The following is a 56860-nucleotide window of genomic DNA, read 5'->3' as shown; positions in this document are numbered from 1 at the left end:
GTTGCTCGCGCTGGTCGTGCAAAGTCGTCTGCAGCGGCGCCAGGCAATGCACAGTGAGCGGGAGAAAGCGATGTTTCTGGCCGTCATCAGCCATGAAGTACGCTCGCCGATGAACGCGGTGCTGGCTGCTGTCGAGTTGTTGGAGCACACGCCGCTTGACGAGCAGCAGCGTCACTTCACCGGGTTGGCCAATAGCGGGGCCAACACCTTGCTACGGCTGGTGGATGATGTGTTGGATATCTCCAAGATGGAGGCCGGGCAACTGACTCTCAATCTTGAGCCGGTGGATCTCTGGGCACTGGTCCTGCGGATAGTGGACGAGTATCGAGCGCCTGCCGAGGACAAAGGTCTTGAGCTGATGGTGACGGGCGAGCGCCCCGACGATCCCTTGCTGCTGGATGACCTGCGCCTGGCGCAGGTGCTGCGCAACCTGGTGTCCAATGCCGTCAAGTTCACCGATATCGGCCGGGTCGAGGTGCAACTGCAACTGCTGGAAAAGCCTGCGGTTGAGGTTCGACAGCTGGTGATTCGGGTCATCGACACGGGTATCGGCTTGTCCGAGCAGGCGCAGTCCTCGTTGTTCCGGCCTTACGCCCAGGCCAAGCAATCCTACCGGCGCACGGGCGGTACCGGGTTGGGCCTGGTGATCTGTCGGCGGCTGGTGCGGCTGATGCATGGTGAGCTGCTCCTCAGTAGCCTGCAAGGCGTCGGTACCCAGGTCGAAGTGAGGCTGCCTGTTGAGCGCGCCGCTTGCCATGAACTGCCGGCAACCGAGCCGGCTCCGATAGTTGAGATCAGTCACGGTTTGCAGGTGCTGGTGCTCGACGATTCGCTGCCCCGCCGGCAAGGGTTGCAGGCACAGCTCGGCAGCCTTGGTCACGGGGCGCTGCTGGCGGCGGATGCAGCCCAGGGGAGGGCGCTGTTCAGTGCCCGCAGGGTCGACATGGTGCTGATCGACTGTGACTCGCCAGAGGGTGACGCGCAACGCATGGCCGGCGCATTGCGTGAGTTGGAGCGTGAGCAGGAGCGCTCCTATTGTCCAATCATTGCCCTCTCGCCATCTGCCGGTAACGAATACCTTCAGCGTTGTTTCGACGCGGGTATAGATGGCGTGCTGACTAAACCGATCGAACAGGCCAAGTTGCAACAGATGATTGAACTATGGTGCGAAGTTCCCCAGGCTCCCCCGATTGAGCCGCGTCCGGAACCTGCCGCGGCGCCGGAGGAACTGCACAAGGAACTCAACCGCCTGATTGAGCGGCTTGCCCTGCGTGATCGCAGTTCGGCGTTGGACGCGATACAGAAGCTGCACATGGCAGCGTTGGTGATTGGCTGGGCAGACTTTGCGGCCACGGTGCAGCATATCCAAGCGTTGTTGCAGGACGAAGTGAGCTGGCCGGCAGAAGCGATTGCGGACCATGCTCGTAGCTTGCTGGAGCACCGGGGTGGGCTTGTCTGCGGGGCGCAGGTGAGCGGCTGAGCGGCTGTGATTGCGATGGGCTCACCGCGTTTTACTTGCCGGGCCGCAGCGCCAACATTCTATTTCGGTATTTGCCCAATAAGCTGGGTTTAAGAACTATTGGAGTGACTGCTTTTTAGGAGTGATCCTATTGACGCAGTGTCGATGATTTTTAAAAAGGAGTTAAGGCGAAACAGTAAGTTTTGCGGGGCATGTAAGTGCTGAAAAGTTTAGGCGTTAAATTGTTTTTCAGAGCACTCCTATATTGAGTTTGATGCGTCCTCCCTAAACTTCATCCCGCAACAACACAGAAGCTCTCCGGCAAGCGGAAGCTTTAAAACTTACTGTAGAACATCGCTCTCTCGGAGTTACTCATGAATTACAAAGCCCGCGCCCTCGCTGTACTGGTCGCTGCCACGGTGTCTTCTGCTGCTCTGGCTTCGGACGGCAAAATCGATTTCAACGGCGAACTTAAAGCCGAAACCTGCAAAGTTGCAGTGAACGGTGCATCCGGTGCGAATGGGACTACCGTCACGCTGCCAACCATCTCCACCGCTTCCCTGACTACCGCAGGCCAAGTGGCCGGCCAGACCGGTTTCAACATCGAGCTGAGCGATTGCTCTGCTGCGATCAAGACCGCTGCTGCCTTCTTCGAGTCGGGCGGTAGCGTTGACCCAGCCAGCGGCAACCTGAAGAACGTGAGTGGTTCTGCCACCAAAGTTCAACTGCAACTGGTTGACGCAACCAATGGCCAGGCGATCAAGGCCGGCAACACCGCGCAGGTCACTTCGACCAGCCGTGTCGACGTTGCAAACACCTCCGCCATCCTGCCATACGCAGTTCAGTACTTCGCCCAGGCTGCTACTACTCCGGGCACCGTTGTCAGCTCCGTGACTTACTCCATCAACTATCAGTAAGTCGCAGGCCATGGACACACGCCCCGCTGTTTATTGAAGGGGCGTGTTTCCATGCGGCAACGGGATTGCTTTATGTCTTGCAAGTTTCTATTCAAGCAACTGCTCCTCACGGGGATGGCGACACTGATGTGTTCCCAGGCCTTGGCTGGGGTAGTGATTACCGGAACCCGCCTGATCTACCCGGCGGGCCAGAAAGAAATCACCGTAAAACTCAATAACAACGGCACGCAGCCAGCGCTGACCCAGTCGTGGATCGACACCGGCGACGTCAAGTCGACCCCGACCAGCTCCAAGGCGCCGTTCCTGCTTTCGCCACCCGTGGCGCGTATTGATCCGACCAAGGGCCAAAGCCTGCGGCTGATGTTCACGGGGGCTCCCTTGGCCCAGGACAAAGAGTCGGTGTTCTGGCTCAACGTACTGGAAATTCCGCCCAAGCCCGAAGCCGGTACGGACCTCAATACCCTGCAAATGGCGTTTCGTTCGCGGATCAAATTGTTCTACCGCCCGAGCGATTTGCCGGGTACTGCCACTGAGGCGATTGAGCAGGTGCAGTGGCAATTGGTGCCGGCGCGTGACGGGCAAGGCCTGGCCTTGCAGGCGTTCAATCCGACGGCGTTCTACGTCTCGCTGGTTGAACTGGAACTGGTGGCCGGCGCCCAGCGTGAGCGCAGTGAAGACGGCATGATCGCTCCGGGTGAAACCCGGCAGTTCGAACTGCCCGCGCTCAAGGCGCGACCGGCTGGCGATGCCCAGGTGGAGTTCAACGCCATCAATGATTACGGCGCACTGGTCCCGACTCGGAAGCCACTCCAGCGCTGATCAATCCCTGACGTTTTTACTCGCGAGTCATTTATGTCGACCTCTTTCAGCAGCAGGCTTTTTCTGCGGGCGCGGCCTCGCTTCGCCTTGAATCCGCTCACGGCCTTGATCCTCAAGGTATTGGCCGTTGCCCCGGGCGTAATAGCCGTGCAGGACGCATTGGCGCAAGAGGTGCAATTCAATGACGCGTTCCTACCTGAGGACTCGCGCAATCTCGACCTTGGTGCCTACCAGGCCGGCAACCCGGTGATGCCGGGGCAATACCGTGCAGACGTGGTGCTCAACGGCCAGTTGAACAGCCGCCAGGATATCCGCATCGAGGCCCAGGCCGACGGCAGCAAGCCGGTGGTGTGCATGACTCGTGGCTTGCTTGAGCGCCAGGGCGTGGAGATGTCCAGCCTGTCGCCCGAAGCCAGCCTGGCTCTCGACAACCAGGGCTGCGCTGCTGTGGGCATGTTGATCCAGGGCGCCACCGCAAACTTTTCACCGGATAACCAGGCCCTCGACCTGAGCATTCCACAAATGGCGCTCAAGCGTAATGCGCGCGGTTATGTCAGCCCCGAGTTGTGGGACCGTGGCGTCACCGCCGGTATGCTCAGCTACAACTTCAGCGGCAACCGTAACCATACCCGCAGCGGCAATTCCGACTCGGCGTTCCTGGGGTTGCAGGCCGGCCTTAACCTGGGTGACTGGCGCCTGCGCCACAATGCCTCGGTCAATTGGCAGTCGCGCCTGGGCACTGATTACCAGGCCCTGGACACTTACGCCCAACGCGATATCACTGCGCTGAAAAGCCAGTTGACGGTGGGCGAGTCCAACACCACCGGCGAGATCTTCGACACCTTGTCCTACCGTGGTGTGCAGTTGGCGAGCGATGACCGCATGTTGCCCGACTCCATGCGTGGCTATGCCCCGGTGATCCGTGGCATTGCCCGTACCAACGCACGGGTGACCATTCGCCAGGCCGGTAACATCCTGCTGGAAACCACCGTGGCCCCCGGCGCCTTTGTGATCGATGACCTGTACTCCACCGGCTACGGCGGCGACCTCAACGTGAGCGTGGCGGAAGCTGACGGTACTGAACAGAACTTCATCGTGCCGTATGCCTCGGTCAGCCAATTGCTGCGCCCGGGCACCTCACGTTTCAGTCTGACCGCCGGTGAAACCCGCAACAACTATGTCGACAAGCAGGTGCGCCTGTTGCAGGGCACTGTGCAATATGGCCTGAACAATACCTTCACCGGGTTTGCCGGTATGCAGTCGAGTGATGACTACACGGCCGCGCTGACCGGCCTGGCCTTCGGCACGCCTATCGGCGCCATGGCCGTGGACGTGACCCATGCCCAGACCGACCTGGCTGGCGGTGCTGCGAAAGGGCAGAGCATGCGGGTGTCCTACAGCAAAAACGTGCTGAGTACTGGCAGTAACTTCTCACTTGCGGCCTATCGTTTTTCCACCAGCGAATACCTGGATTTCAGCAATGCTGTGCAACTGCTCGATGCCGAGAAAAGTGGCTGGGACACCAGCATGTTCGGGCGCCCACGCAGCCGCTTTTCAGTCACCGCCGATCAGAGCCTGGGCGACTGGGGACAAGTGGCAATCAGTGGCTTTGCGCAGAACTATTGGAACCTGCCGGGCAGTGACTTGCAGTACCAGTTCAGCTACAGCAAGCAGTTCAATCGCATCAGCTTCAGTGTGAACGCCAACCGCAGCCGTATGGGCCTGGGCGATATGCAAAACAGCTTCTTGCTGACCATGAGCATGCCCCTGGAGTTTGGTGCGTCTGGCCACACCCCGCAAATAACCGCGCAGGTGGGGCGTGATACCGAAGGCAATTACAGCGAGCAGGCCGGCATCAGCGGCACCGCTGGCGATGACCGCCAGTATGGCTACGGCGCAACCTTCGGTCATGACGGTGCCAACAACAGCAAGAGCGTGGCCCTCAATGGCCAGTACACCGGCGCCCGGGCCATGCTCAGCGCTGCCCTGGGCCGTGGCGATGGCTATACCAGCGCCTCGGTGGGCGCCAGCGGTACGGTGGTGGCCCATGCCGAGGGTGTGACCCTGACACCGTATCGCGGTGAAACCATGGCGGTGGTCAGTGCGCCGGGTGCCGAAGGCGCCAAGGTGTCCGGTTATCCAGGGCTCAAGCTCGACGGCAGCGGCAACGCGGTGGTGCCGTACCTGCGCCCTTATGAATTGAACGAAGTGGCAATCGACCCGATCGGCAGCTCGCTGGATGTCGAACTCAACGAAACCAGCCAGCAGGTGGCCCCGCGTGCCGGCGCCGTGGTGCATCTCAAATACACCACCAACCAGGGCCGCGCGGTGTTGCTCAATGTGCGCCTCGACGACGGCAGCAGCTTGCCTTTCGGTGCGGGTGTGACCGATGCCGAAGGCACGTCGGTGGGCATGGTTGGGCAGGGCGGTCAGTTGTACGCCCGGATCAAGCCTGAAACCCGCCAGTTGCTGATCAACTGGGGCAGCAAGACCCATCAGCAATGCGCGCTGGTGATCCCGGCCGGCCCCGGCGAAGGGCAGCAGTTGCAGCAGTTGGACGCCGTGTGTGCGGCCGGTAAACACGTGGCTGGCAGCGTGCAGCCCAACACTCTTCAAAAGGTACAGTTATGAACATCAGTGCTCTGCTCAAGCCGTGCCTGGCCGTTGTGGCACTATGGGCGGCGGCCGACACCGCCATGGCGGTCACCTGCACCTACACCGGTGGTATCCAGGCGGCAGTGGGTTCGATGCCGCTGCAGGTATCGTCGATCAACGTGGGACGCGATGTACCGGTGGGCACCGAGGTCTTTCGCCAGAAGTTCACTCTGGTTGCAGGCCATGCGCCGACACTTGAGTGCCTGTATGCTCCGTTTCAAATGTGGACAGAGTACACGGTTGACACAAGCTACCCCTTGGCCACTTGGTCCAGCGGCACCTATGCCAACAAAGTCTACAGAACCAGCACCCCTGGACTGGGGGTGGCCTTCAACAACACGGGTGGCCTGCTGCCAAGGCGCACAAATTCGCAGGCATCCACTTGCACGTCGGGTTTCAGATGCCTTATTCCGTTTGCTGACAACCAGAATAGGGGCCCTGCCAACTTTGAATTGATTCTGATCAAGCTAGGCGATGTGACACCGGGGATACTGATGGGTAACTCATTGCCAACCATAAGCCTGTATGCCAACGCAGGCGATGCCAGGATGTTGGGCTTCAAGATGGGCATCTCCGGCAGTATTCAGATTGTCTCGCGCACTTGTAGTACACCAGATGTTTCGGTGCCTATGGGGTCTCATCTGACCGCCAAGTTCACCGGGCTCAACAGCACCACGGGTTGGACGGATTTTGCCATCGCTTTGAATGACTGTCCGGCGTTCAGCGGGATCTATACGACAACGGGGCCGGCTTGGGCATCGCAAAGTGGCACGTCACCTTCCGGTTCGAACAATGGCAGCGGTACCCGAGTCAACAACTCCTTGCAGTACCGTATCGACCCGGCCCGCGTGGCGATCAACGCAACCAATGGTGTGCTTGCCCTCGACCCTGGCGCGACGGGGAATGTACCAGCCGCTACCGGTGTCGGCGTGCAGGTGGCGACCAGCAACGGTACGCCTGTGCCGTTGGCAACCAACCGAGCCAGCGGCCTTACCTTGCGCACCACCGAGGGCAGCTATTCGATCCCTCTGCGTGCGCGTTACCTGCAAACCGCGAGCAAGGTCACGCCGGGGCCGGCCAATGCTTCGGCGACGTTTACGATTATTTATCAGTGAGGGGCCAGCAACCGCGCAATCTCCAGTCGCAAGGCACCGTGGATGTCCTCGGCGTACGGCGTGGCGGTTTTCCAGTCGTAGAACCAGACCGGCATCTTGCGGTAGTGCTCTGCTTCCGAGGCGTAGCGGGGGAAGATGTGGCAGTGCAGCTCCGGCTCTGAATTGCCGAGGATTTCGTAGTTCATGCGCAGCGCACCGGTTGCCTGCAGCACGGCATCGCCGAGGCGGGCCATATCCAGCAGGTAGGTGGTCCTAGCCTGGGTATCCAGGTCGTTGAGGCTCGGCACCACGGGATCGGGCAGCAGTAGGCAGTAACCCGGCAGAAACTGCACATCGCCCATCACGGCCCAACCGGAGGCCATTTTGCAAATCACCTTGTCATTGGCGCCGCTGCGCGCCAGTGCTACACGTTGCGAGATCAGAGACATCCGTAGTCCTTAAATGGGCAGGCGAAATGCCGCATTGAAACACGGATCAGAGGGCGTGCGGTTGACTCCTGTAGGAGCGGGCTTGCCCGCGATGGCGGTGTTTCAGTCACAAGCTTTGGCGGCTGATCCAACGCCATCGCAGGCAAGCCAGCTCCCACACTTGATCCATGTCGCGGCCAAAATTCCGGACCTGCCACCAACCCCCTGTAGGAGCGGGCTTGCCCGCGATGGCGGTGTTTCAGTCACAAGCTGTGGCGGCTGAACCAACGCCATCGCAGGCAAGCCAGCTCCCACACTTGATCCATGTCGCGGCCACAATTCCGGACCTGCCACCAATCCCCTGTGGGAGCGGGCTTGCCCGCGATGGCGGTGTTTCAGTCACAAGCTTTGGCGGCTGATCCAACGCCATCGCAGGCAAGCCAGTTCCCGCACTTGATTCATGTCGCGGCCAAAATCCCGGACCTGCCACCAACCCCCTGTAGGAGCGGGCTTACCCGCGATGGCGTGCGCAAGAACGCCTCGACCCTCAAAACCGATCCAATCGATACGCCTCAAGTGCCGGCAAACCCTGCGGCTGTGGCACGTAGATCGGCGAAGCCAACTGCGCGATAAGCTCGGCCGTCACCGCCGCTTGTGTCAGGCCCAGGTGTTGATGGCCGAACGCGAGCAACACTTTGCCGTCGCATACCCGGTCGATGATCGGCAGCGAGTCCGGCAATGAAGGCCGAAAGCCCATCCACGGCGTCGCGTCTTCAGCACTCAGGTCATGCCGCAGCAGGCCGTGGCTCAGGCGATGCAATTGCCAGGCGCGCTCCATATTCGCTGGCCGCTCCAGGCCGGCAAACTCAACGGTGCCGGCCAGCCGCAGCCCGTCGGTCATCGGCGTCATGATGAACTTGCGCTCCAGCGAGGTGACGGCAAACGGCAGCCGCTCCTGCTCATGGGGCAGCATCAGGTGATAGCCGCGCTCGGTGTCCAGCGGCACCTTTTTACCTGTCAGTGCCTGGGTGAGTCTGGCCGAGTGCGCGCCGCAGGCGATCAGTACCTGGCGTGCGCACATTTGGCCCTGGTCGGTGATCAAGGCAACACCCTGGGCCTGTAGCTGGCCGCCCCGGACCTGTTGTTGGAGAAAGCGCACGCCACAGGACTTGGCGGCTTCGACCAACTCGCCCACCACGCGATACGGATCCAGGAAGTGCCCGGTACGAGGAAAGAACAACCCCCCTTGAATCCGCTCACTCAATTGCGGCGCGGCCTGCTGTACGGCGTCGGCCGACCAGAACTCCACCGGCACCTGTTGACTGGTCATGCGCGCTTTCAATCCTTCAATCGCTGGCCGTGATTCGGAACGCTCAAACACCAGCAGCGAGCCGTCTTCGCGCATCAACCCAGGCCGGTCAATGCTTGCCAGCAGGCGGTGCCAGGCGCCCAGGCTGCTTTCGTTAAGGGCACGGATGCCGGCCACCGTGCGCTGGTAGGCCGTCGGCCGCAGGTTCAACAACAGGCGGGCAAACCAGGGCAGGGCGTGGGGCAGGTATTTCCAGTCCAGGCGCAGCGGCCCCATGGGGTCCATCAACATGGCGGGCAAACGCATCAGGATCGACAGGTCGGCGATGGGGAACACTTGCTCGGTCGCCAGGTGCCCGGCGTTGCCGAACGAGGCGCCCATGCCGGGTGCCTGCTGGTCGATAACCACTACGCGCCGGCCCTGGCGTGCCAGTTGCAGGGCGCAGGCAACGCCGATAATGCCGGCGCCGACCACGGCGATATCGATCTCGGGTTGACGATTGTCAGGCATGTTCAGGCTTCTCTCAGGCCGTCGAGCAAGCGGCGCAACGCCAACGGATTACTGTGCTTGAGGGCGTCGGGCAGCAGGCTGTCCGGGAAGTCCTGGTAGCACACCGGGCGCAGGAAACGCAGGATCGCGGCTGTGCCCACCGAGGTCGAGCGCGAGTCCGAGGTGGCCGGGAACGGCCCGCCATGCACCATCGCATCGCACACCTCGACTCCGGTCGGCCAGCCGTTCACCAACAGGCGCCCGGCCTTGCGCTCCAGGGTCGGTAACAACGTCCGTGCGTGCTCGATATCGCCGTCATCCAGGTGCAGGGTGGCGGTCAACTGGCCTTCGAGATGTTCGGTTACCTGGCGGACTTCGTCGTCATTGGCACATTGCACCACCAGTGATGCTGCGCCGAAGATTTCGGCCTGCAAGCGCGGGTTGGCGAGGAAGTCTTGTGCGCGGGTGGTAAACAGCTGCGCCTGGCACTGGTTCGGACCTTGTGCTGCCAGGCCGCTGGCCAGGCGTTGGGCATGTTCGGCCAAGGTGCCGACGCCCGTTTCATAGGCATTGAAGATGCCGGGGGTGAGCATGGTCTGTGCCGGGCGCTCTTTTAGTTGCTCGCTGGCGAGGCTGATAAAACGCTCCAGCGCTGCTCCCTGAACCGCAATCACCAGCCCAGGGTTGGTGCAGAACTGCCCGGCACCCAGGGTCAGCGACGTGACAAAGCCTTGCGCCAGTGCCTCACCACGCGTCTTGAGGGCGCCGGCAAACAGGTACACCGGATTGACTGCACTCATTTCCGCATACACCGGGATTGGCTCAGGCCGCGCCTGGGCCGCCTTGCACAAGGCGATGCCGCCACTTTGCGAACCGGTGAAACCCACGGCCTTGATGCGCGGGTCGGTGACCAGCGCAATCCCCACTTCGCGGCCGGAACCATACAGCAGGGAGAACACGCCTTCGGGCAAGTCACAGTGCTTGACGGCACGGGCCACGGCGCGGCCCACCAACTCACTGGTGCCCGGATGGGCGCCATGGGCCTTGACGATCACCGGGCAACCGGCAGCCAGTGCAGAGGCGGTGTCGCCCCCGGCCACCGAAAATGCCAGCGGGAAGTTGCTGGCGCCAAACACCGCCACCGGCCCCAGCGGCACCTGGCGCTGGCGCAAGTCAGCGCGGGGCAAGGGTTGACGGTCTGGCTGTGCGGGGTCGACCCGCACATCCAGCCATTCGCCGGCGCGCACGGTACGGGCGAAGGTGCGCAGTTGCTGGCAGGTGCGGCCACGCTCGCCCTGGATCCGCGCATGCGCCAAGCCGGTTTCGGCCACGGCACGTTCGATCAGTTCATCGCCGAGGGCTTCGATTTCGCTGGCGATGGTGTCGAGCAATTCAGCACGCGCCGCCAGGGACGTTTCGCGGTAGCTGTCGAAGGCTGACCATGCCAGCGCGCAGGCCTGGGCCACGTGCTCGGTGGTGCCTCCGTGGTAGGCCGGCTCCAGCGCAGCATTGGTGGCCGGGTTGATCGCACGGACGGCCTCGCGGGTGCCGGGTGTAGCATGCTGACCGATCAGCATATTGCCTGTCAAAGTCATGGTAAATCCTTGCTAAAAGAGTCCAGCCGCTGCGCAACACGATGGTTTCACAGCGGCGTGCGCGGCAGTCAGTCGACGTTCTGTTCCGCCGACCAGTTGGCGTACCACTGGCGGAACAGCGCGTACTGGTTCTCGGCATAGCGGCGCTGGGCATCGCTGAGCACATCGCTTTGGTTGAAGTGCAGGCGGTATTGCAGGTCGCCATTGAGCACCATCAGGTGCTTGTAATAGAGCACCAGGTCGCAGCCTTCATCGAAGGACGACAGCACTGCCAGTGCCGCTTCCAGTTCGCGGGCCTGGCGTCGGGCCTTGGCGTCGCCCTTGGCGGCTTTCTTGCTCAGGGCCACCAGTTGCAGGACTTCCCGTGGCAGGGCGTTGCCGATACCGGTGATGGCGCCGGTGGCGTTGCAGTTGACGAAACCGTGCACCACCTGGGTATCGACACCCACCATCAAGGTCACGTCATCGTCCTTGGAGGTGATGTGTTCGGCCGCATAGCGCAGGTCGGCAGCGCCGCCGAACTCCTTGAAACCGATCAGGTTCGGGTACTCGCGGCGCAGTTCGAAGAACAGGTCGGCGCGGGTCGCAAAGCCGTAGTAAGGGCTGTTGTAGATCACTGACGGCAGGTTCGGAGCGGCGCTAAGGATCGCCGCGAAGTGCGCCTTTTGTGCCGTCGCCGAGGCGCCACGGGACAGCACGCGGGGGATGACCATCAAGCCATGGGCGCCGACCTTGGCCGCGTGGGCGGCATGGGATATTGCCTCACGGCTGTTGACCGCGCCGGTGCCGACGATGGTCGGGATGCCGGCGGCCACCAGGCGCGCCACGCCTTCCTGGCGCTGGGCTTCGGTGAGCAGCGGCCAGTCGCCCATGGAACCGCAATACACCACGGCGCTCATGCCGATATCGATCAGCTCGCGGCCCTTGGCGACCAAGGCGTCGAAGTCCGGCTGACGCTCGGCAGTGCATGGGGTCATCAGGGCCGGGATGCAGCCGGTGAAGATGTTATCGCTCATTGTTTTATCTCCGTGGAAGGGGTTGGTTAAACGCTGCCGGGTGCGCAAATGCCCCAGGCAAAGGGATCCTGTGCGTCGATCAGCAACGTGCTGTCGGCGGTCATGTAGGCGCGGCCAGTGATGAACGGGCGGATACGCTGGCCTTCCCACTCAAAACGGCCTTCGAACTGGCTGGCGGTGATGCTGGCTTGTACCCAGGGCTCACCGGCCTGAAGTTTTCCATCGGCGGCCAGGCACGCCAGCTTGGCGCTGGTGCCGGTGCCGCAGGGTGAGCGGTCGTAGGCTTTGCCGGGGCACATGACGAAGTTGCGGCTGTCGGCCAGTTCGTCATCGGCAAACAGTTCGATATGGTCGATCAACGCGCCGTCTTCGCCCTGGATACCTTGGGCTTCGAGGGCCTTGAGCATCGCCCAGGTGAAGTCGGTGAGGGCGTCGACATTGCCCATGTGCAGTGCCTGGCCGTGCTCCGACACCAGGAAAAACCAGTTGCCACCCCAGGCGATATCGCCGTAGATACGGCCATGCCCTGGCACATCCACCGGCACTTGCTGGCGATAGCGATAGGCGGGCACGTTGCGCAGGGTCACGGCGCCATCCTCATGCAGGGTGGCGCTGACCGGGCCCACCGGCGTGTCGATGCTGTGCACTCCCGGTGTGATGTGCCCCAGGTAGTGCAACGAGGCGACCAGGCCGATGGTGCCGTGGCCACACATGCCGAGGTAGCCGGCATTATTGAAGAAAATCACCCCGCAGGTGGCTCCCGGCGAGACGGGCTCGCAATACAACGCGCCGACCAGGACATCGTTGCCACGGGGCTCCAGCAGGCAAGCGCGGCGCCATTGATCATGTTCGCTGCGCAGGCAGTCGAGTTGCTCGGCGATGGTTTGACCGGTAAGGGCGGGGAAGCCATTCATGATCAGGCGCGTGGGTTCGCCGCCGGTATGGGAGTCAATCACGTGCAGTCGTTTCATCAAGCTCTTCCTTAGTGATTGGCCAGTTGTGCGTTGGCCGGATGCAGGCCGGTGGCGGGCAGCACGGCTTCGCTTTCGTCGTCTTCGTGTTCCAGTTCAACCAGGTGCGCAGGCACGCCGGTGGCTGCGCCCCAGTAGTAGATGCCCAGTGCGCAGGCGGCGACGACCACGGTGTCGAACGGGTGGGTAAGCACGCCCAGGCCACCAAAGCTGCCGAGCTTGGACAGCATGATGGTCACCGCGTAGAAGCCGATCAGCCACGCGCTGGAGCGCACTTGCTGGGCGATGTTCAGGTGCTGGGTCGGCACCAGGCGACGGCACAGCAGGTACACCACAAACATCACGATTTGCAGGCCCAGCAGCCAGGACACGGTGTTCCAGCCCGACCAGTAGACGATCAGCGCGGCGATGATGAACGACAGCGGGCCCAGCACATTCATCCACTTGACCCGAAACGGGCGCGGCATGTCCGGGGCATTGCGCCGTAGTGCGGCGACGCATACCGGGGCCACCGCGTAGCTCAATACCAGGGCGGCGGATACCACGTTGATCAGCGCTTCCCAGGATGGGAATGGCAGGGTCCAGAATACCGACAGGCCAAAGGTCAGCCACAGCGCCGGACGCGGGATGCCGGACTTTTTGTCGATACGGGTGAAGATCTTGAAGAAGGTGCCAGTCTGCGCCCAGCCATAGATCACCCGTGGCGTGGCGTTCATATAGATATTGCCGCAGCCGCTGGGGGAGATCACCGCGTCGGCCACCACCAGGTAGGCCAGCCAGCCCACGCCCAATGCCAGGGCGATATCGCGATAGGGCAGCGCCAGTTCCTTGCTGATCCCGGCCCAGCCGTTGGCGAGCATTTCGGTGGGCACGCCGCCGAGGAAGGCCACTTGCAACAACACATAAATGGCCGTGGACAGCAGCACCGAAAGGATCAGGGCAATGGGAATGGTGCGTTGTGGATTCTTCACTTCGCTGGCCACCGAAATGATCGGCGTCAGCCCCAGGTACGCAAAAATCACCCCACCGGCAGACACCGCCATTTCGATCCCTGACAGGCCGAACGGCGCGAACCCTTGGGAGTGAAAATTGGCCGGCTTGAAGAAGGTGAACAGTACGCCGATCACCAGCAACGGCACGACAAACTTGAATAGACTTACCAGGTTATTGGCGATGGCAAAGGTCTTCACGCTGCGGTAGTTGAGCACGAAAAACAGGCACAGCAGGCCAAACTGCAGCAGCCAGCCCAGGGTGGTGGGATCGCTGGATCCCGCCTTGGTCAGTTCGGGAAACCAGGCGGCGGCGTATTGCCGTGCAGCAACCACTTCAATCGCCACCAGGCTAGAGAACGCGATCAGCGTGATAAAGCCCATCAGGTAGCCCAACAGCGGGCCGTGGGAATACACCGGGTAGCGCACCACGCCACCGGCACGGGGCAGGGCCGCGCCCAATTCGCAGTAGACAATGCCCAGCAACAGCACCGCAAAGCCGCCCAGCAACCAGGAAAAAATCCCCGCTGGGCCTGCGATGGACGACACGTGACTGGCGGCAAACAACCAACCGGAACCGAAGATGGCTCCCAGTCCGATAAAGGTGAGGTCGATCAGAGACAGCTGTTTCTTGAACTTGCCTTGGGCTGACATAGCGGCGCCTTCTTGTGGGTTATTGGATAGGCATGCAGTGGCGCTACAGTGAACCCATCGACCCGCTGGCGATTGATGTTTTGCGTGGCGATCAATGACGAATTCAGCACAATTGCCAGACTCGACAGGGCCATGGTCATCGGGCAATCTGCTGGCCTTGCGAGGCGATCAACGAGGCGGTGAGTGGCATGATGCAGAACGCGTTTGCAACCCTTTGCCAAGGCGGCGAGCAGCGGCCACACAGCCTCGAACAACTGCTGGCGGGCGTGGCCATGCTGTTGCCGATGCTTGACGTGATCCCCAATGCGACGATGTTTATCAAGGACGTGCAGGCGCGCTACGTCATGGCCAACCGCACGCTGGTGCAGCGTTGCGGCTTGAAAGACCGCCGGCCGCTACTGGGCAAAACCAGCGCCGAGGTGTTTCCCGCGCAGTTGGGGCCGGGTTATACCGAACAGGATCGGCGCGTGCTGGAACAGGGCCTGGTGCTGGAGGACCAACTGGAGTTGCACCTGTACGGCAGCCGCGAACCCGGTTGGTGCCTGACCCATAAATGGCCGTTGTACAACCACGAAGGCGCGATCATCGGCCTGGCGGGCATTTCGGTCGACCTGCAATCGGCCAGCGAAACCCACCCGGCCTATCAGCGCTTGGCTGCTGTGGACGAATACATCCGCGCCCATTTCAACCGACGTGTGACCCTGGGTGAGCTGACGCGCATCGCCGGTACGTCCGTGGCGCAGTTGGAGCGTTACTGCAAGCGCGTGTTCCACCTGACGCCCCGGCAGATGATCCAGAAAGTGCGCCTGGAGCATGCCCACCGCCTGCTGCATACCGAGTTGCCGATCACCGATGTGGCCTTGCAGTGCGGTTACACCGACCACAGTGCATTTACCCGGCAGTTCAAGGCGTTGACTGGTTTTACGCCGCGTCAGTATCGCCAGGCGACAAGTTAACCTTTGACCTTCAAACAACATTCTCAATGTGGTACGCCTTGCGCAGGGGCTCACCCATTTCTTCGTGAAGGCCGTTTTCCGTGAATGGCTTTGGGTTGGTAAATGTAGGCGGTGTGGACGGGTCTCTGTCGAAATCGAATGACTCGTTCGTCCATAAACCGACGGCTTGACGCTCTATATTATCTTCTAAACCTTTAGGTCCATCATTGATCTTGGTTTTTCCTTTAAATTCACTTTTGTTTACAGCGTTATAAGCGTGGGCCATTTCATGATATAAAATACTGATTGGAAATGTCTGGGGCTTGGTCCCCAAGTATGAAGGGTTGACGTTTATGTCCCGGAAAAAGAAGTGCCCGTCATCATCGTCTGCTTGCTTGATCTCGATGGGTTGATCTTCTTCAAATTGCCCGGTCTCCACGTTGTATATTTCAGCCCTCGGTGTATCACCGTCAGACGCAGTATTGCGCCGATAGGCTTCATCAAGCTCCATCAGCATTTTTTGCCCTGTGGGTGATAGGCGTAGTAGCTCAAAGTCATCTGCAATCCGCTGTTTGAATTCAGGGGTTCCTGAAACTTTCAAGCCCGCGTGCCCTGCGTCAGAGTATTTGGCCTCTACCAGTTTAGAGCCGGAAGTGCGTTGGACAGTATCATCTGTCTTGGCAAAAATCGTATCGGTATCACTGAGTGAGATAATCCGGTTTTTTTCTTTCCCAGTATAGATATGGCTACCGCCACAACTCATTATAAAGTTATTGCCCAGGCCGCCGTGCATAATAGTACGCCCACCCTTTGCGTACATTTCGTCATTGCCACGCCCACCATCCATATAGGTTCTTTGTGTGTTGCCAAAGTAGCCTGCAAACATTCTGTCCTTGCCATCATTTCCGTACAGTGCACCCATTCCGCGGCCTGCAATCAGTACATCATCTCCCTTGCCGCCCTCGGCATAACCAAAGCCGCTGCCAAGTCGCACCGTATCGTTGCCGGCACCCGCCAGCACCCGCGTATAACCACTTCCGGCCTGAACATAGTCAGCACCATCCCCGGTCTCGATGAGCATCCGTTCACTGACATCAGGATCGACCCAGACGTGGTCGTCGCCTCCGAGGGTTTTAATATGGATCTCCGGGATTTTCTGATCACGCTGCTGACTGTCTATATGGTAGGTCTTGCCGTTGATAATAATATCAATACTTTTATTGCTTGCTTTTTTTACGTGAACAGTGTCTGCATGACTTGTGGTTTCTATCACCAGGCGATCTTTTTCTACCTTGGTTTTAGGCGCTTCATATACCCACTTCAGTTCGCGAGAAACTGTAACGTTTCGATCGCTTAGGAGTGGGTACTTCTTTGATAGCTCTTCTTTGTTAGGATGTATTCCCAGTTCTGGTTTTTTTATTTCAGATATCGTCAGGGTGTTTGAGAAATCACGATTTTGCTTTTTTATCCCGTCAGAAGATCCATTGCTGGATGATGTTGGATGCTGTGTGGCGTTAAAGGAGGTGGCAGGTGGTCTGTGTGATATTTTCATAGTACAGCCTCTGAACTGTTTTGCTTTTGTCGACACTGACGTAATAATGATTAGGCTATTGCAGTTTTTAGCTGGGCCCGGAAAGTCCGCAATCCTAATCCATGCTTGTGTTCGTCATTGACTTGATAGCATCTGTGGTGTCGACGGCAACATAGTTCCACGGAACTTGAAGGGTTCATATCGCGTAAAGACTTTTCAACGCACTCCGGTATGCAGCTTCCTCTACCTGGTGATGTCAGTACTTATGGTGGCTGACCCAGATTTGATCGTCATTGCTGCAACTGCAGGGCCTCACGTTTGAAAAAGCGGCCAGGGCCACGTCGAACTGGCGGGTGGCGTCGGCGAACACCTGGCGATAGATCAGATCATGCTTGATGGAGGTCTGGGTCCAGAGCACGGCATCCAGTTGGTCGTTGGTGGGTGGGTACTGCTGACAACCGACCAATAGCGAAGAAAACAGGCAGATACTGGCGAAAGTAGGATTACGCGTGAAAGACTCGGCCTTAAAAGTGAAGGGGACTCAGGGTCAGTACATTAGCCTAATCGCCCAGGTTTGTACGTGACCCGCGTGTCAGTGCATTTACCCGGCAGTTCAAGGCGTTGACCGGCTTTACGCCGCGTCAGTATCGCCAGGCGACGGCTGTGTAACCCCTGGCTCTACCACCACTTCCATTTGCCTTGTTTTTTGAGGGTGACGACTCTCTCTTCACGCTTATTGCGGATTTCAACCATCTTTTTGCGCATTTCCTTGCACCGGTTGCTGTTGAGAATCAGCAGGCCTGCTAGCGGCCCAACGAGCGCCATGAGGTAAAGGTAAAGGCTTGGGCGATAGATGATTGCCGGAAGAGATATCAGCAGGCACGTGAAGTAAATTCCGGTACTTATCCAAACCCAATGAGTTCGACCGGACAGAACTTTGAATTTAGCGATCGTAAATATCAGGCCCGACCCCAGGCTACCGAAAAAAAATATCTGGGAGAGCAGAACCGTTGGGAGTGTAGAGAGGTAGGTCACCGTTACTAAGACGGTGGTTATAGCAATCGAGAAGCACCCGACAAGGAGGTCGCCCCCTATAACCGGCATATAACGTTTGAGGAGTGGCCATGGATCTTCAATAAAAAAATTGGAGTCGTAGAGCGTTTTCCGGCCTTTCGACTTTTTCAGGTCTAGTCTCCTTTGCCGGCTCATGGCATTACTTCTTCATAGATGCCAATAGCTAATGTGTTGATGTTCCCAGACATTGCGCTGCTGCCCAAGCCAAGGGTTGCGGCCATGGCGTCTCGAATATGGCTTGCGGTGGACGCCTGGATTTCTGTGGCACTGATGCGTTTTGGTAGACTTCCTGTGGCCTGTTTTAACTTGAGTAGTTTCGGCGTCAACCGTGGATCTATATAGACAACTCCCGCACCGATCAGTAGCGGATCTGCATCAATGGCGAAGAACAGTTGGTGCAGGTCAACGCTGCTTTCAATCTGTTGGCGTGTGATGCGATGGACTGAAGGGAATCCATCTCTGAGCGGGGACGAAGTCATTCCTTAACGCCTGGCTTTCATGAGGCCTGTGAGATTAAAGATGTGTCGTCGTGGATGAATGTCAGAAAAGCTCCTTTATGCTGAAAGGTGCTTCCCATATCGATGATGATGGCCTGTGCCAGCGGCACACATTATCCAGAAGCGAGACTCCTAGTGCGTAAGGCTGGCGGCCCCAATTCGTTGGAGTATCTGGTCATTGTGTTGAAGGAAGTCATGGTTACTTCCTATGACGTGCGTACTGACGATAACAGCGATATTTTGTATGAGAGTCTCGCGCTGAATTTTGCCAAGGTGGAAGTGAGTTACCAGCCTCAAAAAGCAGAAGGCGCAAAGGACGGAGGGCCGGTGAAGTTTGGCTGGAACATTCGCGAAAATATTAAAAACTAGAGTTACGGAGCAGCTTTGCTCTGCGGCAAGAGCCGGCAAGCCGACTCCTATATAAAGCGGGTTATTGCTGCAACTGCAGGGCCTCACGCTTGAAAAAGCGCTTCTGCGCAAACGGTATCTCTTCGCGGTCGCCATAGGGCGCGCTGTACCAGTTGCCGTAGGTAGGATTGGGCAGCAGGAACCAGCGCTGGCCGAGCCAGCCCGCATAGGGTTCGACCGCCCGACGCTGGGCGGCCAGGGTGTTGTGTTCGGCCTGGACGAAATCCCCCAGGGAATCACCGGCCATCAACAGCACTCGCGCCTGGCTGGCGACCCATTGGCGTCGGCAGTTCTTTCCGTAGCCCGCTTGTTCGCAATGGCCGGTCGGGGTGGCGGCTGCCAGCACCTGCTCATTGTTTTCTATCGGGAAACCGCGCAAACGCAGGTTGTCGACGGTGGCCTGGACCTGGCTGTGCTCACGGTTGGTCAGGTAATACACCTTGATCCCGCGTTGCTTGGCCGCCTGCAAAAACGCCACGGCGCCGGGCAGGGCCTGGGCCTTGGCCTGGTCGACCCAGGTGTTCCAGCGGTCATAGGAGTAGACTTGGTTGTTGACGATGTCCCGGGCATTGAGCGGCACGTTGTCCAGGAGGGTTTCATCGATATCGACGATCACCGCCGGCGGCAGGCCGGCCAGGTTGCGTGGGGCAAAGGGCAGGGCGTCCCAGTCCTTGGTGGCCAGGGCCACGTCGAGCTGGCGGGTGGCGTCGGCGAACACCTGGCGATAGATCAGCTCATGCTCGATGGAGGTCTGGGTCCACAGCACTGCATCCAGTTGGTCGTTAGCGGGTGGGCGCTGTTGGCAGCCCATCAGTACCGAAGAAAGCAGGCATACGCCGGCAACATTCATCAGACGCATAAAAATAGTCGGCCTTAAAAAAATGGCGATAGTGGAACGACGATCGAGCTCCGCACAGTACCGCAGTATTGCGCGCCAGCCTGCATCAGGCGCTTATTTTCACAAGGGTTAGATCGTTTATTTCCTTATCGAAGGTACATAGCACTCCAGTGAATATCCATCGCTGCTATTTTCAGGTCGCTGCATCGGGAGTGGATGCAATAACAAGCATTTGTCTGCTCCCACGCTTTTACAGTCTGTCTTAAATGATAATCGGACGGTCTGACGTCTATTTCTGCTGCTCGGCCAGCGTCTTGCACCGCCGTGTGTCATCTCTAGAATCGGCCCCAGAATTTAGTCCTTTCCTGTCGATTACGGAGTTTCGAACATGATGAATGCCATGCAGATGCCAATGAACAACGCGATGCCGATGATGCCGATGATGGGCATGCCGATGATGATGGCCACCATGCAGTGTGAAATGACCGGTGATGCCATGATGTGCACGATGAAACCGGCAGCCGGCATGGACATGGCGATGTTCAAGAACAACGCCGAAATGATGGTGATGATGATGAACTGCGGCATGCCGATGATGATGCAGTGTGCCAATCTGTCGATGATGTGCATGTCGCAAGACACCATGGCCATGATGAACAACATGCCGGCGATGAACATGCCGATGGGGATGTCGATGCCGATGATGAAGTGCGTCATGGAATGCACCCTGCAAGCCGATGGCATGACCTGCAAGATGATGCCGATGCCCGGCATGAGCATGGCGATGATGGACAACTGCTGCATGCTGATGAAGAAAATGATGAATGACTGCGCCATGCCGATGATGATGAGTTGCAACGGCATGCCGATGATGTGCTGCACCTGCTGACAGGCTGTTCGCGGGCATGAAAAAGCCCCGCCTGATTGCTCAGGCGGGGCTTTTTGCGTTCAGTCCAGGCGTTCGGGGTGGATGATGACCAGGAACGCCAGCGCATCGCTGTCTGCCGGGTTGCGGTAGCGGTGGGGCTGGTCGGCATAGAACAGAATCGAGTCGCCGGTGGACAGCAAGTATCGCTCCTCGTTGACGCTGACTTCCAGCACGCCCTGAGCGACCACCAGGTTTGCCTGGATTCCTGGCCTGCGGCCTTCGCACACCTCTTCACCGCGCGCGCTCAGGCGTATCTCATAGAACTCCGACTGGCGTGACATGTCGTCGGGAAACAATGCACGGCTGACGAACGTACCATCGGCACTCACCAGGCGTTTGCTGTGGTGGGCGGGGAGCAATTCAACCCCTTCGAACGAGCGGTTTTCCAGGAACGCCGCCACCGATACTTTCAGGCCCTTGGCGATTTTGCACAGCACCTTGATCGACGGCACACTTCGTCCGGACTCGATTTGCGCGAGCATCGCCCGGCTTACTCCACAGGCGCGGGCCAGCGCATCCAGGGACAAGTAACGTTTGCTGCGCAGGCGCTGCAGGTTATGCGCGACGCACTGGCTGATGGCATCGTCGTCGCGGGTGGCGCAATCCTTGGGTTGAGCGGTGGGAGGCAGCCGTTCGGGAAGGGCCTGGAGAAAACTCATCGGCCTTATGCCCGGCGTGTATCGCTGGATGCGTTACTGGTCTGCAAGGTGAATCCCGACAGCCCGGCACGCGCCGCGTACATTGCCCACATCAGCTCGGCCGCTGCACGTGCCTGGCGGCGCTTGCGGTGGAGGGTGAAATCAATGACGTTGGCGGATATCGACATGGGGCAGTCTCGGGTGACGGTGGTGACTCGGTTGCTCCACATTACTGCGTGCAGCTTATTTCCTTAAATACTGAGTTAGCATTTATTAATTCTATTTTGGACTTAAAAACAGACGTGACCTACCGTACCCCTGGTTCTTCCAACGCTTGAACTTTTCCAGGATTCGGCCCATGCGCCTGCGACAACCTTTGCTGCTTCTTCCTTTCGGCGTCGCCCTGACATTCAGTCACCTGGCCCAGGCCCAGGAGGCACTGCAGCTGGCGCCGCTGCAAGTCACCAGCAGCGAGCTGAGCGAAGGTGAGGCGGCCCAGGCGCAACTGCGGCAGGTGCCCGGTGGGACCAATTACATTGACATGGCCAGCGTCGAGCAGGGGCGAGTCAGCAGCAACGAAGATGTACTCAAGTACCAGGCCGGCATCTACGCCAAGGCGGCGAACAACGAAGGGGTGAAAATCTCCATTCGCGGCTCGGGCATCAACCGTGGTCCCGGCAGCCACGCGTCCGGCCTGTATGAAACCATCGACGGCCTGCCACTCACCGGCCCCGGCGGCACACCTTACGAACTCAAGGACCCGTTGTGGCTCAGCCGGGTCGAAGTGCTGCGCGGCGCCAACGGCTTTGACCGGGGCGCACTGGCCCTGGGTGGTGCGGTCAACTATGTGACCCACACCGGCTACGATGCCCCCAAGTTGCGCGTGCGCTACGAAGCTGGCAGCCATGGTTACGCCCAGCGGGAAATCAGCTCCGGGCAAGTGCTGGGCGATGCTGACTACTACATCAGCCTGACCGACTCTGACTACGATGGCTTCCAGCAACAGAGCGCCGGCAGTGGCAAGGGTGTGGCGGCCAACTTCGGCTACCGATTCAACCCGGACCTGGAAACCCGCTTCTATTTCCGTTACCGCGAAACCGCCAACGACAGCCCCGGCAAACTCACGCGCGAGCAGATCGAGCACAGCCCGCGTAGGGCCAATGCCGTCAACCTGGCGCGCGACTCCAAGCGCTTGCAGCCGGGGTCTACCTGGATCGCCAACAAGACCACATTGCAGTTGGACGATAACTCTCGGGTAGAGGCTGGGCTGGTCTACCACGATTACCCCATGGACCTGCGCGAAGGCACCAACCGGTTGAAGGTGGCATACACCGATATCAGCGGCACCTTGAATTACATCCGTCAGGACACGCTGCTGGGGCGCGACAGCAAGACCATCGTCGGCCTGCGCACCACCCAGGGTTTGCCCAATAACGGTGTGTCCGAGTACGTGCGTGTACCCGCCGGCACCACTGCTAACTTCACTCCCGGCACCAAGACCCGTGACTACAGTTACCTGGGCTCGGATACGGTGTTGCACGTGAGCAACGACCTGGAACTGTTGCCCGACCTGTGGCTGACCACCGGCCTGGCGGCGATCTACACCCGCCGCGAAACCGAAGTCACTTATCCCGACACCCGTGCCCCCTTGAGTACCCACGACTGGGACTACGCCCCGCGCGTGGGCCTGCGCTATGACTTCAACCCGCAGTTGCAGGTGTATGGCAACTTGAGCCGTTCGGTCGAGCCGCCGCATGCCTGGTCGATGATCTGGGGTTCGAACAAATTCTTTGCGAAAGACTCTGGCAGGCCGGAGGCGGGCCTGACCCGCGAAGGCGTGGAACTGCAAAACCAGACCGCCACCACCCTGGAACTGGGCGGGCGCGGCGAAGCCTGGTTCGGCCAGTGGGACCTGGCGTTGTATCACTCGCTGGTGCGCCATGAACTGCTCAGCGTCGAGACCCAGGCGGCCACGCTCAACAGTTCGCAGGTGGTTGCCGAGTCCAATGCCAGCCCGACCATCCACCAGGGCCTGGAACTGAGCCTCACCAGCCCGCTGTGGGACGGTGGTAATGCCGGCCGCCTGGCCCTGCGCCAGGCCTACACCTTCAGCAACTTCCACTACCGCGACGACCCACGCTTTGGCGACAACACGCTGCCTGGCATCCCCAAGCACTATTACCAGGCGCAGTTGCGCTACAGCCATCCCAGCGGTTTTTTCAGCAGCCTCAATGGTGAGTATTCCTCGCGGGTGGCGGTGGACTATGCCAACTCCTACTACGCGTCAGCCTATGGCTTATTGGGCGCCACCGTTGGTTACGACGCACCGAAACAGGACTGGCAAGCCTGGGTCGACCTGCGCAACCTGACCAACCAGCGCTACGCCAATACCGTGACCCCGGGTTATGACGATCAAGGCCGTGATATGGCGCGCTCGACGCCGGGCGATGGCATGGGCGTGTATGCCGGGGTTTCCTGGAGCCTGCGTTAAGGCTCCTAAACTTATAGCCAGGCGCCATCGTCGGGCCCTTGCCCTGCTATCGTTTTGCTGTCATCGTTTGCGCGATTGGTAATCTTTCTTGTTTGAGAATTTTTTGCGCATGCATGATTTTCCTGTGGCCGAATGTGATATCGCCCGCCGCCAGCAGACACTCACCGCGCTCTACAGCGACCACCACTCCTGGTTGCACGGTTGGCTGCGCAAGAAACTCGGCTGCTCACAGCATGCGGCGGACTTGGCCCAGGATGCATTCGTACGGGTGTTGTTGCTGGCCGAGCCCCACAACATTCAAGAGCCCCGGGCATTTCTCGCGACCACAGCCGGACGCCTGCTGATTGACGGCGCGCGACGACGCAAGATCGAGAAAGCCTACATGCAAGCCCTGGCCGTCCAATACGAAGACGCTGGCATGCCCGACCCTGCGGCCATCCATGTGGCGCTGCAGGCCCTGGAGCGCATTGCGCTGATGCTCGCCGGTCTGCCGGACAAGGCTCGCGAGGCGTTCCTGCTCAGCCGCCTGGACGGGCTGACCTACAGTGAAATCGCCGCCCAGCTTCAGGTGTCGTCCAGCACGGTAAAAAACTACATTTCCAGCGCGCTGGTGCATTGCTACCACACGCTGCACGGCGCCGACCCGCTGTGACATCCACCGAGCAGATTGTCAGTGAGGCGGCGCGCTGGTTGGCGCTGCTCAATGACGAGGACGTCAGCGTTATCGACCGCGAGGCCTTTGAGGCGTGGTGCGAGACCGACCCACGCCATCGGGTGGCTTTCGAGCGCATGCGATCGCTGTGGGGCAGCCTTGATGAACTGCCTGCCGAGCCGGCACGCCTGGCGTTGAATCAGGCCTTTGTTCCACGTAAATCCGGGTACGCCGTGCGAGGTGGGCAAGCCCTGGCGTTGCTGGGTGTGTTGGTTATCGGTTGGCTGGGTGTTGAGCAACTGCCGGTGTGGACAGCCGACCAACGTACCAGCGTCGGTGAGCGGCGTCAGGTTGTCCTGGCCGATGGTAGCCAGGTGCAGCTCAACAGCAACTCGGCGCTGGACGTGAAATTCGATGGCCGCCAGCGTGTGATCGAATTGCTCAAGGGCGAGATGTGGGTCGAAGTGGCCAAGGACGCGCAACGGCCATTTATGGTGCGCACTGACCAGGGCACGGCAACGGCACTGGGTACGCGTTTCCTGGTTCAGCGTGCAGTGGACGGCTCGACCGTGGTCACGGTGATCGAGTCAACAGTGGCCGCCAAAGGCAACGACAGCGAAGCGGTGAAAGTGACCGCAGGCCAGCGTGCGATCCTCAAGCAGGGACGTGCACAGCCGGCACAACCGGTCGGCAACAGCGACCCGGCTGCCTGGACCCGAGGCTTGCTCACGGTGGATGATCGGCCGCTGAGCGAAGTCCTGCAGACCCTGGCCAGCTATCGCCATGGCGTGGTGCATTTTGATCCCCAGGCGTTGCAAGGCATGCGTGTGTCGGGTGTGTTCAAGCTCGATGACAGCGACGCGGCGCTGGCGACCCTGGCGGATAACCTGCCGATCAAGGTGGAGTATTTCACTGACCTGATGGTGGTGGTCAAACCCATCTGAGCGGGCTGAAAACACCCATTCAAATAAAAAGGCCGCTCATTCATACCCGATTTCCCGACATGGCCGTCATGGAATATAGAACTCCATTTTCCAGGACCTCTCATGTCACGCTTTGCTCGTCCGTTGCACCCGCTGGCGCTGTCAGTGGCGCTGGCTTTTGCCGCTGTGCCCCTGACCATTCACACGGCATGGGCTGATGAAGGCAGCCATTTCTCGATCCCTGCCGGTGACCTGAGCCAGGCCCTCAATGGCTTTGCCGAACAGGCCGGGCTGGCCCTGGCCTTTGATCCGGCCTTGACCCGCAGCAAGCGCAGCAGTGGCTTGAGCGGGCAGTTGAGCAGCGACGCAGCACTGGCCCAATTGCTGGCGGGTAGCGGTCTACGTGCCCAGGCATTGTCTGCCAAGCGCTACCGCATCGAGCCCATCCCCCAGGCGGACGGTTCTGTGGAGTTACAGGCCACGACCATCAGCGGTGCCTATCAAAGCGAAAGCCCGATCGGCCCGGTATCCGGCTATGTCGCCACGCGCAGCCTGTCCGGCACCAAGACCGACACCGCGTTGATCGAGACCCCGCAATCGATCTCGGTGGTCACCAAGGACCAGATGCGTGCGCAGAATGCCGAGAGCCTCAACCAGATCCTGCGCTACAGCGCCGCGGTCGTCCCGGAAACCCGTGGCGCCACTGCCTCGCGCCTGGACCAGTTGACCATCCGTGGCTTCTCGCCGGTGACGTACCTGGATGGTTTGCGCGTGGCGTCAAGCCGCGATGCCTCGCCGCAAAAGGATGCCTTTGACCTGGAGCGCGTGGAGGTCCTGCGCGGCCCGGCGTCGGTGTTGTACGGCCAGGGCAGCCCCAGCGGTGTGATCAACATGGTCACCAAGCGCCCGCTGGATACGCCGTTCCATGAAGTGGGCGTCGAGTACGGCACCTTCAACAAGAAGCGCACCACCTTCGACCTCAGCGGCCCGCTGGACGAGCAAGGGGTTTATTCGTATCGCGTCGCCGGGTTGTTCGATGATGCCGACGGCCAGGTCGAACACACCGAGACCCGTCGTCAGTCCCTGTCGTCGGCCTTTACCTGGCGTCCGAATGAGGCCACCTCGCTGACCTTGCTCGGGCATTTCCAGAAGGACCCCAAGGGTGCGTCCTACGGTTCGGTCCCGGCCTGGGGGTCTGTGCTGCACAGCCCGCTCGGGCGCAAGATTGATGTGGATTTCTATGACGGCGAGAAAAACTTCGAGAAGAGTGATCGCGAGCATTACTCCATCGGCTATGCCTTCGAGCATCATTTCAACGATGTCTGGACCGTGCGCCAGAACGCCCGCTATATGCGCAGCGAAGGGATCTATCGCAGTATCTACAGCAATAATCTGCAGGCCGATTACCGCACCATGAGCCGCTCGACCATCGCCACCGATGTCGATATGGACGCCTACAACCTGGATAACCAGTTGCAAGGCAAGTTCGACACCGGCCCGGTGCAGCACACGCTGTTGATGGGGCTTGATTACCAGAACACCAGCGTCGATACCAAGGCCGGTTATGGCAAGGGATCGGACCTGGATATCTTCGACCCGGTATACGGCGTGCCAGTGCAGACGCCGGCATTCACCACTGACGCCACGTCTCGCAGCGAGCAGACCGGGGTGTATCTGCAAGAGCAAATGAAATGGGACAAGTGGGTACTGTTGATGGGCGGCCGTTATGACTGGGCCAGTACCGACAACACCACGCTGACCCTCAAGACTGGCGCCAAGTCCAAATCCTCCCTGGACAGCAAAGCCTTTACTGGCCGCCTGGGTGTGGTCTACCTCTTCGATAACGGCCTGGCGCCCTACGCCAGCTATTCCGAATCCTTCTCCCCGCAAACCGGTACCGGCTACGGCGGTTCGGTGTTCAAGCCGACCGAAGGCAAGCAGTACGAAATCGGCATCAAGTACCAGCCGCCAGGCAGCAACAGCTTTATCACCGCCGCTATCTTCGACCTGCGCCAGAACAACGTACCGACCATGGATCCGGACCCCACTCATCTGTGTGGCAGTGGTCGTTGCCAGGTACAGGACGGTGAAGTGCGCTCCCGTGGCTTCGAACTGGAAGGCAAGGCCAGCCTTAACGACAACCTGGATATCACGGCGGCCTATGCCTACCTCGATAACCGCATCAGCAAATCCAACAGCACCGTGCGCTACGCGCCGATCACCGACATTGGCGTAGGCCCGGCCGTACCGACCCAGGGTACCACCACCTATGCTGTACCGCGCCACACGGCCTCGGTATGGGCCGACTACACCTTGCACGACGGCAACCTCAAAGGGTTTGGCGTAGGTGCGGGCGCACGTTACGTCGGCTCGTCCTGGGGCGATACTGCCAATACCTTGAAGGTCCCGGGCTACACTTTGTTTGATGCGGCGGTGCACTACGACATCCCGCACATCAATACCCTGGGCGACAACCTGCGCCTGGCGCTGAACGCCACCAACCTGGCGGATAAAGAGTACGTCGCGTCCTGCTATTCGTACTCGTGGTGCTGGTATGGCTCGCAGCGTACGGTGCAGGCCAGTGCGACGTATCAGTGGTAAGTTGAAAAAACGCCCTGCGTAGCAATGCCGTCTCAAAAGGTCAGTTCATTATCGAGCTGACCTTTTTTATTGCAGCGGGCAAGGGTTTTGCTCAAATGTATCGAGAAGGCATTTTGCTGGCCCCCACGTCGCCAATGTTTCGCCAAAATCACTTTTATTTTCAGGTGGTTAGGTGGGATGCCAATGCGCAACGTAAAAATCACGCTGATTGCCTTGGCCCTGGCGAGCGGGACGACGGTGGCCCAGGGCAAGGCGCTGCGCGAAGGGGATCGGTACATGTGCAGTTGGGGGGCGGGGACGGCGGCCAGGGCCCAGGAACTGAAGTTGGCCGGCGTTTCATTGTATGCGGCGCGGCAGAAGATCCAGCGGTACAAGTTCGACAAGTCCTGGATGCGCATGATGGCCATGGGCATCACCGAGCAGACCTATGACAGCCCTTCGCGACTCAAGCCTACGGCCGTTCGCGCAAGCTTTTATGAAGAGTGCGTGCGTTACAAGTTGGCGCGCAAATAGACACTTGTAGGAGCGGGCATGCCCGCGAAAAACGTCAACGATAACGCGGGGTGTCTGGTCCCCCGCGTTGCTCTCAGGTGCTTCGCCGGCAAGCCGGCGCCTACACAAACGTCAACTGCGTTCATGGATGTTCATTAACCTTATAGTTATTAAGGTTTTAACCTGGCAAGTTTGCAAGTTGCACCAAAAAGTAGCACTGAGGAAGTCATGCTCCATAAAAAATGTGTGGTTATTGAATGACTTAGCGCTGTTTTAATCCGACGAAAGGCTATTAATCAACTTGTTACAAGTTGTCTCGCTGGTTATTATGCCCGGGCGTTCACCTCCCACGGTTTATGCATTTTTAAATCCCAAGTGTCCATCAGCTACTTGGGATTTTTTTTGCCCGGGATTTGACCTTCATACCTGAATGCTCGTGGTTTTTCTGGCGCCAATGCACCAGCGCCGTCGGGGAAAAGTGTGGGGTAGCTAACACTTTCGTAGGATTACTCACACGCGCTGCACAACCTGACCTACCCTGTATGAATCACGTCTATCGCGTCATGTGCGAGCAAGGGTGTCCAGGATGATTCCGATCGTTGAGTTGAGCCGCATCATGGCGTCCGGTTTTGTCCCGCTGTCGTGCGACTGTAGCGTCAACCCCCAGGGTTTTTTGACGATCCGTGTCTTCGAGCCCGAGTCCGGTCGTGTGGACCTGCTGTTGACCGGCGTGTCGCCCCAGGGCCTGGACAGCATCCGTGCCATCTCCAACCTGATCGGCGAACTGCGCACCGAGCTTGCGGCCGGGCGCCGTGGGTTTGCGGCATTCGGCTAGGTATCAGAGCCTGCGCAGAAACGAGCGGACAATCTGTTTGGTGGTATCGGTTGCGTCCAGTTGCTCCAAGGCACTGTAGGCATGCCACTGGCAATCGATGATTTCATTGCAGGGCCTGGCCTGGTCGATGTTCACTACCGAGGCTTCAAACACGTGATGCAGTGTGTCACTGGCCTTTAATTCTTGCAGATACAGCAAACCATCCACGTTCAGCCCGGTTTCCTCTTGCAGTTCACGCTCGGCCGCGCCGACCGGGCGCTCATCGCGCTCGACCTTGCCACCGGGTAATGCCCATTTCGACCTGGCCTTGCGCACGAACAGAATGTGCCCCTCGTGCTCGCAAATCACCGTTGCGCGTATTTTCATCGTCTGTGCCCCGCAGCTAGATGCTTGTCATAAAAGTGTAATGCAATTGTCATGCTGGGTCTTTATGGGGGGAGGCTGGAGGCCGCACAGGAAAACACCGATACTGCCCGACTGAAAGAATACTGATGAAGGAAAGTCAGATGAGTACCATCCGCTGGGGCATGATCGGTTGTGGCAGTGTTACTGAAATCAAGAGTGGACCCGCCTTCTACAAAGCGCCAGGCTCGGCCCTGGTGGCCGTGATGGGGCGGCGCGAGGAAGTGGTGCGCGATTATGCGGCACGCCACGGGATTGCCCGGACCTACACGGATGCCCAGGCACTGGTCAATGACCCCGAAGTGGATGCGGTGTACATCGCTACGCCACCTGACAGCCATCTGGAATACAGCCTGCTGGCGGCTGCGGCGGGCAAGCATTGCTGCGTCGAGAAACCGATGTCGCTGAATGCTGAACAGAGCGCATTGATGCAGCGCACCTTCGAACGCGCCGGGCTGCATCTGTTTGTGTCCTATTACCGCCGCTCCCTGCCGCGCTTCCAGCAGGTGCGCGCCTGGCTGCAAGAGGGGCGCATCGGCGAGTTGCGGCACCTCAGTTGGACGTTGTGCAAGCCGCCGTCGCCGACCGATACCCAAACCAGCAACTGGCGTACCGACCCGACGATTGCCGGGGGTGGCTATTTTGCCGACCTGGCCAGCCATGGCTTCGACCTGTTCCAGTACCTGGCGGGAGATATCGTCGAGGTCACGGGTTACACCGCACATCAGGCCGGGCGCTATGCGGCGGAAGATGCCGTTACCGCCTGCTGGAGCTTCAGTTCGGGCGCGCTGGGGATGGGCTGCTGGAACTTTGTCGCCGACCGTCGCGAGGATCGGGTCCAGTTGATTGGCAGCCAGGGGCGTATCACTTTTTCAGTGTTCGACGAGCAGCCGTTGCAACTGGAAGCCGAGGTCAGCGAGACCCTGCACATTGCCCATCACCCCCATATCCAGTGGCACCACGTGTTGGGCATGAACGCGCATATCCGCGGCGAGAGCGTGCACCCGGCCCTGGCGATCGAGGCCCTGAAGACCGACCGGATCATGGATCGGGTGTTGCAGCGCAAGCCTTGATGCCTGGAGCTGTTGCGCTTTCTGCTGCGCGGCGGCGCGTTGGCTGACTACCCGTTGGGGCGGAGGTTCAGAACACTGGCCGTTCACTTTAAAGAAGGATTAGCTCGATGAAATGGAAAACCGCCTGGATCGCCCTGTGCCTGGTGTTGGCTACGCAGGCAGGCGCCGCCTCGCGTAACCAGGGGCAAGCCGGCGACTTTGATTTTTATGTGTTGGCATTGTCCTGGTCGCCGACTTTTTGCCTGACCCATCCGCAGGACCAGCAGTGCATCGGCAAGGGTTACGGCTTTGTGCTGCATGGCCTGTGGCCACAATATGCACGGGGCGGGTGGCCAGCCTCTTGCCTGCCGCAGTCACGGTTGTCGGCCGAAGAAATGGCCAAGGGCATGTCATTGTTCGTCACCGAAAAACTGCTCAAGCATGAATGGGCCAAGCACGGCACATGCAGTGGTCTGGAGGCGTCCGACTATTTGGACAAGACCGATGCTGCATTGGGCGTGGTGCAGATTCCGCAGGCGTTCCAGCCCTTCAATGTGCCCGGCCCACTCGCCGCCAGGGACATTGAAGCCTTGTTTCGCGAGAGTAACCCCAGCATGGGGCGCCACGGCATGGCCGTGATCTGCAAGGGCAAGGTGTTGTCGGAGGTGCGGGTCTGCTTGAATAAGGAACTGCGCTTGGCCGGTTGCCCGCAGAGCATCAAGACGCAATGCCGTGGTGGTGAGCTCCGGATTCCTGCGCAGCGCTAGTTGTCTTCTATGTCGGCCCGGGGAATTGACCCTGGGCATGACAAGAGACCCATGGATGGGCTAGTTTCAAGGTGTACCAGTCATTGATTAACTTGCGGAGGTACTTCATGCCAGTGAAACATGATCTTTATCAGGATTTGGGGTTGAGCAAGGAGGATGTCCAGCAGCGTCGGGCAAGCCACCATCGGTTGGATGTATTGCTTACCCAATATGACGTCGCCGACAAGGAGGTATTGGAAGCTGAATCCGCAAGTGCCAATGACGATGATGTGGAGAACCTGAAGAAGAAACGCCTGTTGATCAAAGATAAAATCGTCGAACAACTGGAGCAGACCAAGGGGCATTAGCCAGCGCTGGCAGGCGTCCATATTTGTTCAGAATTGACCAAAGGACAGCCGTCCCGCCACTGCCTATTATCCCAACCGTTCGCCCGACCCTGGGGCACGTTGACTGCGCATGGAATGCGTTGTGGTGTCGGGCGAACTCTATTTTCTAGGTGCGCAGCGCCTGCAGGCAGGCGTCGATCGAGCGCTGCTGGGTGTCTGCATACAGCTGCAACTCATCAATGGTCCGGCGGCCCAGGGCCTGTTCAAATTCAGCCTGGTTGGCGTTGGCCGCGTAGTGACTCTGCGCCGTATCGCCCAGGTTCGACTGGAAAATCCCCGCCGCGCTGACCGGCAGAAAATCCTCATACACCAAGGGTTCGATCGCCACGTGACCGGCCTCAAGCAGTGCGTCCAGATTGGGTCGCGGGCTCTTATCGGCTACGCGGCCCTTGTCGGTCACAAAGTAGCGAAAGAACGCCAACCCTTGTTCGCGCATGTCCCGGTAATTATCCGCAAAAGCCTGGAAGTGCTGTTCCATCAGTTCGCTGTAGCGTTGGGCGTTGGTTTCATTGGGAAAGGCGCCCAGTTCGTCCCTGGCGGCGTTGAGTAACTGGTCGTAGAGCGCCCGGCCTTTGGGCGTCAGGGCCACGCCACGCTGTTCGATCTCGCCAAACCTTGCGCTGTGACTGCCTTTGGCATCGGTAAAGGCAATGGCTTCGTCGAGGGCCTTGAAGCTGGTCTGGCGCAGCAGGATCGGGCATTGGCGGCGGGGTGGGCCTTCGATCACGGCCTTGGGGGTGATGCCTTTGCCGGGCATGTCGGCTTGTACGCGGTCGATGTCCAGGGTGCGCGGGGTCAGGTGATTGATGTGCGGACCCTTGAAGGCCACCACGTCGGCAATCAACCGGTGCTGGTCGCTGAGTTGTTGGTATTGGGCGGCGCTGACCGTGGCGGTGTGGTGCCAGCGAAAGGTTTCCAGGGCCTGCTGGATAAAGGCCTGGGCATCACTGGCATTGAGGCCGCCGTCGGCTTCGGCCTGTTCGATCAGGGCCAGGGCCTGCGGGGTGAAGATCGAGCGCTTGGCCAGGGCGGCTTCGGCAAAGGCCCGCAGTTCAAGGTTTTCGATCAGCTCCAGGCGCAGCAGCGAAGTGAAGACCCGGAACGGGCTGGTTTGCAAGGCGCTTTCATGCACTGCGCGAAAGGCTGTGGAATGCACTGGCACGCCAGCCGGGGTGAGGTCGTAGTAGCCCACCGGCTGCATGCCCATCACCGCAAACAAGCGGCTGATGGTTGCCAGTTCAAGGGCGGTGCCCAGGCGGATGGCGCCGTGGCGCTCCCTGTCCAGGCGCTGGATTTCACCGGTGCGCTGCAGTTGCTGCGCCAGGTCGGTATCGTTTGCTAGCGCCCGGGCATTGGTTTCGGCCACCAACTCCAGCAACGCGCCATACAGCGGCACTTCCTCGCGGTACATGTCGGACATGGCCCTGGAGAAGTCTTTGCGGATGTCGTCGGGGCTGATATGGCGCGGGGTAGACATAGAAAAATTCCTGGCTGCGATAACGGTGGTATGGGCCGTAAGCCAGATTTTGTTGGGCGTTGCCCGTGGGCGCAAACGAAGATTCCTCTGGACTTCATTCTGCAAATGAATGAGCGCGACAGGCGCAAACAAAAATCCCGCCTGGGCAGGCGGGATTGGTCAATCCAGGGTTGCCCTGGATCAGGCCGGGAACAGCTCGCTCAGCTTCATCGCCAGCATCATGTCGCCTTCGGTGCGCAGCTTGCCGCCCATGAAGGCCTGCATGCCGTCGGTGGAGCCGTCGACGATGCCTTGCATGGTTTCACCGTCCATGACCAAGGTCACTTGGGCGTCTGGGTTCTCGCCTTCTTGCAGTTCGCAAGTATTGTTCTTGACGATCAGCGAGAAGTTCTTGGTGTCGTCGATACGGAAACCGAACACCAGGTCCAGGCCGTCGGCGGCGCTTGGGTTGAATTTGGCTTTCATTGCTTCTACGGCTTTAGCTACGTCAGTCATGGTTCGATCCTTTTATGGGTGGTGCCAGTGACCTTGGGGTCACGGTTGGCCGCAATTCATCGGAAGGTGATGAGCTGCGGCGCCTTCAACAGCTGCAAGTGGGTATGGCTGTTGAAGGAAGCCAGTGCCACTTCGCGACCACGGAACTTCAAGTGGTTGAGCGAAGTGTTGACAATCTGCCAGTTCAGCTCGAAAGCCTGGGCGGCAGGTATGCGGGTAATCAGGTGGAGCAGGGCGGTGATGGTCCCGCCCGAAGTAAATACGGCGATCTTGTGGGTGTTGTCGGTAGTCTCAAGCAGGCGTTGCAAGCCACCGCGGACGCGCTCGACAAACCCCAGCCAGCTTTCCAGGCCGGGCGTGTCGTAAGTCCCGCTCAGCCAGCGCTCGATGATCAGGGCGAAGATACGCTGGAACTCGCTACGGTTCTGGGGGGCGTTGCGCAGGATCTCCAGGGCTTCGGGCTCGCTGTCGAGCAAGTCCGGGAGCAGGGCGCGGATGATTGCGTCGGCATCGAATTCGTTGAAGGCGCTGTCGATTTCCAGGGGCGGCACCGGCAAGCCTTGGGCGCCGATGGACTCGAAGGCGGCGTTGGCGGTGTGCTGCTGGCGGCGCAGGTCGCCCGACACGCAGCGGTCGAACGTCAGGCCCAGGTCAGCCAGGTGGCTGCCGAGGATCTGCGCCTGCTGCACACCAACGGGCGACAGCACGTCATAGTCGTCTGCACCGAAGGAGGCCTGGCCATGTCGAATCAAATAGATGCTGCCCACGTCCGTTCACCCGGTACGTTGAAAGTCTGGCGAGGTTATGAGGATGCCGGGAAGCTGTCAATGAAAAAACATACGCTTGTTTTAAAAGCTCGTTAGAGGCCCGTCTCAAGGGGTTTCAGCTCTGGCTCCCCGGCGGTCCCGTCGGTATGCTGGGGCGATCCGCGCTTGGCGCACCGTATCTGTAAGGAGTCCCATGGAGTTTCTGGCTGAGTATGCAAGTTTTCTGGCAAAAACCGTTACGTTGGTGGTCGCCATTCTGGTGGTACTGATCAGTTTTGCGGCGTTGCGCAGCAAGGGTCGGCGCAAGAATGCCGGGCAGTTGCAGGTCAGCAAGCTCAATGACTTCTACAAGGGCCTGCGCGAGCGCCTGGAGCAGACCCTGCTCGACAAGGATCAGCTCAAGGCCCTGCGCAAATCCCAGGGCAAGTCCGAGAAAAAACAGAAGAAAACCCCTGAGGCCAAGCCACGGGTGTTTGTCCTGGATTTTGACGGCGACATCAAGGCCTCGGCCACCGAGAGCCTGCGTCATGAAATCACCGCGCTGCTGAGCCTGGCCACGCCCAAGGACGAAGTGGTGCTGCGTCTGGAAAGCGGCGGTGGCATGGTCCACAGCTATGGCCTGGCGTCGTCGCAATTGGCGCGGATCCGCGAGGCGGGCGTGCCGCTGACGGTGTGCATCGACAAGGTTGCAGCCAGCGGCGGCTACATGATGGCGTGTATCGGCGAGAAGATCATCAGTGCTCCGTTTGCCATCCTCGGCTCCATTGGTGTGGTAGCCCAGCTCCCCAACGTCAACCGCCTGCTGAAGAAGCACGACATCGACTTTGAAGTGCTGACCGCTGGCGAATACAAGCGCACCCTGACCGTGTTTGGCGAAAACACCGAGAAGGGGCGGGAGAAGTTCCAGGAAGACCTGGACATTACCCATCAACTGTTCAAGAACTTCGTGTCGCGCTATCGCCCGCAACTGGCGATTGATGAAGTGGCCACCGGCGAAGTCTGGCTGGGTGTCGCGGCGCTGGACAAGCAACTGGTGGACGCCCTGCAGACCAGTGACGAATACCTGGCGACCAAGGCCAAGACCGCCGAACTGTTCCACCTGCACTATGCCGAGCGTAAAAGCCTGCAGGAGCGGGTGGGCCTGGCAGCCAGCGGCTCGGTGGACCGAGTGCTGCTGGCCTGGTGGAGCCGCCTGACCCAGCAGCGTTTCTGGTAACACGGCCCACTGTAGGCGCGAGCTTGCTCGCGAAAAACTCAAGACCAGCGCGGTCATCCAGCAGACCCGCGTTATCCTTGATGACCTTCGCGAGCAAGCTCGCTCCTACAGGGTGTGGGAATCGGATGCCTCAGCAGCAGGCCCACCACCAGCGCCCCCAGCAGGCTCAACAGCCCCGCCACCCACAACACCCTGCCAAACCCACCGACAAACGCCTGCCATGCCAAGGGTTGCACCAGCCCCTGCGCCGATTCCGGCAGCAGCGCCATGGCCGCTGGCATGTCCCCGGCCACCACCCGCGAGGCAATCCCCGGTACTTGCGCCTGCCATTGTGCACCGAGACTGGCGTGCAGCAGATGCTCGCTATGACTGGCCAGCAGCGCCCCGTATACCCCGATCGCCAACATGATCGCGCTGAAGCGCATGGTCGTGCTCATGCCCGAGGCCATGCCAGCACGGTCCCGCGGCACACACGCCATGATGTTTTTCTGGGTATCGCCATTGAGCAGGCCGGCACCGGCGCCGGTCACTGCAATCGCCAGGGCGAACGGTAGATAACCGCCGACACTCACGGCCCAGGCGCTGAGCAGGTTGCCGCTGCCCACCAGGGCTAGCCCGCTCGCCATCAGGGTGGCCGGGGCGAAGCGGCTGGCCAGGCGTGCGCCGATCCGCGGGCAGATCAGCATGGTCAGGGCAAACGGCAGCATGCCCAGACCCGAGGCAATCGCAGAAAATCCCAGGCCGTTTTGCAGGTAGAACGGCAGCAACGTCATCATCACCTGGGCACAACCGGCATAGGCAAACATCCCGAGCAGCGCGCCGATAAACCGTGGGTACTGGAACAGCTGCAGGTCCACCATCGGCCGGCGTTGCAAACGCTCGACCCACACAAACAGACCCAGCAGGAATGCGCCGCCGAGCAACCGCGCATAGGTCAGCGGGTTGTCCCAGCCGATCCGGTTGGCTTCGATCAGCCCCCAGATCAGGCACAACAGGCTGGCGCTGAAGGTCAGGCTGCCCCAGGGGTCGAGGCGCGCCGATTGGCTGTCGCGCGATTCCGGTATGGCGTGCAGGACCAGCGCCAACAACGCCAGGCCCACCGGCAGGTTGAGGTAGAAAATCCAGCGCCAGCCCATGTAGTGGGTAATCAGGCCACCGAGGGTCGGGGCGGCGGTCATCGCCACGCCCATGCAGGCGCCCCAGAAGGCCCAGGCCTTGGCCCGTTCCAGTTCATCGTGAAAGGCGTGGCCGATGGACGCCAGGGCTGAGGTCAGCAGTAATGCCGCACCGACACCTTTGACGGCGCGGGCAATATCCAGCAGCAGCACGTTGGGGGCGGCGCCACAGCCCAGGGAGGCGAGGATAAAAATAGCCAGGCCCCAGAGCAGGGTTTTCTTGCGGCCGAAGCGGTCGGCAATGCTCCCGGCCGGCAACAGCAGGGCGGCGAACGCCAGCATATAGGCGCTGACCACCCATTCGATATCGGCGAAATTGGCCCCCAGGTCGCGGGCGATAGTCGGCAGGGTCACGGCGACGATATTGGTGTCGAGGACAATCAGCGAACAGACCCCAGAGGCGGTCAACAGGGTAAGGCGTGGGCTGACCTGGCTCATGGCATGATTACCTGAAAGGCAACAGGCAAGGTGCAATTGACGGACATGATGAGGACTCTCTACTGTGGGCATCCTGTCAGCTTATCGTCGGCGCCCAGTGGTTCTGTTAGCCGAAGCGAAGCACATCATTACCTTTGAGCTAATCCTGCAATGGAAATACGCCATTTCCGCTACTTCCTGGCCGTTGCCCGGCACCGCAACTTCACGCGTGCCGCCGAGCAGTTGGACATTGCCCCGCCCACCTTGAGCCGGCAGATCCAGGATATGGAGCGTGCCTTGGGCACTCGCCTGTTTATCCGCCGCCAGCGCGACGTCAGCCTGACGGAGGCGGGCACTGCGCTGTTGGCCGAAGCCGAGGCCACCGTGCGCCAGTTCGAGTTTGCCCAGCGCAATGCACAGCGCGCCGGGCGTGGCGAGATCGGCCATATCGAGTTGGGTTATGTCGCGTCGGCGGTGTATTCGGGAGTGTTGCAACGGCAGGTCCAGGCATTTTGCGCAGAGTTTGCCGATGTCAGCCTCAGCGTACGGGAAAGCCCCATGGCCCTGTTGCCGGGGCTGGTGGCCGAGGGGCGCTACGACATTGGCTATATTCGCTCACCGATGACCTTGCCCGACGGTGTGGAGGCGCTACGCCTGGGCAGCGAAGGTTTTGTCCTGGCGTTGCCCCAGGGGTCGTGGCTGCTGGGTTTGAAGGCGATCACCTGCGAGCATTTGCAGAACGAGACCTTCATCCTGCCCGAGCAAATCAGCGGCACCTTGCAGGTGGCCGCGCAAGGCGGGTATGCCCCGCGCCTGGGGCCGCAGCCGGGAGGCCTGGTGGCGGTGATTGCCCTGGTGTCGCTGGGGCAGGGCGTGGCGGTGGTGCCGGAGTCGGTGGTGGGGCATGTCAGCCTGCCGGGTGTGCAATACCGCAACATCCAGGGCAACGATGCCTCGTCGTGGCTGTCGCTGATTTACCGGCGCTTTGAAAAGGCCCCGGCGGTGGCGCGGTATATCCAGCACGTCAAACATAACCCCACTTTGTAGGCGTCGGCTCCTACAGGGTCAGGCGGGGTTGGATCGAGTCTGCCAGTTGCGTGAGGATCAGGCAGCAGGACACCGCCCCGGCATCCAGTACCCCCAGCGAGCGTTCGCCCAGGCGGCTGGCCCGGCCAATCTTGGCCACCAGGTCCTTGGTCGAGTCGCGGCCCTGGGAGGCTGCAGTTTTCATCGCGTCCAGGGCAGCACCGAAGGACGCGCCCGCTGCCTGCGCCCGCTCAAACGCCTCCACCGCCGGAATCAGGGTGTCCATCAAGCACTTGTCGCCCACACCGGCTTCGGTGATGTCCTGCAACGAAGTCAGGCCGCCGCGCAGCAAATGGGCGAAGGTGGCGCCATTGATGTCTTCGCAGCCGCGCACCTCGTCGGCCATGCCGATAAACAGGCTGCCATACAGCGGTCCCATGGAGCCACCGATGCCCTCCATCAGGCTCAAGGTCAGTTCATCCAGGGCCTCGGCCAGGGTCAACTGCCGGCCTTCGATGGTGCGGCCGCAATGGGCGAAGCCCTTGGCCATATTGATGCCGTGGTCGCCATCGCCAATCGCACCGTCGACTTCGCTGAGGTACTCACGGTTGGCGACGATCACGCTGACCAGGTCGGCGACAATTGCACTGCCATCGTGGGTAGAAAAATGCTGGCTCATGGTTTATTCCGCCTGGGTCATGCCGATGGAGCGGCAAGGTTGGTCGATCAGGGTTTTCAGCTCGGCATCCAGGCCTAGCAGGGTCAGGGTCACGCCCATCATTTCCAGGGAGGTGAAGTAGTTGCCGACGTAGCAGCGATGGATCTTCAGGCCCTTGGCCTTGAGCTGGCTTTCGACTTCGGCGTAGAAGATGTACAGCTCCATTACTGGCGTCGCGCCCAGGCCCGAGACCAGCACCACCACGCTGTCATCCTGGCTGAAGTCACGGTCGGCGAGGATCGGTGCCAGCATGCGCGCGGCCATGGCGGCGGCGGATTCGATCGGAATCACTTCGATCCCGGGTTCGCCGTGGTGGCCGATACCCAATTCCATCTGGCCGTCGGGGATCTGGAAGTTCGGCTTGCCCACTGCCGCAATGGTGCAGGGGGTCAGGCCGATACCGATGGAGCGACAGTGATCGACGGCCTTCTGTGCGACGCGAATCACTCCATCCAGGTCGTAGTGCTGCGCGGCGGCGGCACCGCCGATCTTCCACATGAAAATCTCCCCGGCCACCCCGCGACGCTTGGCGATATCGGCCTTGGGGGCCGAGGCCACGTCATCGTTGGCGACCACGGTGCGGATCTGCATGTCCTTGCTGGCGGCCATTTTCATTGCCAGCTTCACGTTCATATTGTCGCCGGCATAGTTGCCGTACAGGCAAGCCACGCCAGCCCCATGGTCGGCGGCGCGGAAGGCATCGAAAAAGCTCTTGGCGGTGGGCGAAGAGAAGATTTCGCCGACGGCCACGGCGTCCACCAAGCCTGGGCCGACATAACCGAGAAACGCCGGCTCATGGCCCGAGCCGCCACCGGTGACGATGCCGACGCAGCCCTGGCTGGAGGGCTTGGCCTTGCTGATCACGCGGGGATTGGTGTCGCTCTGGCGCAGTTCGGGATGGGCGACCAGAATGCCGCGCAGCATGTCCTCGACCACTTGGTCCGGATCGTTGATGACTCGATTCATAACGCGGGTTCCTGTTCTTGTTGTGAGCAACTGACTGTAGGAGCGAGCTTGCTCGCGAAAAACGTTAACGCTAACGCGGGCTGCCTGGATGAGTGCGTCGCCCTCAGGTTTTTCGCGAGCAAGCTCGCTCCTACAGTAAAAAGCGGTTGGGGTGTTTTAGGGTTCGAGCACGACCTTCAAGGACTTGTCCCCACGTTCCATCACCGCAAACGCTTCCTTGAAATCCGCCAATGCAAACTTGTGGGTCACCACGTCGCGCATGTCGATCTTGCGCTTACCGATAAAGTCGATGGCCCGTGGGTACATGTAGGGGCCCAGGTGCGAACCCAGCACATCCAGTTCCTTGCGGTCGCCAATGATCGACCAATCTACCGTGGCCTCGTCGTTGAATACGCTGAATTCGACGAAGCGCCCCAGCTTGCGCAGCATCGCCAGGCCCTGGTTCACCGCCTTGTGGTGCCCGGTGGCTTCGATATAGATATCGCAGCCATAACCGTCGGTGATTTCGCGGATTTTTGCCAGTACATCCACCTCGGCCGGGTTCCAGACCTCGTCGGCGCCCATGCGCAGGGCCAGTTCGGCGCGTTCGGGTTTCATGTCGAGCACGATCAGGCGTTTGGGGTTACGCATGCGCACCGCGCCGATGATGCCCAGGCCCAGGGTGCCGGCGCCGGCTACCACTACGACATCGTCGAAATCCACATTGGCCCGTTCCGCCGCGTGCAGCGAGCAGGCCAGGGGTTCGATCAGGATCGCCTCGTCTGGCGCGATGGAATCCGGCACCTGGTGGATGATGCCTTCCTTGGTGAAGATCATGTACTGGGCCATGGCGCCCTGGACGTTGTTCTGGAAACCGTAGAGGTCGTGTTTCTGGCACATCCAGTACTGGCCGTGGTTGCAGAAGCGACAACCCCAGCAGGGCACGATCTGCTCGGAAATCACCCGGTCGCCAACCTTCACCCCACGCTTCTCGGCGCCAGGGCCCAGGGCGACCACGCGGCACACAAACTCATGCCCGGGAATCATCGGCGGCTTGACGTAGCGCGGCTGCTCGGCGTCGCCCCAGAACGATGGTGCGCCGCGATAGGTCTTGATATCGCCCATGCAGATGCCGCACAGCTCGACCTTGGTCAGGATTTCGTCGGGGCCGGGTGTCGGGACGTCGACGGTTTCCAGGCGATAGTCTTCCGGGCCGTGGCACACCACGGCCTGCATGGTCTTGGGGATTACCGGGTTGAGTTGTTCGGCGGTACGTTCGGTGGCGGTGGACATGACAAACCTCGCGACGAATAGATGGGTTACTGAATGCTGTAGCCGCCGTCGATCACCATATTGGCGCCGGTGATCATCTGGGCCGCGTCACTGAGCAGGTACAACGCCAGCCCGGCGATTTCATCCGGCTGGGCAAAACGGCCCGCCGGGATCTGCAATTTGGCCCGTTCGCCCACCTCGCCCGCCCAGGCTTTCTTGCCCAGGGCGGTTTCGACGATGGTCGGGGAGATGGCATTTACATTGATGTGCGGTGCCCATTCCATGGCCAGTACCTTGGTCATGCCGACAATCGCCGCCTTGCTCGCGCAATACGCCACGTGCCGGTCCAGGCCGATCACCGCTGCCTGGGAGGCCAGGTTGACGATGCGCCCGCTGCCTTGGGCCAGCATGTATTTGGCACAGGCCTGGGCTACGAAGAAGCTGGCCTTGAGGTTGATGTCCAGGGTGATGTCCCAGGCGTTTTCGCTGACGTCGATGGCCTTGTCCAACATCACCACGCCGGCGCTGTTGACCAGGTAGTCCAGGCGTTTGAAGTGCGCGAACACGGAGTCGATGCTGCTCTGCACCTGGTCCAGCAGGCGCAGGTCGACGACGATCCCCAGATGCCCGGCGCCGAGGCTGGCGGCGACTTCGGCCACGGCCGGATCACGGTCGAGCAAGGCCACGCGCGCACCACGCTCCACCAGCAGGCTGGCACACGCCAGGCCAATCCCCGCGGCCCCGCCGGTGATCACGGCGCAGCGGCCACTGAGGTCGAAGGCTTGGTTCCAGAATCCAGACATTGGTTTAACTCCATTCTCAAAAACAGTGGAGATCAAATGTGGGAGCTGGCTTGCCTGCGATAGCATCGACTGGGTAACCCTGATACACCGAGGTGCTCGCATCGCAGGCAAGCCAGCTCCTACACTGGGCTGTATTTCAACTCAATATTTATTTAGTGCCACTGACCTGCTGGTACAGCGCATCCGCATTCGCAGTGGTCACGGGCACCCACGGCAGGATGTAGCTCTTGGCGGTGCCGTCGCCCCATTGCACGTCCTTGGCATAGCGCTCCCAAATCACGGAGCGCGGCTTGTAGTCCTTGCCGGCCAGGGCGCGCAGGGCTACGTCCAGGGCGCCTTGGGATTGCGCCTGGGCGTCTTGCAGGAAGGTGGTGATTTCGTTTCTCTTCGCAGCCTGGATGGCATCCGGCATGCCGTCGATGGACGTCACCGGTACTTCGGTGGGCGTCAGTCCGCGGGACTTCACCGCTTGCAGGGCGCCGAGGGCCATGTCGTCGTTTTGCGCGATGATCCCGGAGATGCCGCCATTGGGATGGGCATTGAGCCAGTCTTCGGTCAAGGCCAGGGCTTCGGCCCGGGACCAGTTGGCGGTCTTCATCTCGATAATCTTGATCTGCGGGTGCTTGTTCAGTACCTCCATCTCGCCCCGTTCCCGGTCGATCTGGGCCGACTGGCCAATCGGCCCCTGGATGATCGCCACATTGCCCTTGCCTTTGAGCTGCTCGACCATGGCCTGGGCCTGGAGCCGGCCACCCTCGACGTCATCGTTGCCCACGTAAGGAATCTTGGGGTCTGCCAGCTTGGCATTGGAGGCAATCACCGGGATGTCTTCGGCCATTGCCCGGGTCACGGTGCCGATGCCGGCCTTGGTATCGATGGGGACAAACAGGATCGCATCGAAGCGCTGAGTGATCATGGTTTCGATCTGGTTGTTCTGGGTCAGCGCATCGTAGTTGCCATCGAATACGGTGATTTGCACGCTGCCGTCCTTGACCGCCGGGTGCTCTTTGAGTTCGCGCACCCAGTTCTGCATGAACTGGCCCTTGAGGCCGTAGACGGCGGCGCCGATCTTGTAGGGCTTGCCTTCGGCGGCCAGGGTGATGCTGCTGGCGAGCAGGGTGAGGGCCGCAACGGCGGCAAATGATGTAGCGAATTTCATGATGAGAACTCCGTTTATTGTTGTGGTCGTTCAGTTCGTTTCAGAGGAAAAGCGACTAGCGTTTTTTCTTGCGCCACACGTCAATCAACACCGCGAGCACGATGATCAGGCCCTTGGCGACTTGCTGGTAATAGGAGGACACACCGAGCAGGTTCAGGCCGTTGTTGATCACCCCGATCAGCAGGGCGCCGAACAGCGTGCCGACGATGGTGCCGACGCCGCCGGACAGGCTGGTGCCGCCGATCACCACGGCGGCAATCGCATCCAGCTCATAAGACATGCCGGCCTGGGGCAGGGCGGAGGTGGTGCGTGCTGCCAGAACGACACCCGCCAGGCCCGCCAGTAGCCCGGAGACCACGTACACCGAGAACGTCACCTTGCGCACCCCAATCCCCGAGGTGCGTGCGCTCTTTTCGTTGCCGCCTACCGCGTAGATATAGCGCCCGTAAGTGGTGTAGCGCAGCACCATCCAGAAAATCAGCGCGACCACGGCAAAGATGATCACCGGCACGCCAATCGGCCCGAACTTGCCGATGCCCAGGGCCAGGTAGGCATCCGGCAAGTCAGTGACCGGGCTGCCGTCGTTGAGGATGAAGGTCATGCCCCGGGCAATGCTGAGCATGCCCAGGGTCGCGACGAAGGGCGGGATCGACAGGTTGGCCACCATGAAGCCGTTGACCACCCCCAGCATCGCGCCGGCAAACATCCCGGCGCTGACGGCGGCCAGCAAGCCGTAGCCCTGGGTCGCGACCAGGGCGCTGCACAGGCCGGCGAAGGCGAGGATCGAGCCCACCGAGAGGTCAATGCCCTTGGTCAGGATCACATAGGTCATGCCTACAGCGAGGATGCCGTTGATCGAGGTCTGGCGCAGGATGTCCATCCAGTTGCGCCAAGTCATGAAGTATTCGCTGGAAAACGCCATGACCACGCACAGCAGGATAAACACCAGCGGCAGGCCAAAGCGGTCGAGGGAAAGACGCAGGCGGCTGCGCGCGGGGGTGGTCAACGGAGCGGCAATGGTTTTGGCGTTCATGAGGCAAGACTCAACAAGGCTTCCTGGGAAAGGGCGGTGTCGCTGCTGATAGTCACCAGTCGGCCACCCTTGAAGACGGCGATACGGTCACTCAGGTGCAGCAGTTCCGGGGCTTCCGACGACACCACGATGGCCGCGCCACCGGCGCGCACGAACTGGTCCAGCAAGTGATAGATCTCCTGCTTGGCGCCTTCATCGATACCCCGGGTCGGCTCATCGCACAGCAGGCACACCGGTTGGGTCGACAGGCATTTGGCAAGCACCACCTTCTGTTGATTGCCGCCGCTCATGGACGCCACCGGCAGGTCCAGGGAGGTGGTCTTGATTTGTAGGCGCTTGACCATGTCTTCGGCCAATTGGTTTTCCTTGCGCGCATTGATCAGCGACCAGCTCGACAGCTGCTTGTACGCCGATAATGCGATGTTCGAGAGGATGCTGGAGCTGAGCACCAGGCCACTTTCCTTGCGGTCCTCGGTAACCAGGGACATGCCCGCGCGGATGGTCGCCTTGGGCAGCCCGATGGGCATCGGCTTGCCTTGCAGGGTGACGCTGCCGGCATCCGGGGTGGTCAGGCCGTAAATGCAGTTGAGGAACTCGCTGCGCCCCGAGCCCATCAGGCCATAGATGCCGAGGATTTCGCCCTGGCGCAATTGCAGGCTGATGTCCTGGAACTCGCCGCTGCGGCTCAGGCCCTGGACGTCCAGGCAGCACTCGGCGGCGCTTTCACGCCCGGCCTTGTGGTCGATGCGCGTCAGCTCCTGGCCGACAATACCGCGCACCAGGTGGGCGCGGTCGATATCGGCCATGCGTCCGCTTTCGACGAAGGCGCCATCGCGGAAGATGCTGTAGTCGTCGGCGATCTGCGCCAGCTCGCTGAGACGATGGGACACATAGACGATCCCGGCACCGCGGGCAGTGAGGCGGCGGATAGCCTTGAACAGGGTTTCGGCTTCACGCTCGCCGATGGCGGAAGTGGGTTCGTCCATGATCATCACCTGGCAGTCATGGCTGAACGCCTTGGCGATCTCCACCAACTGGATCTGCGCCACGCTCAGGCGGTGCATGGGGGCGGTGGCCTCGACCTCGAACTCCAGGCTTTCCAGCAACTCGCGGGTGCGCCGGTTCAGTTCCTTGCTGTCGACGATGCAGCCGGCGCGCCGTGGTTCGCGGCCCAGCCAGATGTTCTCGGCGACGGTCATGTAAGGGATCGGCTCCAGCTCCTGGGTGATCATCGCGACCCCCGCCGCCAGCGCTTCGCTGGGGCGATGGAAATGCACAGGGGCGCCATTGAGCAGGATGTTGCCGGCATCACGCTGGGTGATGCCCATCAGGATGCTGAGGAATGTGGATTTGCCGGCGCCGTTGCCGCCGCACAGAGCATGCACGCTGCCGGCCCGCAGCGAGAGGCGGCCGTCACGCAGGGCAGGGATGCCGGCGTAGGCCTTGGCGACGTGTTCAGCCTGGAGCAGTAATGGCGTAGCCATCGGCGTGTCCTCGTGCTGTGAATTCTTATTAGGTACACAGTCGTGTTGCTGCGTGATCATATGTGTACCAAATGAAATTCTGATCAGTCAATCTCTTTCACTGAAAACTTGTAATTGCCTGCCATCTCTTATTTCGTGGCGTTTTAGAGGGGTTTGACTGGCGGGTCAGTTAAAACGTGCTTGACAGTTGCGAGGGAATATCCGAGAAATGACTGATAGAAATTTCATCGAGTGATCATATGATCAGTCTTAAGTTTCACCACGGCAGCGGAGCCTAATGTCATGAACTCACCTTTCCCGGTGGCTATCGGATGTGACGAAGCAGGTTATGAGCTCAAGGAGCTGTTGAAGCGCCATATCGAGGCGTTGGGGTATCCGGTGACCGACTTTGGCACCCATTCCACGGCGCCCGTGCTCTACCCGGACATTGCACTGGCAGTGGCCACGGCCATCAACGCCGGGCAACAGCGCCTGGGGGTGCTGGTGTGTGGCACGGGCATCGGCATGGCTATCTCGGCCAACAAAGTCCTGGGGATTCGCGCGGCCCAGGCCCACGACACCTATTCGGCGGAGCGGGCGCGCAAGAGCAACGATGCGCAGATCCTGTCCATTGGTGCGCGGGTGGTCGGGGCGGAACTGGCCAAGAGCATCGTCACTGCGTTTCTGGCCTCGGAGTTCGAGGCGGCGCGTTCCGGGGCCAAGGTCGAGCGCATCAATGCCATAGAGCGTGATGGGCATCAGTAGTGGACGTGGTGGGGCAAGAGTCGGGAGAATGCGCCTTTGACGCCGAAACGGAAGCCCGTCCCCATGAGTGACAGTACCCTGCGCACCGCCAGCGATATCGATCTGATGACCGAAGTGGCGATGCTCTATTACCTTGAGAACGTCACTCAGGAAGCCATCGCCAAGCGCTTTGACCTGTCCCGCGCGAAAGTCAGCCGGCTGCTCAAGCGTGCGCGCGATGAAGGGATTGTCGAGGTGCGGGTGTTGCAGCATCCGGCAATGAACAATGAATTGGAGCAGGCGCTGGTGGAGCGCTTCCAGCTGGACCGTGCGTTGATCGCGGTCGATCACAGCGACGCCGACACCCAGCGCTCCGCCGTGGCCAGTCTGGTGGCCAACTACCTGAACAAGACCCTGGGCGACGGCATGATTGTCGCCGTTGGCATGGGGCGCAATGTGGGGGCGGTGGCCGATAACGTGTTTTTGCCGGTGACGCGCAACTGCACGTTTGTCTGCGCCATTGGCGGTTCGCTCAAGGCGGGTGAATACATGAACCCCGACCATATCTGTCGGCGCCTGGCCCTGCGCTTTGGCGGCGAGAGTGAAAGCCTGTATGCCCCGGCGCTGGTCGCCAATCCGGAACTGCGCAGCATCTTGATCAGCAACGACACCGTGCGCTCGACCCTGGACCGCGCGCGCCGCGCCGATATGGCGCTGATCGGCATCGGTGACATGAGCGAAAACAGCAATATGGTGCGCATGGGCTGGTTCTCACCCCAGGAAATCGCCCAGGCGCGTTTGTCCGGCACGGTGGGCGACATGATGGGCTACGACTTTATCGACATCCACGGCCAGCCCGCGGTCAACGCCATTCAAGGGCGGGTGATCGGCTTGACGGTACAGGAGCTGTTCCGTATTCCAGATGTAGTGGCAATCGCCAGTGAAAACACCAAGGCTGCGGCGACGCTGGGGGCGTTGCGCTCGGGGGTGATCAACACCCTGGCAACCACGGTAACTAATGCCCACACCATCCTGGCGCTGGACGACGCAACCCGCAAAACCTGAGCCGCCTCCTATCAAAATGTGGACACTGGCTTGCCTGCGATAGCATCACCGCAGCGTGACTGATACACCGTGGCGTATGCATCGCAGGCAAGCCAGCTCCTACAGGCTTCGTGCGCCTGCTTTTACAGATCTTGTAATAGTTTTAAATTGTAGGAAATTTGTATTTCGGCTGTAGGATTAAAGTCCTTTTCTCACTGCAGGACTTGCATGAACACCCTCTCGGAGCCCCCCAGTCGTCTTTCCCCAAGACCTCTACTGTCGTTGTTCCCGCTGAAACATCCTGTATTCCGACTGCTAACCTATTCCCGGTCACCTGATCGCGTTTTGCCATGCCCGGCATTCTGAATATCAAATAAAGAGACAGAGACTTTTATATGGAATGGTTAGCGGATCCAACGGCCTGGCTCGGCCTGTTGACCTTGATTGTGCTGGAACTGGTACTGGGCATCGACAACCTGGTGTTTATCGCGATCCTGGCAGACAAACTGCCGCCGGAGCAGCGCGACCGTGCGCGGTTGATCGGTTTGTCCCTGGCGCTGATCATGCGCCTGGGCCTGTTGGCGAGTATTTCCTGGTTGGTGACCTTGACCCAGCCGTTGTTCGAAGTGTTCGACAAGAGCTTCTCCGGACGTGACCTGATCATGCTGTTCGGTGGTGTGTTCCTGTTGTTCAAGGCCACCATGGAGTTGCATGAGCGGCTCGAAGGGCATATCACCGAACGTACCGGCAATGCGGCCTACGCGATGTTCTGGCCGATCGTGGCGCAGATCGTGGTGCTGGATGCGGTGTTCTCCCTCGATGCGGTGATTACGGCAGTCGGGATGGTGGATGAGCTGGCGGTGATGATGATCGCGGTGATCGTGTCCATCGGCGTGATGATCGTGGCCAGCAAGCCGTTGACCCGCTTCGTCAATGCGCACCCGACAGTGATCATGCTGTGCCTGGGCTTCTTGATGATGATTGGTTTCGCCCTGACCGCCGAAGGCCTGGGCTTCCATATTCCCAAAGGCTACCTGTACGCGGCCATTGGTTTCTCGATCCTGATCGAGGTGTTCAACCAGATCGCCCGGGCACGTCGCAAGAAGTCCGCGCAAGGCCTGCGACCGATCCGTGAGCGCACGGCCCATGCGGTCATGCGCCTGCTGGGCGGTCGCAGCCTGGCGGTGGAAGAAGTGGGTGAAGACGTTACCGACCTGCTCGATGGCGGCGATAACCCTCAAGGCCCGCTGTTCGATCGTCGCGAACGGATCATGATCAGCGGTGTGCTGCAACTGGCCGAGCGGCCGATCCGCACCTTGATGACGCCACGGGCGAATGTCGACTGCATCGATCTGGCTGACGATCCGGAGACTATTCGCCTGAAACTGATGCACTCGTCCTACTCGCGTTTGCCGCTGATCCGTAACGGCGCGGTGGATGAGCCGTTGGGCTTCGTGCACAAGAAGGAATTGCTCAAGGAGTACCTGGCCGGCAATGAGCCCAACCTGGAGCACTTGGCGCGTCGGGCGATCAACCTGCTGGACAGTTTCTCGATCCTCAACTCCCTGGAGCAGATGCGCCAGGAGTCGACGCACATTGCCTTCGTGATCAACGAATTCGGCGACTTCATGGGAGTGTTGAGCATGACCGACATTCTTGAGTCCATCGCCGGTGAGTTGCCGGACGCCAGTGAAGTGGAAGGGCCGGACATCGTTGAAGAGCAGGGCGGTTACCGCGCCAACGGTGCGTTGAACCTGAACCTGATTCGCCAGCGCACCGGTTTCCAGGCGGTGGCCACCGAGGATTACCAGACCCTTGCGGGCCTGGTCATGAGCTTGTTGGATCGCCTGCCGGTGGTAGGGGATAGCCTGGAGCACGAAGGTTGGCGCCTGACCGTGGCAGCGGTGGAGGAGCGGCGGGTGACGCAGGTGCTGTTGACCCCTGTTTCGGTGGGTTAACGAGGCTTTGCGCGTTTGGTCGGCACACCTCGGGTGTGCCGCTCGAAGGTTCTCTTCAGGGTCTGCTCCTGGGTCTCCCAGGGGCCGAACCCCTTGAGTTTTTCGACCAGCCTGCCGTTCTTCAGGATCAGCAGCGTTGGTGTGCCGGTCACCTCGGGATGGCGTGGGGTCTGAGTCGTATCCAGCACATAAAGCGCAGCCTGGCGGCGATAACGTCCGGCCACTTTGCTGAACAGTGGCTTGGCCGCACCGCATGCCGGGCACTGGGGCGATACAAAGAGCATGAATACCGTGCGTTGGGTCTCCAGCGCACTTCTATACGCATCCGCGTCGTCGATTACCGTGGTGATCAACCCCATGACAAGCTTCCTTTATGCCCATGGCTGTGTCCTGAACGCTAAGCGAGGCGGGTGAGCGGGTCTACTGTCAGAGTTCACAGGTAGCGCCTCTGATGTGTGCAAATGCGCACTCAAATAGAACCTTCCACCTTCGGTTGGGGCGCACGGTAGCAATCTGCCTGCCGAAGCTTGCGCAATGTTGTGTCGTCGATCCCTGCGTATCTGACTGATTTAAAACTGATTCAAGGCATCGATATTTTTCTGTTACTGGCTGTGGCACACTTTCTGCTGTCTATTCCGTTGTTACATACAAAGTTCCGGTATAGCGGAATACACAACTCCTGGAGTGCTTGTCATGCATCACCGACCTTCCGTGTTCAAAGCGTGTGTTTTTCTCTTCGCCGCGCAGGCGTCTTTTGCAGGCCTGGTGCAGGCGGCAGACGGCAAACTCGACAGCGTGCTCTCCCGTGGGCACCTGATCGTCGGTACAGGCAGTACCAATGCGCCGTGGCACTTCCAGGGAGCGGATGGCAAGTTGCAGGGTTTTGATATCGATATCGGGCGCATCGTCGCCAAGGGCCTGTTCAACGACCCGAGCAAAGTCGAGTTTGTGGTGCAGTCATCCGATGCGCGGATTCCCAACCTGCTGACCAACAAAGTCGATATGAGCTGCCAGTTCATTACCGTTACCGCCAGCCGCGCGCAGCAAGTGGCGTTCACCTTGCCGTACTACCGCGAAGGCGTCGGCCTGCTGTTGCCGGCCAACAGCAAGTACAAGGAAATCGAAGACCTGCAAGCGGCGGGCGACGACGTCATCGTGGCCGTGCTGCAAAACGTCTACGCCGAAGAACTGGTACACCAGGCACTGCCCAAGGCCAAGGTCGACCAGTACGACAGCGTCGACCTGATGTACCAGGCCGTGAACTCCGGGCGTGCCGACACCGCCGCCACCGACCAGTCTTCGGTCAAGTACCTGATGGTGCAGAACCCCGGTCGCTACCGTAGCCCTACCTACGCCTGGAGCCCGCAAACCTATGCGTGTGCGGTCAAGCGTGGCGACCAGGACTGGCTGAATTTCGTCAACACGGCCCTGCATGAAGCCATGACCGGCGTGGAGTTCCCGACCTACGCAGCGTCGTTCAAACAGTGGTTTGGTGTCGATCTGCCGACCCCGGCGATTGGTTTTCCCGTCGAGTTCAAATGAATTGTGAGCGCGGGGCGTCGTTGCTGGCGCCCCGGTCAAGGTATTGCCGACCATGAACTATCAGTTGAATTTTGCCGCGGTATGGCGTGATTTCGACACCTTGCTGGTGGGGCTCGGCCTGGGCCTGCAACTGGCCTTGCTGTCGATTGCCATCGGCTGCGTGATTGGCCTGTTGATGGCCTTTGCCATGCTGTCCAAACACCGCGCGTTACGCATCCTGGCCTCGGTGTATGTGACGGTGGTGCGCAACACGCCGATCCTGGTGCTGATCCTGTTGATCTATTTCGCCTTGCCCAGCCTGGGCATCCGCCTGGACAAGATCCCCTCGTTCATCATCACCCTGTCGTTGTACGCCGGCGCCTACCTGACCGAAGTGTTCCGTGCCGGCCTGTTGAATATTCCCAAGGGCTTGCGCGAGGCAGGCCTGGCGATTGGCCTGGGTGAGTGGCAGATCCGCGCCTATATCACCGTGCCAGTAATGCTGCGCAATGTGCTGCCGGCCCTGTCGAACAACTTTATCTCGCTGTTCAAGGACACCTCCCTGGCGGCCGCGATTGCCGTGCCGGAGCTGACCTATTACGCCCGCAAGATCAACGTCGAAAGCTACCGGGTGATTGAAACCTGGCTGGTGACGACTGCGCTCTATGTGGCTGCCTGTTACCTCATCGCCATGCTGCTGCGTTACCTGGAGCAGCGTTTGGCGATCCGTCGATAAGAGGGGTTTTCCATGTATTGGCTGCATGAGTTGTGGATCGCCCGGGAAACCCTCTGGACTGGGTTCCAGACCAGCGTGTATTGCTCGGTGCTGGCGATTATCTTCGGCACCCTGATCGGCATCGTCGCCGGGCTGGTGCTGACCTACGGCAAGTTCTGGATGCGCGCGCCGTTTCGCCTGTACGTCGACCTGATCCGGGGTACCCCGGTGTTTGTGTTGGTGCTGGCCTGTTTCTACATGGCGCCGGCGCTCGGCTGGCAGATCAGTGCGTTCCAGGCCGGCGCCCTGGGCCTGACGCTGTTTTGCGGCTCCCATGTCGCCGAGATTGTGCGCGGTGCGCTGCAAGCCATTCCCCGTGGGCAACTGGAGGCCGGCAAGGCCATCGGGCTGACCTTCTACCAGTCCCTGGGGTATGTGTTGTTGCCCCAGGCGCTGCGGCAGATTTTGCCGACCTGGGTCAATTCCTCCACTGAGATCGTCAAGGCCTCGACCCTGTTGTCGGTGATCGGCGTTGCCGAATTGCTGTTGAGTACCCAGCAAGTCATCGCGCGGACCTTCATGACCCTGGAGTTCTACCTGTTCGCCGGGTTTCTGTTCTTTGTCATCAACTACGCCATCGAGTTATTCGGGCGCTACATTGAAAAGCGGGTGGCCTTGCCATGAATCAACCATTGCTCAACATCAGCGGCCTGCGCAAGCAATATGGCGCGGTGGAAGTACTCAAGGGCGTCGATCTGTCGCTGCAACGTGGCAACGTCGTGACGTTGATCGGCTCCAGCGGCTCGGGCAAGACCACACTGCTGCGTTGCGTCAACCTGCTGGAAGAGTTCCAGGGTGGGCAGATCACCCTCGACGGTGAGTCCATCGGTTACCGCGATGTCGCCGGCAAACGCGTGCGCCATCCGGAAAAGGTCATCGCCCAACATCGCGCGATGACCGGCATGGCGTTCCAGCAATTCAACCTGTTCCCTCATCTGACCGCGTTGCAGAACGTTACCCTGGGCCTGCTCAAGGTCAAGCACATGGGCAAGGACGAAGCGGTGGCCCTGGCAGAAAAATGGCTGGAGCGCGTCGGCCTCCTGGAACGGCGCAACCACTTCCCCGGTCAGTTGTCTGGCGGCCAGCAGCAACGCGTGGCAATTGCCCGGGCGATTGCGATGAACCCGAGCCTGATGCTGTTCGACGAAGTGACCTCGGCGCTGGACCCGGAGTTGGTGGGTGAAGTGCTCAGTGTGATCAAGAACCTGGCGCAAGAGGGCATGACCATGCTGCTGGTGACCCATGAAATGCGCTTTGCCTACGAGGTCTCGGACAACATCGTATTTATGAACCAGGGCCGGATTGAAGAGCAGGGGCCGCCGAAGGCTATCTTCGAGCGCCCGCAATCACCGCGCTTGGCGGAATTTCTGAAAAATATTCGTTTTTAATCAAGGAGCAACTTTATGAGCATTACTCGTTACGGCGCTGGCAGCACTGCAGGTGGCGGCCAACCCCGCCCGTTTGCCCGCGCGGTGGAAGCGGATGGCTGGTTGTATGTGTCCGGGCAGGTGCCGGCGGTGGAGGGCGAAATCATCAATGGCGGGATTGTCGAGCAGACCCACCAGACCATGAAGAACGTCGTCGCGATCCTGGAAGAGGCCGGTTATGGTCTTGAAGACGTGGTGCGTGTCGGTGTATGGCTGGAAGATCCACGGGATTTCTGGAGTTTCAACAAGGTGTTCGGCGAATACTTCACCCCCGAACATGCCCCGGCACGGGCTTGTGTGCAGGCTAACATGATGGTCGATTGCAAGGTTGAGATCGATTGCGTGGCCTACAAGAAAAAAGGCTAAATGCTCGATCTGAAGACCACTCAAATCCAATCCCACAGGGGATTGGGTGCAAGCCCTATGATTTCCGGACCGAAGACTGCCATGACCGAAGACACCATCAAACGCCGCGCCAAAGGCCTCGACCGAGCGTTCGATATCCTCGATTTTCTCAAGGAAGTCGGCCAGCCCCTGCGCCCCAACGATATCGCCAGCGGCATCGGCAGCCCCAAGTCTACGGTCTATGAGCTGGTCGCGTCCCTATTGGAGCGGCGGATTCTCGAAGCGGTGGGCAAGGACGGCCACGTCTACCTGGGCCGTCAGCTGTACTTCCTCGGGCAGGCCCACTTGCGTCATTTCGACCTGACCCGCGAGGCCGATCACGCCCTGCAGGAGATCGTCAGCCAGACCCATGAAACGGCGCAGATGTGCCTGCTCAACGGGCGTAAATACACGGTGGCGCTGATGCGCGAGGGCGAGCGGCATTTCCGCATTTCCTCGGACATCGGTGAGAACGCGCCAATCCCCTGGACGGCTTCCGGGCGCCTGTTACTTGGGCACTTGAGCGACCAGCAGATTATCGACTTGATCGACCACGATGACTTCATCCTGCCGGACGGCCAGCGCCTGCCCCTGGAGACTTTCCTCGGGCAAATCCGCCAGGCCACGGTCGATGGTTTTTTCTCCTTCGACAGCGTCGCCGACACCTTTACCCACTGCTTTGCCGCCCCGGTACGCGATGCCCAGGGTATCGCCATTGCGACCCTGTGCATCGTCGCTCCACGGGCCGACGCCAAGAACAACTACAACGACTATCGCCGGGTGCTGATCGAAAGCGCCAACAATCTGGCCCGGCGCATCAACGAATAGCAAAACGGAGTAACCCCATGTCTGCCTTCAATGCTGTTGAAAAAGGCGCTGCTGCCAGCGGTGCCCACCTGGTGCGCGACGTCAGCCTGCCAGCCCTGGTGCTGCACCGTGCTGCACTGGAACACAACATTCGCTGGATGCAGGACTTTGTCAGCAAAAGCGGCGCGCAACTGGCGCCCCATGGCAAGACCAGCATGATGCCGGCGCTGTTTGAGCGTCAGTTGGCGCAAGGCGCCTGGGGCATCACCCTGGCCACGGCAGTACAGACTCGCGCGGCCTATGCCGGCGGGGTGCGTCGGGTGTTGATGGCCAACCAATTGGTGGGCGCACCGAACATGGCGTTGATCGCCGAGCTGTTGGCTGACCCGGGTTTTGACTTCCATTGCATGGTCGACCACCCGGACAACGTGGCTGACCTCGGTGCGTTCTTCGCTGCCCGTGGCCTGCGCCTGAACGTGATGATCGAGTACGGTGTGGTCGGCGGGCGCTGTGGCTGTCGCAGCGAGCAAGAGGTGCTGGACCTGGCACGGGCGATCAAGGCCCAGCCGGCCCTGGCGCTCACGGGTATCGAAGGTTACGAAGGGGTGATCCATGGCGAGCATGCCATCCGTGGTATCCGCGAGTTTGCCGCGTCCCTGGTACGCCTGGCGGTGGATATGCAGAACAGCGGTGCCTTCGACCTGGGCAAGCCGATCATCACGGCTTCGGGTTCGGCCTGGTATGACCTGATCGCCGAGTCCTTCGCCGCGCAAAATGCCGAGGGGCGTTTCCTCAGCGTGCTGCGCCCTGGCAGCTATGTGGCCCACGACCATGGCATCTACAAGGAGGCGCAATGCTGTGTACTCGACCGGCGCAGCGACCTCAGCGAAGGCTTGCGCCCGGCCCTGGAAGTCTGGGCTCATGTGCAGTCGTTGCCGCAGCCGGGGTTTGCGGTGATTGCCCTGGGCAAGCGTGACGTGGCCTATGACGCCGGCTTGCCGGTGCCGCTCAAACGCTACAAGGCCGGCGTGCTGCCGGCGGCGGGCGATGATGTGAGTGGCTGCAAGGTCACGGCGGTGATGGACCAGCATGCGTTCATGAGTGTGGCGGAGGGGGTTGAGCTGCGCATTGGCGACATCATCTCCTTTGGCACCTCGCACCCGTGCCTGACCTTCGACAAGTGGCAGGTGGGGTGCCTGGTGGATGAGCAGTTGCAGGTGGTTGAGTCGCTGCGCACCTGCTTCTAGACCGCGGCCCACCGTAGGAGCGAGCTTGCTCGCGAAAATCGTCAACGATAGCGCTGGCTATCTGACAACCCGTGGCGATCTTGAGTTTTTCGCGAGCAAGCTCGCTCCTACAGTGGAGGTGTATTTGGAGATCTGTGACATGAAGCCAATCCCCCGCATCGCCCTGATCGGCGAATGCATGATCGAATTGCAACACCGCGCCGACGGCAGCCTGCAACAGAGCTTCGGCGGCGATACCTTGAACACCGCCGTCTACCTGCGCCGCGAACTCGGCGCACACAGCACGGTGGACTACGTCACCGCCCTGGGCGATGACAGTTTCAGTGATGCCATGTGCCAGCAATGGGCCGCTGAAGGTCTGGGCCTGGAACAGGTCCAGCGTCTGCCGGGGCGCCTGCCGGGTTTGTATTGCATCCAGACCGATGCCAGCGGTGAGCGTAAGTTTCTCTACTGGCGCAACGAAGCGGCGGTGCGCGACTGTTTCACCACGCCTGCGGCCGAACCGATTCTAGCTGCCTTGCCGAGTTATGACGTGTTGTATTTCAGCGGTATTACCCTGGCTGTATTGGGCGAAACAGGGCGCGAACGCCTGTTGGCGGTCTTGGTTGAAGCCCGCCAGCGCGGTGCTCGGGTGGTGTTCGACAATAACTACCGTCCACGTCTGTGGGCCGGTGTCGAAGCTGCTCGCGCGGCCTATCGGCAGGTGCTTGCCCATGTGGATATGGCCTTGCTCACCGAGGACGATGAACGGGCCTTGTTTGGCTATGTCGACAGCGAGCAGGTGTTCGCCGCCTACCCGGACATCAGTGAAGTGGTGCTCAAGCGCGGGGCGGATGATTGTCTGATTCGTTGTGGCGCTGAACGTTTCGCGGTGCCGGCGGTGGTGGTCGAGCAGGTGGTGGACACCACGGCGGCGGGGGATTCGTTCAGCGCGGCGTACCTGGCCAGCCGGCTGCGCGGTGGTTCGCCGCAAGAGGCAGCCTTGGCTGGGCATTGGCTGGCGAGCCGGGTGATCCAGGTTCCGGGGGCGCTGATTCCCAGGGATTGAGAGTGTAAGGTCGCCTGCGGCGGATCGCGGGCAAGCCCGGCTCCCACATTTTGGACTGCCCCCGAAAAGTTGGACAGTTTCAGCTAGCAGCCTC

General features: G+C 60.3%; 54 protein-coding genes and 3 pseudogenes (1 of these 57 cut by a window edge). 29 read left to right on the top strand and 28 right to left on the bottom strand.

Annotated elements, in window-relative coordinates:
* The 5 genes from H097_RS03270 to H097_RS03250 form a co-directional block, all read left to right on the top strand.
* Window positions 1–1480: the 3' portion of an ATP-binding protein gene (locus tag H097_RS03270; RefSeq protein WP_050593294.1), read on the top strand. Its footprint begins 878 nt before the window's first position; 1480 of the gene's 2358 nt are visible here — the last part of the coding sequence; the start codon falls outside the window, past its left edge; its stop codon occupies window positions 1478–1480.
* Window positions 1481–1833: 353 nt separating this feature from the next.
* Complete coding sequence (locus tag H097_RS03265; protein ID WP_032857308.1) at window positions 1834–2376, top strand: fimbrial protein; 543 nt, start codon at window positions 1834–1836, stop codon at window positions 2374–2376.
* A gap of 72 nt (window positions 2377–2448) precedes the next feature.
* On the top strand, window positions 2449–3195 hold the full coding sequence (locus tag H097_RS03260) for a fimbria/pilus periplasmic chaperone (RefSeq protein WP_032857306.1): 747 nt from the start codon (window positions 2449–2451) through the stop codon (window positions 3193–3195).
* Between the two features lie 33 nt (window positions 3196–3228).
* Window positions 3229–5826 (top strand): fimbria/pilus outer membrane usher protein, encoded by a 2598-nt coding sequence (locus tag H097_RS03255; protein WP_032857305.1) that lies wholly within the window; start codon window positions 3229–3231, stop codon window positions 5824–5826.
* Entirely contained in the window at window positions 5823–6965 is a 1143-nt protein-coding gene (locus H097_RS03250) for a fimbrial protein (RefSeq protein ID WP_032857304.1), read from the top strand. Before H097_RS03255 ends, H097_RS03250 begins: the two co-directional genes overlap by 4 nt.
* Here H097_RS03250 and H097_RS03245 read toward each other — a convergent pair.
* The 6 genes from H097_RS03245 to H097_RS03220 form a co-directional block, all read right to left on the bottom strand.
* On the bottom strand, window positions 6959–7393 hold the full coding sequence (locus H097_RS03245; protein ID WP_032857302.1) for an HIT domain-containing protein: 435 nt from the start codon (window positions 7391–7393) through the stop codon (window positions 6959–6961). The two genes, H097_RS03250 and H097_RS03245, sit on opposite strands and share 7 nt — an antisense overlap.
* 526 nt (window positions 7394–7919) lie before the next feature.
* Window positions 7920–9191: an FAD-dependent oxidoreductase gene (locus H097_RS03240; RefSeq protein ID WP_032857300.1), complete on the bottom strand. Its 1272-nt coding sequence runs from the start codon at window positions 9189–9191 to the stop codon at window positions 7920–7922.
* A 2-nt stretch (window positions 9192–9193) separates the two neighbouring features.
* Window positions 9194–10765: an aldehyde dehydrogenase (NADP(+)) gene (locus H097_RS03235; RefSeq protein ID WP_032857298.1), complete on the bottom strand. Its 1572-nt coding sequence runs from the start codon at window positions 10763–10765 to the stop codon at window positions 9194–9196.
* 68 nt (window positions 10766–10833) lie between these two features.
* Window positions 10834–11781, bottom strand: a complete 948-nt coding sequence (locus H097_RS03230; RefSeq protein ID WP_032857296.1) for a dihydrodipicolinate synthase family protein — start codon at window positions 11779–11781, stop codon at window positions 10834–10836.
* Window positions 11782–11807: 26 nt separating this feature from the next.
* Complete coding sequence (locus H097_RS03225) at window positions 11808–12752, bottom strand: 4-hydroxyproline epimerase (protein WP_032857294.1); 945 nt, start codon at window positions 12750–12752, stop codon at window positions 11808–11810.
* 11 nt (window positions 12753–12763) lie between these two features.
* A complete protein-coding gene (locus H097_RS03220) occupies window positions 12764–14395 on the bottom strand; it encodes an APC family permease (protein WP_032857292.1) in 1632 nt (543 codons plus the stop codon).
* A gap of 188 nt (window positions 14396–14583) precedes the next feature.
* On the opposite strand from H097_RS03220, the gene H097_RS03215 reads away from it, so the two are divergent.
* Window positions 14584–15351 carry an AraC family transcriptional regulator gene (locus tag H097_RS03215; protein ID WP_174553285.1) on the top strand — a complete coding sequence of 256 codons (768 nt, stop codon included), beginning with the start codon at window positions 14584–14586 and terminating at the stop codon, window positions 15349–15351.
* Window positions 15352–15361: 10 nt separating this feature from the next.
* Here H097_RS03215 and H097_RS03210 read toward each other — a convergent pair whose 3' ends face one another.
* The 4 genes and pseudogenes from H097_RS03210 to H097_RS03195 all read right to left on the bottom strand — a co-directional run bounded on the left by H097_RS03210 (window position 15362) and on the right by H097_RS03195 (window position 18414).
* The gene (locus H097_RS03210; RefSeq protein ID WP_082445516.1) at window positions 15362–16882 is read right to left on the bottom strand and encodes a M91 family zinc metallopeptidase; all 1521 of its coding nucleotides are present in this window, start codon (window positions 16880–16882) and stop codon (window positions 15362–15364) included.
* A 307-nt stretch (window positions 16883–17189) separates the two neighbouring features.
* Window positions 17190–17348: pseudogene (locus H097_RS29080) on the bottom strand (acid phosphatase); the annotation flags it as partial.
* 191 nt (window positions 17349–17539) lie between these two features.
* Window positions 17540–18070 (bottom strand): hypothetical protein, encoded by a 531-nt coding sequence (locus H097_RS03200; RefSeq protein ID WP_032857288.1) that lies wholly within the window; start codon window positions 18068–18070, stop codon window positions 17540–17542.
* A complete protein-coding gene (locus H097_RS03195; RefSeq protein WP_032857287.1) occupies window positions 18067–18414 on the bottom strand; it encodes a hypothetical protein in 348 nt (115 codons plus the stop codon). The genes H097_RS03200 and H097_RS03195 overlap by 4 nt, the downstream gene beginning before the upstream one ends.
* Window positions 18415–18507: 93 nt before the next feature.
* On the opposite strand from H097_RS03195, the pseudogene H097_RS03190 reads away from it, so the two are divergent.
* A pseudogene (locus tag H097_RS03190) lies at window positions 18508–18801 on the top strand (type VI secretion system tube protein Hcp); the annotation flags it as partial.
* A 61-nt stretch (window positions 18802–18862) separates the two neighbouring features.
* Here H097_RS03190 and H097_RS03185 read toward each other — a convergent pair.
* From H097_RS03185 to H097_RS28380, 4 genes are all read right to left on the bottom strand, one after another.
* On the bottom strand, window positions 18863–19699 hold the full coding sequence (locus H097_RS03185) for an HAD family acid phosphatase (RefSeq protein ID WP_032857284.1): 837 nt from the start codon (window positions 19697–19699) through the stop codon (window positions 18863–18865).
* A gap of 351 nt (window positions 19700–20050) precedes the next feature.
* On the bottom strand, window positions 20051–20560 hold the full coding sequence (locus H097_RS29075; protein ID WP_032857281.1) for a hypothetical protein: 510 nt from the start codon (window positions 20558–20560) through the stop codon (window positions 20051–20053).
* 66 nt (window positions 20561–20626) lie between these two features.
* Window positions 20627–21265: an XRE family transcriptional regulator gene (locus tag H097_RS03175; RefSeq protein WP_032857280.1), complete on the bottom strand. Its 639-nt coding sequence runs from the start codon at window positions 21263–21265 to the stop codon at window positions 20627–20629.
* Between the two features lie 5 nt (window positions 21266–21270).
* Window positions 21271–21432, bottom strand: a complete 162-nt coding sequence (locus tag H097_RS28380) for a hypothetical protein (protein ID WP_167360822.1) — start codon at window positions 21430–21432, stop codon at window positions 21271–21273.
* Between the two features lie 170 nt (window positions 21433–21602).
* On the opposite strand from H097_RS28380, the gene H097_RS03170 reads away from it, so the two are divergent.
* The 6 genes from H097_RS03170 (at window position 21603) to H097_RS03145 (ending at window position 29238) form a co-directional block, all read left to right on the top strand.
* Window positions 21603–23735 (top strand): TonB-dependent receptor, encoded by a 2133-nt coding sequence (locus H097_RS03170; RefSeq protein ID WP_032857276.1) that lies wholly within the window; start codon window positions 21603–21605, stop codon window positions 23733–23735.
* Window positions 23736–23844: 109 nt separating this feature from the next.
* The gene (locus tag H097_RS03165) at window positions 23845–24387 is read left to right on the top strand and encodes a sigma-70 family RNA polymerase sigma factor (protein ID WP_032857274.1); all 543 of its coding nucleotides are present in this window, start codon (window positions 23845–23847) and stop codon (window positions 24385–24387) included.
* Window positions 24384–25331, top strand: coding sequence for a FecR family protein (locus H097_RS03160; RefSeq protein WP_032857273.1), 948 nt, complete (start codon window positions 24384–24386; stop codon window positions 25329–25331). Before H097_RS03165 ends, H097_RS03160 begins: the two co-directional genes overlap by 4 nt.
* A gap of 102 nt (window positions 25332–25433) precedes the next feature.
* Entirely contained in the window at window positions 25434–27911 is a 2478-nt protein-coding gene (locus tag H097_RS03155; protein WP_032857270.1) for a TonB-dependent siderophore receptor, read from the top strand.
* Between the two features lie 183 nt (window positions 27912–28094).
* On the top strand, window positions 28095–28424 hold the full coding sequence (locus tag H097_RS03150; RefSeq protein WP_032857268.1) for a hypothetical protein: 330 nt from the start codon (window positions 28095–28097) through the stop codon (window positions 28422–28424).
* 565 nt (window positions 28425–28989) lie between these two features.
* A complete protein-coding gene (locus H097_RS03145) occupies window positions 28990–29238 on the top strand; it encodes a DUF1652 domain-containing protein (RefSeq protein ID WP_032857266.1) in 249 nt (82 codons plus the stop codon).
* 3 nt (window positions 29239–29241) lie between these two features.
* Here the strand turns inward: H097_RS03145 and H097_RS03140 are convergent, their stop codons facing one another.
* The gene (locus H097_RS03140) at window positions 29242–29604 is read right to left on the bottom strand and encodes an NUDIX hydrolase (protein ID WP_032857264.1); all 363 of its coding nucleotides are present in this window, start codon (window positions 29602–29604) and stop codon (window positions 29242–29244) included.
* A 140-nt stretch (window positions 29605–29744) separates the two neighbouring features.
* On the opposite strand from H097_RS03140, the gene H097_RS03135 reads away from it, so the two are divergent.
* The 3 genes from H097_RS03135 (at window position 29745) to H097_RS03125 (ending at window position 31806) form a co-directional block, all read left to right on the top strand.
* A complete protein-coding gene (locus tag H097_RS03135; RefSeq protein WP_032857263.1) occupies window positions 29745–30713 on the top strand; it encodes a Gfo/Idh/MocA family oxidoreductase in 969 nt (322 codons plus the stop codon).
* Between the two features lie 107 nt (window positions 30714–30820).
* Window positions 30821–31459 carry a ribonuclease T2 gene (locus H097_RS03130; RefSeq protein ID WP_032857261.1) on the top strand — a complete coding sequence of 213 codons (639 nt, stop codon included), beginning with the start codon at window positions 30821–30823 and terminating at the stop codon, window positions 31457–31459.
* 107 nt (window positions 31460–31566) lie between these two features.
* Entirely contained in the window at window positions 31567–31806 is a 240-nt protein-coding gene (locus tag H097_RS03125) for a DUF465 domain-containing protein (protein ID WP_032857259.1), read from the top strand.
* 145 nt (window positions 31807–31951) lie between these two features.
* On the opposite strand, the gene H097_RS03120 is transcribed toward H097_RS03125, so the two are convergent.
* The 3 genes from H097_RS03120 to H097_RS03110 all read right to left on the bottom strand — a co-directional run bounded on the left by H097_RS03120 (window position 31952) and on the right by H097_RS03110 (window position 34584).
* A complete protein-coding gene (locus H097_RS03120) occupies window positions 31952–33322 on the bottom strand; it encodes a VOC family protein (RefSeq protein WP_032857257.1) in 1371 nt (456 codons plus the stop codon).
* Between the two features lie 180 nt (window positions 33323–33502).
* Window positions 33503–33817: an SCP2 sterol-binding domain-containing protein gene (locus tag H097_RS03115; protein WP_032857254.1), complete on the bottom strand. Its 315-nt coding sequence runs from the start codon at window positions 33815–33817 to the stop codon at window positions 33503–33505.
* Window positions 33818–33873: 56 nt separating this feature from the next.
* On the bottom strand, window positions 33874–34584 hold the full coding sequence (locus tag H097_RS03110; protein ID WP_032857252.1) for a histidine phosphatase family protein: 711 nt from the start codon (window positions 34582–34584) through the stop codon (window positions 33874–33876).
* Window positions 34585–34777: 193 nt separating this feature from the next.
* On the opposite strand from H097_RS03110, the gene sohB reads away from it, so the two are divergent.
* Window positions 34778–35800, top strand: a complete 1023-nt coding sequence (sohB, locus tag H097_RS03105) for a protease SohB (RefSeq protein ID WP_032857249.1) — start codon at window positions 34778–34780, stop codon at window positions 35798–35800.
* Between the two features lie 7 nt (window positions 35801–35807).
* Here the strand turns inward: sohB and H097_RS28560 are convergent.
* Window positions 35808–35927: pseudogene (locus tag H097_RS28560) on the bottom strand (outer membrane lipoprotein carrier protein LolA); the annotation flags it as partial.
* The gene (locus tag H097_RS03100) at window positions 35872–37413 is read right to left on the bottom strand and encodes an MFS transporter (RefSeq protein ID WP_032857247.1); all 1542 of its coding nucleotides are present in this window, start codon (window positions 37411–37413) and stop codon (window positions 35872–35874) included. The pseudogene H097_RS28560 and the gene H097_RS03100, both read right to left, overlap by 56 nt.
* Window positions 37414–37563: 150 nt before the next feature.
* Here H097_RS03100 and H097_RS03095 point away from each other — a divergent pair, with 150 nt between their 5' ends.
* Window positions 37564–38439, top strand: a complete 876-nt coding sequence (locus tag H097_RS03095; RefSeq protein ID WP_032857245.1) for a LysR substrate-binding domain-containing protein — start codon at window positions 37564–37566, stop codon at window positions 38437–38439.
* Window positions 38440–38449: 10 nt separating this feature from the next.
* Here H097_RS03095 and dhaL read toward each other — a convergent pair whose 3' ends face one another.
* The 7 genes from dhaL to H097_RS03060 all read right to left on the bottom strand — a co-directional run bounded on the left by dhaL (window position 38450) and on the right by H097_RS03060 (window position 45832).
* Window positions 38450–39097 (bottom strand): dihydroxyacetone kinase subunit DhaL, encoded by a 648-nt coding sequence (gene dhaL, locus H097_RS03090; RefSeq protein WP_032857242.1) that lies wholly within the window; start codon window positions 39095–39097, stop codon window positions 38450–38452.
* Window positions 39098–39100: 3 nt separating this feature from the next.
* Window positions 39101–40102, bottom strand: a complete 1002-nt coding sequence (locus H097_RS03085; RefSeq protein ID WP_032857240.1) for a dihydroxyacetone kinase subunit DhaK — start codon at window positions 40100–40102, stop codon at window positions 39101–39103.
* A 156-nt stretch (window positions 40103–40258) separates the two neighbouring features.
* Entirely contained in the window at window positions 40259–41374 is a 1116-nt protein-coding gene (locus H097_RS03080; protein WP_032857238.1) for an alcohol dehydrogenase catalytic domain-containing protein, read from the bottom strand.
* Window positions 41375–41400: 26 nt separating this feature from the next.
* The gene (locus H097_RS03075; protein ID WP_032857237.1) at window positions 41401–42156 is read right to left on the bottom strand and encodes an SDR family oxidoreductase; all 756 of its coding nucleotides are present in this window, start codon (window positions 42154–42156) and stop codon (window positions 41401–41403) included.
* A gap of 148 nt (window positions 42157–42304) precedes the next feature.
* Entirely contained in the window at window positions 42305–43315 is a 1011-nt protein-coding gene (locus H097_RS03070) for a substrate-binding domain-containing protein (protein ID WP_032857235.1), read from the bottom strand.
* 55 nt (window positions 43316–43370) lie between these two features.
* Window positions 43371–44348: an ABC transporter permease gene (locus tag H097_RS03065; protein WP_032857234.1), complete on the bottom strand. Its 978-nt coding sequence runs from the start codon at window positions 44346–44348 to the stop codon at window positions 43371–43373.
* Entirely contained in the window at window positions 44345–45832 is a 1488-nt protein-coding gene (locus H097_RS03060) for a sugar ABC transporter ATP-binding protein (protein WP_032857233.1), read from the bottom strand. The genes H097_RS03065 and H097_RS03060 overlap by 4 nt, the downstream gene beginning before the upstream one ends.
* Before the next feature lie 282 nt (window positions 45833–46114).
* On the opposite strand from H097_RS03060, the gene rpiB reads away from it, so the two are divergent.
* The 3 genes from rpiB (at window position 46115) to H097_RS03045 (ending at window position 49557) form a co-directional block, all read left to right on the top strand.
* Window positions 46115–46576, top strand: a complete 462-nt coding sequence (gene rpiB, locus H097_RS03055) for a ribose 5-phosphate isomerase B (RefSeq protein WP_032857232.1) — start codon at window positions 46115–46117, stop codon at window positions 46574–46576.
* A gap of 63 nt (window positions 46577–46639) precedes the next feature.
* Complete coding sequence (locus H097_RS03050) at window positions 46640–47620, top strand: sugar-binding transcriptional regulator (protein ID WP_032857231.1); 981 nt, start codon at window positions 46640–46642, stop codon at window positions 47618–47620.
* A gap of 374 nt (window positions 47621–47994) precedes the next feature.
* Window positions 47995–49557 carry a TerC family protein gene (locus tag H097_RS03045; protein ID WP_032857229.1) on the top strand — a complete coding sequence of 521 codons (1563 nt, stop codon included), beginning with the start codon at window positions 47995–47997 and terminating at the stop codon, window positions 49555–49557.
* Here H097_RS03045 and H097_RS03040 read toward each other — a convergent pair.
* The gene (locus tag H097_RS03040; RefSeq protein ID WP_032857228.1) at window positions 49554–49916 is read right to left on the bottom strand and encodes a thioredoxin family protein; all 363 of its coding nucleotides are present in this window, start codon (window positions 49914–49916) and stop codon (window positions 49554–49556) included. The two genes, H097_RS03045 and H097_RS03040, sit on opposite strands and share 4 nt — an antisense overlap.
* 334 nt (window positions 49917–50250) lie before the next feature.
* Here H097_RS03040 and H097_RS03035 point away from each other — a divergent pair, with 334 nt between their 5' ends.
* The 8 genes from H097_RS03035 (at window position 50251) to H097_RS03000 (ending at window position 56766) form a co-directional block, all read left to right on the top strand.
* Window positions 50251–51099 carry a transporter substrate-binding domain-containing protein gene (locus H097_RS03035; RefSeq protein WP_032857227.1) on the top strand — a complete coding sequence of 283 codons (849 nt, stop codon included), beginning with the start codon at window positions 50251–50253 and terminating at the stop codon, window positions 51097–51099.
* Window positions 51100–51151: 52 nt separating this feature from the next.
* Window positions 51152–51814 (top strand): amino acid ABC transporter permease, encoded by a 663-nt coding sequence (locus tag H097_RS03030; protein WP_032857225.1) that lies wholly within the window; start codon window positions 51152–51154, stop codon window positions 51812–51814.
* Between the two features lie 12 nt (window positions 51815–51826).
* Window positions 51827–52477: an amino acid ABC transporter permease gene (locus H097_RS03025; RefSeq protein ID WP_032857223.1), complete on the top strand. Its 651-nt coding sequence runs from the start codon at window positions 51827–51829 to the stop codon at window positions 52475–52477.
* Window positions 52474–53241, top strand: coding sequence for an amino acid ABC transporter ATP-binding protein (locus H097_RS03020; protein ID WP_032857222.1), 768 nt, complete (start codon window positions 52474–52476; stop codon window positions 53239–53241). The genes H097_RS03025 and H097_RS03020 overlap by 4 nt, the downstream gene beginning before the upstream one ends.
* A gap of 15 nt (window positions 53242–53256) precedes the next feature.
* Window positions 53257–53646 (top strand): RidA family protein, encoded by a 390-nt coding sequence (locus tag H097_RS03015; RefSeq protein ID WP_032857221.1) that lies wholly within the window; start codon window positions 53257–53259, stop codon window positions 53644–53646.
* A gap of 81 nt (window positions 53647–53727) precedes the next feature.
* On the top strand, window positions 53728–54492 hold the full coding sequence (locus tag H097_RS03010; RefSeq protein WP_032857219.1) for an IclR family transcriptional regulator: 765 nt from the start codon (window positions 53728–53730) through the stop codon (window positions 54490–54492).
* Window positions 54493–54509: 17 nt separating this feature from the next.
* Entirely contained in the window at window positions 54510–55718 is a 1209-nt protein-coding gene (locus tag H097_RS03005; protein WP_032857216.1) for an amino acid deaminase, read from the top strand.
* 139 nt (window positions 55719–55857) lie between these two features.
* Window positions 55858–56766, top strand: coding sequence for a sugar kinase (locus H097_RS03000; protein WP_032857214.1), 909 nt, complete (start codon window positions 55858–55860; stop codon window positions 56764–56766).
* The last annotated feature ends 94 nt before the right edge of the window (window positions 56767–56860 follow it).

Source organism: Pseudomonas sp. FH4, assembly GCF_000510915.2.
Taxonomy (GTDB): Bacteria; Pseudomonadota; Gammaproteobacteria; order Pseudomonadales; family Pseudomonadaceae; genus Aquipseudomonas; species Aquipseudomonas brenneri.
Note: the sequence above shows the minus strand (reverse complement) of the source record. Positions and strands in the feature narration are given on the sequence as shown.

Bases quoted from the DNA above. Each gene is read 5' to 3' on its own strand.
- H097_RS03265 (WP_032857308.1), top strand. From the start codon at position 1,834: ATGAATTACAAAGCCCGCGCCCTCGCTGTACTGGTCGCTGCCACGGTG.
- H097_RS03260 (WP_032857306.1), top strand. From the start codon at position 2,449: ATGTCTTGCAAGTTTCTATTCAAGCAACTGCTCCTCACGGGGATGGCG.
- H097_RS03255 (WP_032857305.1), top strand. From the start codon at position 3,229: ATGTCGACCTCTTTCAGCAGCAGGCTTTTTCTGCGGGCGCGGCCTCGC.
- H097_RS03250 (WP_032857304.1), top strand. From the start codon at position 5,823: ATGAACATCAGTGCTCTGCTCAAGCCGTGCCTGGCCGTTGTGGCACTA.
- H097_RS03245 (WP_032857302.1), bottom strand. From the start codon at position 7,393: ATGTCTCTGATCTCGCAACGTGTAGCACTGGCGCGCAGCGGCGCCAAT.
- H097_RS03240 (WP_032857300.1), bottom strand. From the start codon at position 9,191: ATGCCTGACAATCGTCAACCCGAGATCGATATCGCCGTGGTCGGCGCC.
- H097_RS03235 (WP_032857298.1), bottom strand. From the start codon at position 10,765: ATGACTTTGACAGGCAATATGCTGATCGGTCAGCATGCTACACCCGGC.
- H097_RS03230 (WP_032857296.1), bottom strand. From the start codon at position 11,781: ATGAGCGATAACATCTTCACCGGCTGCATCCCGGCCCTGATGACCCCA.
- H097_RS03225 (WP_032857294.1), bottom strand. From the start codon at position 12,752: ATGAAACGACTGCACGTGATTGACTCCCATACCGGCGGCGAACCCACG.
- H097_RS03220 (WP_032857292.1), bottom strand. From the start codon at position 14,395: ATGTCAGCCCAAGGCAAGTTCAAGAAACAGCTGTCTCTGATCGACCTC.
- H097_RS03215 (WP_174553285.1), top strand. From the start codon at position 14,584: ATGATGCAGAACGCGTTTGCAACCCTTTGCCAAGGCGGCGAGCAGCGG.
- H097_RS03210 (WP_082445516.1), bottom strand. From the start codon at position 16,882: ATGAAAATATCACACAGACCACCTGCCACCTCCTTTAACGCCACACAG.
- H097_RS03200 (WP_032857288.1), bottom strand. From the start codon at position 18,070: ATGAGCCGGCAAAGGAGACTAGACCTGAAAAAGTCGAAAGGCCGGAAA.
- H097_RS03195 (WP_032857287.1), bottom strand. From the start codon at position 18,414: ATGACTTCGTCCCCGCTCAGAGATGGATTCCCTTCAGTCCATCGCATC.
- H097_RS03185 (WP_032857284.1), bottom strand. From the start codon at position 19,699: ATGCGTCTGATGAATGTTGCCGGCGTATGCCTGCTTTCTTCGGTACTG.
- H097_RS03175 (WP_032857280.1), bottom strand. From the start codon at position 21,265: ATGAGTTTTCTCCAGGCCCTTCCCGAACGGCTGCCTCCCACCGCTCAA.
- H097_RS28380 (WP_167360822.1), bottom strand. From the start codon at position 21,432: ATGTCGATATCCGCCAACGTCATTGATTTCACCCTCCACCGCAAGCGC.
- H097_RS03170 (WP_032857276.1), top strand. From the start codon at position 21,603: ATGCGCCTGCGACAACCTTTGCTGCTTCTTCCTTTCGGCGTCGCCCTG.
- H097_RS03165 (WP_032857274.1), top strand. From the start codon at position 23,845: ATGCATGATTTTCCTGTGGCCGAATGTGATATCGCCCGCCGCCAGCAG.
- H097_RS03155 (WP_032857270.1), top strand. From the start codon at position 25,434: ATGTCACGCTTTGCTCGTCCGTTGCACCCGCTGGCGCTGTCAGTGGCG.
- H097_RS03150 (WP_032857268.1), top strand. From the start codon at position 28,095: ATGCGCAACGTAAAAATCACGCTGATTGCCTTGGCCCTGGCGAGCGGG.
- H097_RS03145 (WP_032857266.1), top strand. From the start codon at position 28,990: ATGATTCCGATCGTTGAGTTGAGCCGCATCATGGCGTCCGGTTTTGTC.
- H097_RS03140 (WP_032857264.1), bottom strand. From the start codon at position 29,604: ATGAAAATACGCGCAACGGTGATTTGCGAGCACGAGGGGCACATTCTG.
- H097_RS03135 (WP_032857263.1), top strand. From the start codon at position 29,745: ATGAGTACCATCCGCTGGGGCATGATCGGTTGTGGCAGTGTTACTGAA.
- H097_RS03130 (WP_032857261.1), top strand. From the start codon at position 30,821: ATGAAATGGAAAACCGCCTGGATCGCCCTGTGCCTGGTGTTGGCTACG.
- H097_RS03125 (WP_032857259.1), top strand. From the start codon at position 31,567: ATGCCAGTGAAACATGATCTTTATCAGGATTTGGGGTTGAGCAAGGAG.
- H097_RS03120 (WP_032857257.1), bottom strand. From the start codon at position 33,322: ATGTCTACCCCGCGCCATATCAGCCCCGACGACATCCGCAAAGACTTC.
- H097_RS03115 (WP_032857254.1), bottom strand. From the start codon at position 33,817: ATGACTGACGTAGCTAAAGCCGTAGAAGCAATGAAAGCCAAATTCAAC.
- sohB (WP_032857249.1), top strand. From the start codon at position 34,778: ATGGAGTTTCTGGCTGAGTATGCAAGTTTTCTGGCAAAAACCGTTACG.
- H097_RS03100 (WP_032857247.1), bottom strand. From the start codon at position 37,413: ATGAGCCAGGTCAGCCCACGCCTTACCCTGTTGACCGCCTCTGGGGTC.
- H097_RS03095 (WP_032857245.1), top strand. From the start codon at position 37,564: ATGGAAATACGCCATTTCCGCTACTTCCTGGCCGTTGCCCGGCACCGC.
- dhaL (WP_032857242.1), bottom strand. From the start codon at position 39,097: ATGAGCCAGCATTTTTCTACCCACGATGGCAGTGCAATTGTCGCCGAC.
- H097_RS03085 (WP_032857240.1), bottom strand. From the start codon at position 40,102: ATGAATCGAGTCATCAACGATCCGGACCAAGTGGTCGAGGACATGCTG.
- H097_RS03080 (WP_032857238.1), bottom strand. From the start codon at position 41,374: ATGTCCACCGCCACCGAACGTACCGCCGAACAACTCAACCCGGTAATC.
- H097_RS03075 (WP_032857237.1), bottom strand. From the start codon at position 42,156: ATGTCTGGATTCTGGAACCAAGCCTTCGACCTCAGTGGCCGCTGCGCC.
- H097_RS03070 (WP_032857235.1), bottom strand. From the start codon at position 43,315: ATGAAATTCGCTACATCATTTGCCGCCGTTGCGGCCCTCACCCTGCTC.
- H097_RS03065 (WP_032857234.1), bottom strand. From the start codon at position 44,348: ATGAACGCCAAAACCATTGCCGCTCCGTTGACCACCCCCGCGCGCAGC.
- H097_RS03060 (WP_032857233.1), bottom strand. From the start codon at position 45,832: ATGGCTACGCCATTACTGCTCCAGGCTGAACACGTCGCCAAGGCCTAC.
- rpiB (WP_032857232.1), top strand. From the start codon at position 46,115: ATGAACTCACCTTTCCCGGTGGCTATCGGATGTGACGAAGCAGGTTAT.
- H097_RS03050 (WP_032857231.1), top strand. From the start codon at position 46,640: ATGAGTGACAGTACCCTGCGCACCGCCAGCGATATCGATCTGATGACC.
- H097_RS03045 (WP_032857229.1), top strand. From the start codon at position 47,995: ATGGAATGGTTAGCGGATCCAACGGCCTGGCTCGGCCTGTTGACCTTG.
- H097_RS03040 (WP_032857228.1), bottom strand. From the start codon at position 49,916: ATGGGGTTGATCACCACGGTAATCGACGACGCGGATGCGTATAGAAGT.
- H097_RS03035 (WP_032857227.1), top strand. From the start codon at position 50,251: ATGCATCACCGACCTTCCGTGTTCAAAGCGTGTGTTTTTCTCTTCGCC.
- H097_RS03030 (WP_032857225.1), top strand. From the start codon at position 51,152: ATGAACTATCAGTTGAATTTTGCCGCGGTATGGCGTGATTTCGACACC.
- H097_RS03025 (WP_032857223.1), top strand. From the start codon at position 51,827: ATGTATTGGCTGCATGAGTTGTGGATCGCCCGGGAAACCCTCTGGACT.
- H097_RS03020 (WP_032857222.1), top strand. From the start codon at position 52,474: ATGAATCAACCATTGCTCAACATCAGCGGCCTGCGCAAGCAATATGGC.
- H097_RS03015 (WP_032857221.1), top strand. From the start codon at position 53,257: ATGAGCATTACTCGTTACGGCGCTGGCAGCACTGCAGGTGGCGGCCAA.
- H097_RS03010 (WP_032857219.1), top strand. From the start codon at position 53,728: ATGACCGAAGACACCATCAAACGCCGCGCCAAAGGCCTCGACCGAGCG.
- H097_RS03005 (WP_032857216.1), top strand. From the start codon at position 54,510: ATGTCTGCCTTCAATGCTGTTGAAAAAGGCGCTGCTGCCAGCGGTGCC.
- H097_RS03000 (WP_032857214.1), top strand. From the start codon at position 55,858: ATGAAGCCAATCCCCCGCATCGCCCTGATCGGCGAATGCATGATCGAA.